The sequence below is a fragment of the Sinorhizobium sp. 8-89 genome (assembly GCF_030124325.1).
Lineage (GTDB): Bacteria > Pseudomonadota > Alphaproteobacteria > Rhizobiales > Rhizobiaceae > Sinorhizobium.
This window is the reverse complement of sequence record NZ_JASKLR010000034.1, coordinates 1-44,295: the sequence shown is the minus strand read 5'-3', so window position 1 is coordinate 44,295 and position 44,295 is coordinate 1. Positions and strand designations below refer to the sequence as shown.

35 protein-coding genes and 4 pseudogenes are annotated in these 44,295 nt (G+C 61.0%); 27 read left to right on the top strand and 12 right to left on the bottom strand.

Annotated elements, in window-relative coordinates; all coding sequences use genetic code 11:
- Positions 1-135 precede the first annotated feature (135 nt).
- Entirely contained in the window at positions 136-1,209 is a 1,074-nt protein-coding gene (locus QN219_RS30765; RefSeq protein ID WP_284004226.1) for an alcohol dehydrogenase family protein, read from the top strand.
- 114 nt (positions 1,210-1,323) lie between these two features.
- Here the strand turns inward: QN219_RS30765 and QN219_RS30760 are convergent.
- A pseudogene (locus QN219_RS30760) lies at positions 1,324-1,582 on the bottom strand (IMP dehydrogenase); the annotation flags it as partial.
- 64 nt (positions 1,583-1,646) lie between these two features.
- On the opposite strand from QN219_RS30760, the gene QN219_RS30755 reads away from it, so the two are divergent.
- From QN219_RS30755 to QN219_RS30740, 4 genes and pseudogenes are all read left to right on the top strand, one after another.
- Positions 1,647-2,417, top strand: coding sequence for an ABC transporter ATP-binding protein (locus QN219_RS30755; protein ID WP_284004225.1), 771 nt, complete (start codon positions 1,647-1,649; stop codon positions 2,415-2,417).
- A pseudogene (locus QN219_RS30750) lies at positions 2,414-3,398 on the top strand (ABC transporter ATP-binding protein). Before QN219_RS30755 ends, QN219_RS30750 begins: the two are co-directional and overlap by 4 nt.
- A 280-nt stretch (positions 3,399-3,678) precedes the next feature.
- On the top strand, positions 3,679-4,155 hold the full coding sequence (locus QN219_RS30745) for a 2'-5' RNA ligase family protein (protein ID WP_284004224.1): 477 nt from the start codon (positions 3,679-3,681) through the stop codon (positions 4,153-4,155).
- Between the two features lie 190 nt (positions 4,156-4,345).
- Positions 4,346-4,549 (top strand): cold-shock protein, encoded by a 204-nt coding sequence (locus tag QN219_RS30740; protein WP_284004223.1) that lies wholly within the window; start codon positions 4,346-4,348, stop codon positions 4,547-4,549.
- Positions 4,550-4,743: 194 nt separating this feature from the next.
- Here the strand turns inward: QN219_RS30740 and QN219_RS30735 are convergent, their stop codons facing one another.
- The 3 genes from QN219_RS30735 to QN219_RS30725 are packed head-to-tail and all read right to left on the bottom strand — an operon-like array spanning position 4,744 to position 7,528.
- Complete coding sequence (locus QN219_RS30735) at positions 4,744-5,883, bottom strand: mandelate racemase/muconate lactonizing enzyme family protein (RefSeq protein WP_284004222.1); 1,140 nt, start codon at positions 5,881-5,883, stop codon at positions 4,744-4,746.
- A gap of 13 nt (positions 5,884-5,896) precedes the next feature.
- The gene (locus QN219_RS30730; RefSeq protein WP_284004221.1) at positions 5,897-6,817 is read right to left on the bottom strand and encodes a dihydrodipicolinate synthase family protein; all 921 of its coding nucleotides are present in this window, start codon (positions 6,815-6,817) and stop codon (positions 5,897-5,899) included.
- Complete coding sequence (locus QN219_RS30725; protein ID WP_284004220.1) at positions 6,818-7,528, bottom strand: GntR family transcriptional regulator; 711 nt, start codon at positions 7,526-7,528, stop codon at positions 6,818-6,820.
- A 123-nt stretch (positions 7,529-7,651) separates the two neighbouring features.
- Between QN219_RS30725 and QN219_RS30720 the strand changes: the two genes are divergently transcribed.
- The 5 genes from QN219_RS30720 to QN219_RS30700 are packed head-to-tail and all read left to right on the top strand — an operon-like array spanning position 7,652 to position 12,865.
- Positions 7,652-9,247 carry an ABC transporter substrate-binding protein gene (locus QN219_RS30720; protein WP_284004219.1) on the top strand — a complete coding sequence of 532 codons (1,596 nt, stop codon included), beginning with the start codon at positions 7,652-7,654 and terminating at the stop codon, positions 9,245-9,247.
- A 25-nt stretch (positions 9,248-9,272) separates the two neighbouring features.
- A complete protein-coding gene (locus QN219_RS30715) occupies positions 9,273-10,334 on the top strand; it encodes an ABC transporter permease (protein ID WP_405052293.1) in 1,062 nt (353 codons plus the stop codon).
- Between the two features lie 5 nt (positions 10,335-10,339).
- Complete coding sequence (locus tag QN219_RS30710) at positions 10,340-11,254, top strand: ABC transporter permease (RefSeq protein WP_284004218.1); 915 nt, start codon at positions 10,340-10,342, stop codon at positions 11,252-11,254.
- A complete protein-coding gene (locus QN219_RS30705; RefSeq protein WP_284004217.1) occupies positions 11,247-12,098 on the top strand; it encodes an ABC transporter ATP-binding protein in 852 nt (283 codons plus the stop codon). The genes QN219_RS30710 and QN219_RS30705 overlap by 8 nt, the downstream gene beginning before the upstream one ends.
- Positions 12,099-12,103: 5 nt before the next feature.
- Positions 12,104-12,865 carry an ABC transporter ATP-binding protein gene (locus QN219_RS30700; RefSeq protein WP_284004229.1) on the top strand — a complete coding sequence of 254 codons (762 nt, stop codon included), beginning with the start codon at positions 12,104-12,106 and terminating at the stop codon, positions 12,863-12,865.
- 328 nt (positions 12,866-13,193) lie between these two features.
- Here the strand turns inward: QN219_RS30700 and QN219_RS30695 are convergent, their stop codons facing one another.
- The 4 genes from QN219_RS30695 to QN219_RS30680 all read right to left on the bottom strand — a co-directional run bounded on the left by QN219_RS30695 (position 13,194) and on the right by QN219_RS30680 (position 18,198).
- Positions 13,194-14,255, bottom strand: a complete 1,062-nt coding sequence (locus QN219_RS30695) for an alpha/beta fold hydrolase (RefSeq protein WP_284004216.1) — start codon at positions 14,253-14,255, stop codon at positions 13,194-13,196.
- Between the two features lie 192 nt (positions 14,256-14,447).
- Positions 14,448-15,536 (bottom strand): AraC family transcriptional regulator, encoded by a 1,089-nt coding sequence (locus QN219_RS30690; protein ID WP_284004215.1) that lies wholly within the window; start codon positions 15,534-15,536, stop codon positions 14,448-14,450.
- A gap of 321 nt (positions 15,537-15,857) precedes the next feature.
- Positions 15,858-16,967 (bottom strand): sulfite oxidase, encoded by a 1,110-nt coding sequence (locus tag QN219_RS30685; RefSeq protein WP_284004214.1) that lies wholly within the window; start codon positions 16,965-16,967, stop codon positions 15,858-15,860.
- A gap of 334 nt (positions 16,968-17,301) precedes the next feature.
- Positions 17,302-18,198, bottom strand: a complete 897-nt coding sequence (locus QN219_RS30680) for a LysR family transcriptional regulator (RefSeq protein ID WP_284004213.1) — start codon at positions 18,196-18,198, stop codon at positions 17,302-17,304.
- Positions 18,199-18,334: 136 nt separating this feature from the next.
- Here QN219_RS30680 and QN219_RS30675 point away from each other — a divergent pair, with 136 nt between their 5' ends.
- Both QN219_RS30675 and QN219_RS30670 read left to right on the top strand, forming a co-directional pair.
- Positions 18,335-19,327, top strand: a complete 993-nt coding sequence (locus QN219_RS30675; RefSeq protein WP_284004212.1) for an MBL fold metallo-hydrolase — start codon at positions 18,335-18,337, stop codon at positions 19,325-19,327.
- A 33-nt stretch (positions 19,328-19,360) separates the two neighbouring features.
- Positions 19,361-19,795: a pyridoxamine 5'-phosphate oxidase family protein gene (locus tag QN219_RS30670; RefSeq protein ID WP_284004211.1), complete on the top strand. Its 435-nt coding sequence runs from the start codon at positions 19,361-19,363 to the stop codon at positions 19,793-19,795.
- 371 nt (positions 19,796-20,166) lie between these two features.
- Here QN219_RS30670 and QN219_RS30665 read toward each other — a convergent pair whose 3' ends face one another.
- Positions 20,167-20,514, bottom strand: a complete 348-nt coding sequence (locus tag QN219_RS30665) for a hypothetical protein (RefSeq protein WP_284004210.1) — start codon at positions 20,512-20,514, stop codon at positions 20,167-20,169.
- Positions 20,515-20,726: 212 nt separating this feature from the next.
- Between QN219_RS30665 and QN219_RS30660 the strand changes: the two genes are divergently transcribed.
- Positions 20,727-21,398: a Crp/Fnr family transcriptional regulator gene (locus QN219_RS30660; RefSeq protein WP_284004209.1), complete on the top strand. Its 672-nt coding sequence runs from the start codon at positions 20,727-20,729 to the stop codon at positions 21,396-21,398.
- 127 nt (positions 21,399-21,525) lie between these two features.
- Here the strand turns inward: QN219_RS30660 and QN219_RS30655 are convergent, their stop codons facing one another.
- Complete coding sequence (locus QN219_RS30655) at positions 21,526-22,023, bottom strand: c-type cytochrome (protein ID WP_284004208.1); 498 nt, start codon at positions 22,021-22,023, stop codon at positions 21,526-21,528.
- An 849-nt stretch (positions 22,024-22,872) separates the two neighbouring features.
- On the opposite strand from QN219_RS30655, the pseudogene QN219_RS30650 reads away from it, so the two are divergent.
- The 10 genes and pseudogenes from QN219_RS30650 to QN219_RS30600 form a co-directional block, all read left to right on the top strand.
- A pseudogene (locus QN219_RS30650) lies at positions 22,873-23,548 on the top strand (DNA polymerase thumb domain-containing protein); the annotation flags it as partial.
- A gap of 411 nt (positions 23,549-23,959) precedes the next feature.
- Positions 23,960-25,075 carry a PHB depolymerase family esterase gene (locus QN219_RS30645; RefSeq protein WP_284004228.1) on the top strand — a complete coding sequence of 372 codons (1,116 nt, stop codon included), beginning with the start codon at positions 23,960-23,962 and terminating at the stop codon, positions 25,073-25,075.
- 1,083 nt (positions 25,076-26,158) lie between these two features.
- Positions 26,159-26,563, top strand: a complete 405-nt coding sequence (locus QN219_RS34365; RefSeq protein WP_289624314.1) for an exopolysaccharide biosynthesis protein — start codon at positions 26,159-26,161, stop codon at positions 26,561-26,563.
- A gap of 636 nt (positions 26,564-27,199) precedes the next feature.
- Positions 27,200-28,483, top strand: coding sequence for a RhtX/FptX family siderophore transporter (locus QN219_RS30630; protein ID WP_284004206.1), 1,284 nt, complete (start codon positions 27,200-27,202; stop codon positions 28,481-28,483).
- A 46-nt stretch (positions 28,484-28,529) separates the two neighbouring features.
- A complete protein-coding gene (locus tag QN219_RS30625; RefSeq protein ID WP_284004204.1) occupies positions 28,530-29,885 on the top strand; it encodes a diaminobutyrate--2-oxoglutarate transaminase in 1,356 nt (451 codons plus the stop codon).
- Positions 29,882-31,369, top strand: coding sequence for an aspartate aminotransferase family protein (locus QN219_RS30620; RefSeq protein ID WP_284004201.1), 1,488 nt, complete (start codon positions 29,882-29,884; stop codon positions 31,367-31,369). Before QN219_RS30625 ends, QN219_RS30620 begins: the two co-directional genes overlap by 4 nt.
- A complete protein-coding gene (locus QN219_RS30615) occupies positions 31,356-33,113 on the top strand; it encodes an IucA/IucC family siderophore biosynthesis protein (RefSeq protein ID WP_284004199.1) in 1,758 nt (585 codons plus the stop codon). Before QN219_RS30620 ends, QN219_RS30615 begins: the two co-directional genes overlap by 14 nt.
- Positions 33,106-33,696: a GNAT family N-acetyltransferase gene (locus QN219_RS30610; protein ID WP_284004197.1), complete on the top strand. Its 591-nt coding sequence runs from the start codon at positions 33,106-33,108 to the stop codon at positions 33,694-33,696. The genes QN219_RS30615 and QN219_RS30610 overlap by 8 nt, the downstream gene beginning before the upstream one ends.
- A gap of 2 nt (positions 33,697-33,698) precedes the next feature.
- A complete protein-coding gene (gene basC / locus QN219_RS30605) occupies positions 33,699-35,063 on the top strand; it encodes a putative histamine N-monooxygenase (RefSeq protein ID WP_284004196.1) in 1,365 nt (454 codons plus the stop codon).
- Complete coding sequence (locus QN219_RS30600) at positions 35,047-36,852, top strand: IucA/IucC family siderophore biosynthesis protein (protein ID WP_284004195.1); 1,806 nt, start codon at positions 35,047-35,049, stop codon at positions 36,850-36,852. The genes basC and QN219_RS30600 overlap by 17 nt, the downstream gene beginning before the upstream one ends.
- Before the next feature lie 63 nt (positions 36,853-36,915).
- Here the strand turns inward: QN219_RS30600 and QN219_RS30595 are convergent, their stop codons facing one another.
- Positions 36,916-37,863 carry a helix-turn-helix transcriptional regulator gene (locus QN219_RS30595; RefSeq protein WP_284004194.1) on the bottom strand — a complete coding sequence of 316 codons (948 nt, stop codon included), beginning with the start codon at positions 37,861-37,863 and terminating at the stop codon, positions 36,916-36,918.
- Positions 37,864-38,025: 162 nt separating this feature from the next.
- On the opposite strand from QN219_RS30595, the gene QN219_RS30590 reads away from it, so the two are divergent.
- The 4 genes from QN219_RS30590 to QN219_RS30575 all read left to right on the top strand — a co-directional run bounded on the left by QN219_RS30590 (position 38,026) and on the right by QN219_RS30575 (position 43,807).
- On the top strand, positions 38,026-40,272 hold the full coding sequence (locus QN219_RS30590; protein WP_284004192.1) for a TonB-dependent receptor: 2,247 nt from the start codon (positions 38,026-38,028) through the stop codon (positions 40,270-40,272).
- A gap of 65 nt (positions 40,273-40,337) precedes the next feature.
- A complete protein-coding gene (locus tag QN219_RS30585) occupies positions 40,338-41,363 on the top strand; it encodes a GNAT family N-acetyltransferase (protein ID WP_284004191.1) in 1,026 nt (341 codons plus the stop codon).
- The gene (locus QN219_RS30580) at positions 41,360-42,409 is read left to right on the top strand and encodes a siderophore-interacting protein (RefSeq protein WP_284004190.1); all 1,050 of its coding nucleotides are present in this window, start codon (positions 41,360-41,362) and stop codon (positions 42,407-42,409) included. Before QN219_RS30585 ends, QN219_RS30580 begins: the two co-directional genes overlap by 4 nt.
- Before the next feature lie 480 nt (positions 42,410-42,889).
- Positions 42,890-43,807: a DUF6929 family protein gene (locus QN219_RS30575; protein WP_284004188.1), complete on the top strand. Its 918-nt coding sequence runs from the start codon at positions 42,890-42,892 to the stop codon at positions 43,805-43,807.
- A 390-nt stretch (positions 43,808-44,197) separates the two neighbouring features.
- On the opposite strand, the pseudogene QN219_RS30570 reads toward QN219_RS30575, so the two are convergent.
- Positions 44,198-44,295 (bottom strand): annotated as a pseudogene (locus tag QN219_RS30570) (VapC toxin family PIN domain ribonuclease); the annotation flags it as partial.

Genomic DNA, 44,295 nt, shown 5'->3' with positions numbered 1-44,295 from the left:
CGGCCGCGCGATGCCGCAGGGCGACATCCTCGGCTTTGCGCCGCCACTCTGCCTGACGCGCGAGGAGGCCGATATCGTCGTCAAGGCGGCAGTCGGCGCCATCCAGTCCGTGCTCGGCCGTTGAGGGGAATACGGATGATGCATTCGGTTCCGAAGACCATGGCAGCCGTACAACTCACCGGGCATGGCGATTTGGACAAGCTCGTCTACAGCCGGGACGTCCCCGTCCCGGCACCGGCCCCGGGCGAGGTGCTGATCAAGGTCACCGCCTGCGGCATGAACAACACCGATGTCTGGGTGCGCGAAGGTGCCTACGGCACCGAGGACGATCCCTCCGCCGTCTCGACCTGGCGGCGCCACGGCAACACGCTGACGTTCCCGCGCATCCAGGGCACGGACACGGTCGGCCACGTCGTCGCCGTCGGCGACGGCGTCGATGAGGCGCGCATCGGCGAGCGCGTCATGGTCGACTTCTCGATCTACAATCGCGACGACGATAGCCTCGCCGACATCGATTACATGGGCCACGGCCGCGACGGCGGCTACGCCGAATATATGGCGCTTCCGGCCGAAAACGCCCATGTGGTCGCGACCGACCTGACCGACGTCGAGCTTGCGACCTTCTGCTGCGCCTATCTGACCGGCGAACGCATGCTCGAAAGAGCGAGGCTCGCGGCCGGCGAGCGGGTCCTAGTGACCGGCGCTTCCGGAGGCGTCGGCTCGGCGATCATCCAGCTCGCCCGCGCCCGCGGCGCCATTCCGATCGCCGTCGCCGGCCCCGGCAAGGAAGCCGCGATTCGCGAGATCGGCGCCGAAGCCGTGGTCACCCGCGGCGAGGGCGACCTTGCCGAGGCCGTGCACGCAGCAAGCGGCGGCCAGCCGATCGACGTCGTCGCCGACCTCGTCGGCGGCCCGCTCTTCAACGATCTTCTGAAGATCCTGCGCCCGGAAGGCCGCTATACCACCGCGGGCGCCATCGCCGGCCCGGTCGTTAAGCTCGATCTCAGGACGATGTATCTGAAGCAATTGGAACTGCACGGATCGAGCCAGGGCAGCCGCGCCGATTTCCGGCGTCTGGTGCGCTATATCGAAGAGAAGAAGATTCGCCCGCTCGTCGGGGGGACCTATCCTCTGTCGGAATTTCATCGAGCGCAGACAGATTTCATGGCGAAGAACTTCGTCGGCAAACTCGTCGTCGTTCCGAACTGACCGTGCGACGGGCGGTCGCTCATAGGACCGGATTGCCGGCTGACCGCCCCTCCCCGCCTGCCGGATCTGAGACATGCTGGGCCGCCGGCGTTCCCGCGGCCCATGCGGCCAGCTTCAAACCCGCAACAGCGTCTTGATCGGGCGACGCCCGTCCATGGCCCGATCGCCGTCGGCAACCTCGGTCAGCGCCACTTCAAGGTCGAATACCTTTCCGGGGTTGATCTCACGGTTCAGTACCAAATCCATCAGGTATGGCAGGTATCTTCTCACCGGAGCAGGTCCGCCCCAGCAGGCTTTCCTGGGCGAGGAACAGGTTCTGTCCGTCGAACTGCACGCCATGCGGGACGCCGAGAAAGCCAATGTGGCCCCTAGGCGGGCGCAATTGATGGCTTGCAGTGCGCACGTGCAGGTGATCGCATACGGCACGCGGCTCAATCATGTCTCACCTGCAGATGGTCAAATCAACTCGTCTGCGGCCGTGCTCCCGGCGCGATCTTTGCGGCGACCGCGTCGCCCTGATCTTTCAGGATGCGCTGGCTGCCCTCAACCCCGTCTACCCGATCGGCTGGCAGATCGCCGAGATGTTTCGCATCCATGGGCTCCAGCCCGATGGCGGCGTCGACAGGGCCGTGATCGATCTCCTGACCGCCGTCGGCATTCCCGATCCTGCGCGCCGTGCCAAGCAATATCCGCACGAATTTTCCGGCGGCATGCGCCAGCGGATCATGATCGCCATGGCGGTGGCGTTGGAGCCGGATGTCATCATCGCTGACGAGCCGACGACCGCACTCGACGTTACCATCCAGGCGCAGATCATTGACCTCCTCGACCGTGTGCGCAAGCGGAGCGACGCCGGCATGATCTTCATCACCCACGATCTCGGCGTCGTCGCCGAACTCGCGGACCGTGTCGGCGTCATGTATGCCGGCCGGATTGTCGAGACGGCGAATGTGTTCGAACTGTTCGAGGATGCCCGTCATCCCTACAGCGTCGGACTGCTGGCATCGCAGCCGCGCATGGACAGCGAAGATGCGGAATTGGTAGCCATCGCCGGCTCCGCGCCCAATCCAGTCGCCCTCCCCTCCGGCTGTGCGTTCCGTACGCGATGTTCGCGTGCGCGAGAGCTTTGCGCGCAGATAGTGCCGCCCCTTGAAATCATGGGTCCAGGTCGCCAAGCCGCCTGCCATTTTCCGGTACTGCCAGCATGAACGAACCCTTTCTCAAGGTCGAAAACCTGTCCCGTCACTTCGGCACAGTCGCGGCGCCGATCCGCGCGGTCGAGAACGTCAGCTTCGAAATCGCCCGAGGTGAAACCTTGGGTCTCGTGGGTGAAAGCGGCTGCTGGGAAGACATCGCTGGTCCGCACCCTGCTGAAGCTTGGCCCGGCTACCAGCGGCCGGGCACTGCTCGATGGCGCCGACCTCACCCAGGCAAGCGGCAAGGAGCTTCACGCACTGCGTCGCAAGATGCAAGTTGTCTTCCAGGATCCCTATCAGTCGCTCAATCCTCGAATGCGGGTGGATCGCTTGATCTCGGAGCCCTGGGCGCTGCACCCAGGCACGGTGCCAAAGGAGCGCTGGCGCGAAGAAACGGTCGCACTACTCGAAGCCGCTGGCCTGAGGGGCGAGCATGCCGAGCGCTATCCCTCGGAATTCTCCGGTGGCCAGCGACAGCGCCTCGGTATCGCCCGGGCGCTAACCTTGAACCCCTCGCTGCTCGTCTGCGACGAGCCCGTCTCCGCCCTCGATGTTTCGGTCCAGGCGCAGGTTGTCAATCTCTTGGCCAAACTGCGGCGCGAACGCAATCTAGCCATGCTGTTCGTTGCCCATGATCTTGCCGTGGTGCGACATGTCTCGGACCGCGCGATGGTTATGTATCTCGGCAAGATCATCGAAACCGGACCGAAGGAGCAGATCTTCTCGGCTCCAGCCCACCCCTACACTCAAGCGCTACTCTCAGCCGTGCCGACGCCCGACCCAAGGCTGCGCGGTCAACGCAAACGCATCGTTCTGCAGGGCGATCTGCCCAGCCCTGCTGATCCGCCGAGCGGCTGCCGCTTCCGGACTCGTTGCTGGAGGGCAACATCAATTTGCGCGGAACAGGAACCCGAGTTAACGGCGAGGACCGGTGCTCCCGGCCTACTGACCGCCTGTCACCACGCCAACCGGGTCTCCTCATCAGCTTTGTAAAGGCGCTTGGCATAAAGCGATGTCATCCACAGGTCTACTCGAAGCCAAGCTCAGCCCATGTCGAGCGGCGTTATGACCGTTACCGGTCATACAGCAACGACAACACCTTTCAGCCCTGTTACGGGCAACGGTAAGAATGCGTCTCTCCTACTACTGAGCCGGCGTAGCCGAAATTCTCGCGCTGCGCCCAGTGCTGTGTAACGTAAGGCGTCGGTCCTCTCGGGGATGGACGCGCTGATCATTTTGAACCACGTACATCTCTACTGGTTTCGTCGAGGTCGTGAAGGATAGATGGTTTGAAGACGATCCGGCCGCTGATACTGACTGCGAAAATTTTCGGATAACGATCTGGAACCACATCGATCGCTTGCGGCGGGCACACTTTCCACCGCCTCGAAATTTCCTCCGAGCTCATCTGACGATGTTTCACCGCCTGCCCGGCGAGTACATGGAGCAGATCCTCAAACATCTTACAGAAGTCGCTGCCGCAAATCGTGGCATTACGGCCCAGGTCCCCGGTCTGCGTCACCTCGGTGCCGGCGTTGCCTTCACAATCGCAAGCCCGCAGGTCGAACGCGTCCACATTGAATTGAGAGTGACTTTCGTTTCGTGGCCGGGCGGACAAGACCTGCGGAAGTGGCAGCCTCACATCACGATCCAAAACATGGTGTCGAGATCGGCAGCAGATGCGTTGCACAGCACCCTTCGAATGGGGCTTCGATCTCATCCCGTCGAGATCGTTGGGTTGGATCTGTAGCGATATCTTAACGGTCCCCGGCGCCATGCAGGATCCGCGATGTTTGGAAATCGCCTGTGATCATACTTTACCTGGTTCCTGAGCTTCGTGCGCAGGATGAACGGTATTCTGCGGCATTGCCGTTTGCTGTTGTCCGCTGCACTCGCTATGCTTCCGGCGGCAATTGGCCGTAATCACCAGGGGGGACTCCGTGGCATCAGGTACCGTAAAGTTTTTCAATCAGGACAAAGGCTTCGGCTTCATCACACCAGATAACGGCGGCGCTGATGTGTTCGTGCACGTCTCTGCCGTCGGACATGGCGGCTCGCTGCGTGAGGGTCAGAAAGTCACGTATGAACTTGGCCAGGATCGCAAGACAGGCAAATCGAAGGCCGAAAACGTCACCCCTGCCTGACGTCGGCCAGGGATAACTCACGTTTCATTCGGGCACAGCTGCGCCGATTGGGTCGGTGAAGCTGCGCACTTGACCAGCACACCGCGCCGGTCCGGACTGACGGCGCGGTTCAGTTGCGACAGCGGGCCTGGCCGATCAAGCCTTGAGATGGACGCCGCGCAGCGGTCTGAGCTCGAGTTCCGGTTCGGCAGATCTCAGGGATAAGCCGTCGCACCATCCGGCTTGCTGGTAACCTTGCGTTCCCAGTGGATATAATCGTCCTTTTCGAGAACCTTCTCATCGATCTCGATACCCCAGCCTGGACGGTTGGGGCGTATTTCCATGTGGCCGTCCACGGGGATATAGGGATCGAGCGCCCAGGGTGCATGCACATGCGGCTTGAATTCCAGGATCTTGAAATTCGGTTGCGCGACACAGAAATGCACGTTGACCGCAGTGGCAAGCGGCCCCATCGGGTTGTGGGGCGCAACCGTCACGTAATGCGCTTCGGCAATGGCTGCGATGCGGCGCATTTCGGTTACACCACCCACCACGCAGATATCCGGCTGAATAATGTCGGCGCCCCGCGCCGACAACAGCGACAAGAACTCGAAGCGATTGTAGAGGGATTCGCCCGTCGCCAATGGTACCGTGACCTTCGCCTTCAGTTCGGCCCAGGCCGGGATATGCTCCGGCCGTATCGGCTCCTCATAGAAGTAAGGGTCATGGGAGGCGATAGCCGATGCAAGCTGCACAGCTTGATAAGGCTCGAAGATCTTCGCATGGGCGTCGAAGGCGAACTCGAAGTTTGATGGGGTTAGTTCGCGGATACGGCCGAACCAGTCACCGGTCTCCTTGACGAGCTCACCCCAACGGCTGGCATGAAGGTCGCGACGATAGGGGCTGAGCTTGAAGGCGGTATAGCCATATTCCTCGTGAAGCCGAAGCGTCTGGTCTCGCGCATGTTCGGCGTCCGGCGCGGTATAGACCCCGCAATAGACGCGCACGCGATCGCGCACATTGCCGCCCAGCAGCATATAGACAGGCAACCCGGCCGCCTTTCCGGCGATATCCCAAAGTGCATGGTCAATGGCCGAAATGGCGGCAAGACCGAGTGCTCCCGGCGGAAACCGGCATTGCTGGTTAAGCTTCAGAACCAAGAACTCCACCCGCCGCGGGTCCTCGCCTTCGATCTGGTGGAAGAGATAGTCGAGCAGCGGCGGCAGTGCCCAATCAGGACCGTGGTTGTAGCATTCGCCCCAACCGCTGATGCCTTCGCTAGTCTCGATTTTGAGCAGCAGGCGCGGCCGGTCGTCCACGCGCTGCATGTAGGTCTTGATACCGGTAATATGCACGTTCAATTCTCCGTCAAGCGGCGCGGGTTTCGGACGTGACGCGATCGACGACGGTGCGTAGGATGGCGCGCTCGCCTTCGTTCAACGCCACGACGCCCGGAACACGCACCGGGCCAACTTCATTCCCAAGCATGGCCAGCGCTTCCTTGACCACGGTGACGTTCGCGCCGTTATTGTATTTCGTGCGCAGGGATTCGAACTCAGCGATGCCATCGATGAGCCGGCGCGCAGCGGCATAGTTGCCTTCGTCAAGCGCGCGAAGAATGGCATGCGAGCGCTCGGGAAAGACATTGACGAGGCCGGAGGTAAAGCCGCGGGCGCCAAGGGCGTAGAAGGCCGGAGCCCAGCCTTCGGCGAGGCCGCAGACCCAGATCGCAGGGGCATCCCGGGTGGAACGGATGACCTCGGCCAGCAGCATCAGGTTGGAGGACGCGAACTTGATGCCTGCGATATTAGGATGCAGCGCAAGCGCGCGGAAATCGGCAACCGACAAACCGTCGCTGCGCACATAGGCAATCACGGGCACCGTGCAGAAATCGGCCAGCTCGAGGAAATAGCGGGCCTGGTAGGACGGTCCGGCAAAGGGATCCATCGGATGATGTCCCATGATCGCGTCGGCGCCTTCGGCAATCGCATCGCTTGCGAGCGACTTGGCGTCGGCCAGAGAACGTCCCACGGCAGCGCTGACAAGCGACTCTCCGGCAGCAGCCTTGATCGTCGTCGCATGCACCAGACGGATTTCATCCAGCGTCAGCGTGAAGAACTCGCCGGTATTGCCTGCGGCCATGAGGTTGTGGACGCGTGCAGCAGCGAGCCCCTTGATTAGCGCGTCGAGCTTTTCGACATCCACAGTGCCATCGGCGCGATAGGGGGTGACGGGTACACCGGAAATGCCGCCAAGTGCCCTTCTGACGATCTCGAGTTTTCCACTCACTTATTTGCCCTCTTTGCTTCCGAAAACGATTGAAAGATATGTCTCGCCGGAGCGCACCACGTGGTCGCGCATCTGCTTCTCAGCGCCTTCGACATCCCCCGCGACGATCGCCGTCGCTATAGCGGTATGCTCCCGCAGTGCCTTTTCGCGTTCGGCAGGATCCGAATGAATGATGCGCCGGATGCTGGCGTCGTAAAATTGCTGGCGTTCGATCAGGCGGGCTAGATATTGACAGCGCGAAGCCTTGTGAATCTGGTCGTGAAAGGTCTCGTTGAGCGTGATCAGCTCGTCCGCGTTTCCGGACGATGTCGCCGCCTCCATCAGCTTCACGGTCGCCTTCAAGGCCTCTGCGGCCTCGGCCGATATGCGTTTTGCAGCCAGATGGCCGATCATCGACTCCAGTGCCGCGCGGGCAAGGATCATCTCCTCGGCCCAATTCATGTTGAAACGGATTATCACGCCGCGTCGCGGCAGCGCTTCGACGAGCCCTTCCGCCTCCAACTGGCGCAGGGCCTCCTTGACCGGGGTCGTACTGACCCCAAACTGCTCCGCCAGCTGGCGTTCGTTGACCTTTTCGTCAGCCGCAAACCGCCCGGCAATGATCGCTCCACGCAGAATCCGGTGAACGTGGTCACGCATCGTCAGCTGAAACTGGGGATCGATCCGCTCGATAGCCCCGACACCACCCGACTGACTTGGTTGATGAGCCATGGCTTTAAAATCCTATTGACGTTCAAATCGACTTGTGAGATCTGATATACCAGATTTCAGATCGTTGTCGATATGAAAATTGGCAGCTCGAGGTTGAGGAGCCTCAACAGGAGGAAACAAAAAATGCTTAGACGTCATTTCATTTTGCTGGCCAGCGCCGTTGCCATTGCAACCGGCATCCCGCTTGGCGCAAACGCCAAGACACCGACCGACCAGTTGGTGATTGCCACCAATATGTCTTCGATGCGCGGCCTTGACCCACATGAGCTGAACCAGCTCGAAGCAGCCGAAGTCGTTGCCAATCTCTATGAACGACTGATCGTGCTTTCGGCAGACGAGATCACCCAGCCAAAGCCGGGCCTTGCTGAAAGCTGGACAGTCTCGGAAGACGGCAAGACCTTCACCTTCAAGATCCGCTCGGATGTCACCTTCCATTCGGGCAACCCGCTGACGGCCAAAGACGTCGAGTGGTCGCTGCGGCGTCTGGTCAAGCTCGGCCTGGCGCCATCCACGGACTTGCGCCAATGGGGCTTTTCCGCTGAAACCGTCGATAGCCTCATCCGCGCCAGTGACGATCAAACAGTCGTGATTGAAACACCTGAGGTCTGGAATGCCGACCTCATCCTTCTCTCACTGGCAAGCTTCTCCACCTCAATCCTCGACAGCGTTTTCCTTGCAGACAAGGAAAAGAATGGCGACATGGGACGCGAATATCTGCAGACGGCAGATGCGGGCTCCGGCCCCTACTCGCTTAAGACCTGGCGCTCCAACGAACTGCTGATCGCTGAAGCGTATTCGGACTACTGGCAGGGTGAACCCGCGATGCGCCGCGTGATCCTTCGCCATTTCCCGGAATCCTCCGCACAGCGCCTGCAGATCGAGGCGGGCGACATGGACGTCGCGACCCGTTTGTCCTCGACGGACCTTGCAGCGCTCGAGGCCGGCGGCAAGGTTGAAATCCAGAAAACGCCGGGCTTTGGCTTTTACTACCTGGCCCTCGACCAGAAGGACGAGATCCTTTCCAATCCGAAGGTCCGCGAAGCATTCCGCTATCTCATCGACTATGACGGCCTCAGCAACACCGTCATGAAGTATTACGGCATCAAGCAGCAGAGCATTATTCCCGCCGGCCTGCCGGGCGCCATTAGCGACAATTCCTACAAGCTGGACATCGCCAAGGCCAAGCAGCTGCTGACCGAAGCCGGCTATCCCGATGGCTTCTCCAAGGTCTACTTTGCAACGCCGGTCACGCCGGAATTCGAAGTTGCGCAGTCAATTCAGGCCAATGCCGCCAAAGCCGGCATCAAGCTCGATCTGCAGGGCGGCGACCACATCGGCAAGTTCCGCGAGCGCGACTTCGAGATCTTCTCGGCCCGCTCGGGCGAACGTCTGCCGGACCCTCATGCGGTTCTCGCCTCCTATGCGACCAACAAAGACAACAGCGACGAGGCCAAGCTGACTGGACTGCTTGCCTGGCGGTCGGCATGGGATGTGCCGAAGGAGATTCAGGACATGGTGACGGCCGCCGCCCACGAAACCGACAAGGCAAAGCGTACCGAGCTGTACGCCCAGATCAACAAGGCATACCTCGCTGCCTCCCCCGCCCTCGTCACCTCGTTCCAGCGAACGGACGCCAAGGCGGTCCGCAAGGAGGTCAAGGGATATGTCGGTCATTCCACCTGGCTGACCCGCTGGGATACCGTGACCAAGGGCGAGTGATCGCCGCAAGCCAAGGACAAGCAACTTGACCTCCTCCCAAGCGACTGCCGCACGCAGCCCAGACAGCAGCAAACTGCTGTCTGGGTTGAGAAAGGTAGCCACTTCCCTCGCAGTTATTCTGACGACCCTGCTCGGCCTGCTGGTGATCACCTTCGTAATCGGGCGCCTCGTTCCTGCCGACCCCGTCATTGCGGCGATCGGCGACCAGGCCGACCAGGCGACCTACGAACGGGTCCACAAGGAGATGGGGCTGGACCGACCGCTTTATGTTCAGTTCGGCGCATATTTGAGTGACGTCGTGCATCTGGAATTCGGCCAGTCTCACATCACCAAGAACCCGGTCGCCAGCGACCTTGCCCGCGTCTTTCCGGCAACCATCGAACTTGCGACGCTTGCGACACTGATCGGTGCTGGTCTGGGTGTCCCGCTTGGGGTCATTTCTGCTGTACGCAAGGGAACGTGGGTCGACCATCTTGGCCGCATTGTCGGTCTGCTTGGTTATTCGACACCGATCTTTTGGCTCGGCACCATCGTCATTCTCGTCTTCTATGCAAAATTTGGACTGATCCCCGGAGGCGGGCGCATCGATATCTATAACGAGGGCCTTGTCGAGGGACCGAGCGGATCGATCCTTTTGGACTCCATTCTCGCCCGCGAATGGGAAGTGTTCTGGAGTGCCCTTCACCATGTGGTCGCGCCGGCGCTGATCCTCGGCTATGCGGCCATGGCCTATCTCAGCCGCATGAGCCGAAGCTTCATGCTGGAACAGCTCCGCCAGGAATATGTCCTGACTGCGCGCGCCAAGGGGCTAAGCCAGCGTTCAGTCGTCTGGCGCCACGCCTTCCGCAACATTCGCGTCCAGCTTCTTACCGTTGTTGCGCTCGCCTATTGCGGCCTGCTCGATGGCACGGTGCTCATCGAGACGGTATTCGCCTGGCCGGGCCTGGGTCAGTACCTGACATCCGCATTGTTCTTCGCCGACATGAACGCCGTTCTCGGCAGCGTGCTGCTGATCGGTATCATTTCCATCGCGATCAATCTCCTCTCGGACATTGTCTATCGCTTCATCGACCCGAGGACACGGTGAACGTCATGACCAAGCCTGGCTCCTTTGCCACCCTGCACAACTGGCTGATCAACGAGGATTTCACCTCAACGCGCCAAGCCAGACTGCACACCTTCTATGTCGCCTGGCTCAACCTCCTGGCCAATCCACTGGCGTTCTGCGGCTTTCTCGTAGTGCTCGGCCTGATCGCCGTGGCGGCCCTTGCTCCGATGATCGCCACCCACGATTCCTATGCCCAGGATCTGGCGTTCGCCCTTCAGCCAATCTCGGCCCAGCACTGGTTCGGAACGGATGAATTCGGTCGTGACGTCTTCTCGCGCCTGGTCTATGGCTCACGCACCACGCTTTACATCAGCATCCTGGTGACCGTCGTCGTCGCTCCGATCGGCTTCGTCATCGGCGCCACTGCCGGTTATCTCGGCGGCTGGGTCGATATCGTGCTGATGCGGATAACCGATATCTTCCTGTCCTTCCCCAGCCTTGTTCTGGCCCTTGCCTTCTCCGCCAGCCTCGGCCCGGGCATCGAAAACGCCGTCATTGCCATTGCGCTGACTGTCTGGCCGCCGATCGCCCGCCTTGCACGCGCCGAAACCCTGACCTTTCGCAATGCCGACTTCGTCGTTGCCGCCGAACTGCAGGGCGCCGGCATGGGCCGCATCTTGCTGCGCCACATCGTGCCGCTTTGCGCCCCGTCGATCATCGTTCGCCTGACGCTCAACATGTCGAGCATTATCTTGACGGCAGCGGGCCTCGGCTTTCTCGGCCTCGGCGCTCAGCCGCCGATGGCGGAATGGGGCGCCATGGCAGCCTCCGGCCGCCAGTACCTGCTGGACGCCTGGTGGCTGACGACAATCCCCGGCATTGCGATCTTGACCGTCAGTCTTGCCTTCAACCTGCTGGGCGATGGCCTGCGCGACATCCTGGATCCCCGAAATGGCTAGTTCCTCTAATCTCATCCTCTCTGTGAGGAACATGTCGGTGGAGTTTCCGACCCTGTCGGGATCGGTGATGGCCGTGCGCAACGTCTCGTTCGACGTCGGGCGCGAAAAGATCGGCATCATCGGCGAATCCGGTTCGGGCAAGAGCACGACCGGCCGCGCCATCATGGGGCTACAGCCTCCCAAGGCGAACGTGCTCGCCGATCGCATGATGTTCGAGGACGTCGATCTCCTCGAGGCCACAGAGAAGGAGATGCTCGGCATTCGCGGCAAGCGCATCTCGATGATCCTGCAGGACCCTAAATATTCGCTCAATCCGGTGATTACGATCGGCGACCAGATCGCCGAGACCGTCATCCTGCATGAACGCAAGTCCCGCAGGCAAGCGCGCGAACGCGCGCTTGCCATGCTGGAGCGCGTCCGCATCCGCGACCCGCAACGCGTCTATAATCTCTATCCGCACGAGGTTTCGGGCGGCATGGGCCAGCGTATCATGATCTCGATGATGCTGATCGCCTCTCCGTCGTTGATCATCGCCGACGAGCCGACTTCTGCGCTAGACGTGACGGTGCGCCAGCAGGTGTTGTCGATCCTCGACGAACTCGTCGTCGAGCGGAACATCGGCCTGATCTTCATCTCCCACGATCTCAATCTCGTCCGCAGCTTCTGCGACCGGGTCCTCATCATGTATGCCGGCCGCATCGTGGAGACGATCGCCGCGAAGGACCTGCACAACGCCACACATCCCTATACCCGCGGCCTGCTCGATGCGCTGCCGAGCCTCGACCACCCGCGCGACCGGCTAGAAGTGCTGCGTCGCGATCCGGCCTGGCTGGAGAACAACTGATGTCCATGATCAATGTCGAACGTCTGGCCGTATCCTACGGCAAGGGCCAGCAACAGGTCCGCATCGTCAACGACGTATCCTTTGCGGTCGAAAAGGGCGAAGCATTTGGTCTCGTGGGCGAAAGCGGCTGCGGAAAGTCCACCATCCTGGGCGCCCTTGCCGGCCGCAACCAGCAGTGGACCGGCCGCATCGAAATCGACGGCGAGCAAATCGGGCAGAAGCGCTCGCACGGACAGCTAGCCAAGCAGCAGATGGTCTTCCAGGATCCTTTCGGCTCGATCCATCCCCGCCACACGATAGGCCGGACTTTGCTCGAGCCACTGGAAATCCATGACAAGGACCGGCGCCAGAAGCGGGTGGAAAAGGCCCTGACCGATGTCGGCCTCCCGCTGAATTTCCGCTACCGCTATCCGCATCAGCTTTCGGGGGGCCAGCGCCAGCGCGTAGCGATCGCTCGCGCACTTATCCTCGAGCCGCGCATTCTTCTGCTCGACGAGCCGACCTCCGCGCTCGATGTGTCCATCCAGGCCGAGATCCTCAACCTGCTCAAGGATCTTCGCGAGCGCGAAGGCCTGACCTATATACTTGTCAGCCATGACCTCGCTGTCGTTGCCCATCTTTGCGACCGGGTCGCCGTTATGCAGGAAGGCGGTTTCGTTGAAGTTGCGACGAAGCAGCAATTGCTCGACGGGACCGTCACACATCCCTATACGCGGGTGCTGATGGACGGCAGCCGGGGTTATGTCACATCAAGCAGGAACGCATAGGCCAACGTAGATAAAGATTGATTGCCTCTGGCGCTGGGCTGGAAGATGGTGAGGCCGGTAGCCACTCGGGTTCCCGCCGATACATTATGCGATCTTTTTGGCCCAGAACGTAAACATCCTCGCAACAAGCCGTGCACAGGGCCTGAGGAAGAACGGCTCTCCCCGAACCAATGGGGTCGTTGATTCTCAATGCGTGAACGGCACGTTCGAACTCGAATGCGGACAAAGGCCTTGACGTACCACCGACAGAGCCAGGCAGGTCAATGGTTCCATCGGGTGGAGTGGCGAACCCGAAGTAAACAGGCCTCCACGGGTTGGCACCGGGAGCCTACGGGCTCGGCTTCAGCGCTCGGCCGAAAGCAGCAATGACCATGTCGATCAGTTGCGTGTGAATTTCGTTGCGTGAGCGTCCTCCACCATCCGAGCAGATCGGATCACCTACCTTTTTGGATTCAGCGATCTCGGCCGCGCTGGGCCTGCACTCGGCAAACATGCTGTAGTGGCTCGCATCTTCGATCGTGGAATAGATGGAGTTCGGGATCGCTTTTGCAATTTTGTCAGCCTGCGCGGTGAAGGGGATTTTTCCCGGTTGACCCAGATTCACGAGATCGACTGGAATTGCAATTCGGGAAAAGCTGTTAAAGTCGAAGACATCGACGGGTGCAGGATCGATCGCCATGACAAATCCAATGCGCGAATCTTCATTGTCGCGACCGGCCGATGCTAAATCCATGGCGTGAAGATCAACGCGGCTTTGCCTGACCCACTCGCAAAGTGAAGCGTTGAGCGCGTCCGTGTCGCAATAGCCCGCCAAACGGTCTGGGTCGATGCGAGCACCCGCTAACGCCAACGCCGTACTGCCGCCCATGGACAGGCCGAGCGCGCCTACCTCGTCGGGCTCGAGGTGCTCTTTGAAAAAGGAGTCTTTGCTCATCGCATTCAGGGTTTCGGTGAGGTCCGCCGGCCTCAACCATAGCTTCATCGTTTCTGCCGCGGATCGGCTTGCCCCTGTATTTCCGGGATGGGTAGGCGCCGCCACAACGTATCCCTGCTTTGCTAATGGCGTTGCGATCCAGCTCATGGCTTGTGGGCTTCCTGCCAGACCGGCCCCATGGGAAAGTAATATCAGAGGATATTTTCCGTGTGAGATCGGGGCATCCATCATGGCGGGCGTCCCCTCAAAGAAGATGCTCTCGCCGAGGGCGACGGACTTGCCCCCTGAACTCGCTGGGTACCAGACGGTGACGGCGAGATCAGCTTTCCGCTCTTTGGAGGGCGCTGCAATCTGACGCACACCGACACTGTCGCTGGCGACCGCTGCCCGTTGCAGTAGCAACGTCGAAGAAGCGATCGTGCAAAGCAGGCCCGCGATTTTCACCGAGAATTTCATTTTTTCCTCTTGTGCCCTTCATCCTGACTACGCGGTCAAATCGTTCATGCATCTGGCTGATGCTTGGACAGCCGCGACGTTCAGAAAGAATGGCCGGAATCCGATGCCGGTGCGCCCTCGAACGCGATCTCGGACGTCCGAGATCGTGTTCGAGGTCGTTTCCCACAATAACCTTTGCCCCGAGGGGAAGGTCTACCGGGAGGCGGGTGCCGCAGGCCGCGCCTCAGGTGCAGCCGGTGTTTGACGGCCCACGCGGCGATAGGCGCTCGGGGTCATGCCTGTGACGCGCAGGAACTCGCGGTTGAAGTTGGACTTCGTGCCAAAACCCGATTCCAGCATGACGACGGTCATCGGATCGCGTGTCTCGACCAGCCGCCCCTTCGCATCGCTTACCCGGTACTCGTTCACGATCTGAGAGACGTTGCGGCGGTGAATTCGGTTCATGGCGCCGGAAATCTGGCGCGCAGGAATGCCGGCGCGCCGGGCCAAGCGTTCCAATGTCAGGTCCGGATCCCGATAGAGATGCTGCTCCCTCATCAGGGCGTCAATTCGGCGTATTATGGCCGCGTCCTCTTCGGCGCTTGGTGAAGAAGGGGCAGGCGCCGGTTCGGGGATAGCGAATGGGGGACGCTCCTCTGTGGTCTTGAATTCCGTGCCGGGACGCGTGTCATCCGCCACCGTTGCAGCGTAGCCGGCGACCGCCAGCCACAGAACACTTGCAGCGGCCAACATCATCCGAGCCTGCTGCCCGTCGCCCAAAAGGAGGTCCAGCGATATCGTTGCGTCGATAAAGGCCGTCATAACAAGCAGCACCGCGACTGCGACGAGCGCCTTATGCGCGGTCCACTCATCGCTGATACGCACGGCGGCAAGTGTTCCCGACCCCTGCCGCGCAATCCGCAGGAGCGCAAAACCGTATCCAAGGCAGATTGCAAAAAGGACGATATCGATGGGCGCGCGCCAGAGAGCGACGAGACATGCAACGAGGCTCGCCGGAATCAGGTGCGGCCACAGATGGGTGGGTTTTGGTCCGTTATTGGGGCGAAGCTGATCGAAGGCCGCGAAAGAGACTGCGGGCAGGACGGCCGCGACGACCGGCTGGATAAAGCGGGCCGGATACCAACCGACGTTCCAGTTCAGTCCCGACAAAACGGCCTGAACGGCGAGAGTGGCGACGAGCAGCGGAAACAGGCCGAGTTGTCCCTCGCCCCGTCGGACCATCCGCACGAGGATAAGGCCGAGAATAAGGGAGACGACGAACGGTAGCGGTATCCAAGGCATAGACAACCACTACCACGTAAGGGTTTTGCAGTCGCACAAATGCTTCATCTTAGATTCGCTTTTGCAACGTCGCAGAATAGAAAAGTTTTCGGCCGCTGCGATGACCGGTGTTGGAGCCGCAAAGCGGCGATTCGTGCGTTCGCACCGAACTTCCGCTCCCCACCCAAACCTGCCGTCTGGCAATCTCAGTGTGAGCGACCGCTCTGCGCCCTCATAATGGTCATCGAGCCACCCGTCGCTGTTGCTGCAAAGCGGACATGACGCAGTGACAACGCGGGTCGCAGTTGCGCGAAAAGCCGCCATTCCGCCCCATGCGGGTGATTAGATCACGAATTCCTCCTCGTACGTCTGTGGCTCGGGAACGACCGTAACCTCCACCGGAACGATCCAATTGGCCGCGTAGCTCTCGCAGTCGGAACGCTGGACGTCGGGCTGCACGCACCCCGCCCCATCGATCGCGCGACATCGTAGTATATATCGCCCCACTTCTTCCGGGGTCCACATGTACTCCCACAAGCGCCATGCAAAGGGACGTTCTGTTTCGAGGAGCCTTCCCTCGCGCCAGCCCCTGCCATCTCCGGTGCAGATCTGCACCTGCCGGATAACAGCCTCTCCGCTCCAGGCGGCTCCGAAAATCCGGTACGGTTGGCCGGCGATGAGATGCGCCCCCTGTACGGGACGCGCGATCTGCGCTTTGACCTCCATCTCCGCAAGGGGGACCAGCCTGGGTTCCCCGAGGCTGCGCTCCCAACGGAAATAGTCGCGCGCCTGCCAATAGCCAAGGAACGGTTGCTCCACAACCGTGATATGCGTGATCCACTTGACCCAAGCCATGCCGAACCAGCCACCCACGACCGCGCGTAGCGGGTAGCCGTGATCGCGCGTCAACGGCTCCTCGTTCATCGAATAGGCAAGGATCGTGCTGTCTGCGATGGCCTTCTCAAGCGGTAAACTGCGCGCAAAAGCGATGGGGCCGGGAGAAGCCGTTTTCTTGTTCGTGTCGACGACGCCGCTGTCGGCGCCTGCGAGCAGAACCTCACGTGCGGTTCGCTTAACGCCCGCCATTTCCAAAATCTCGCGCAGAAGAACACCTGTCCACGCGGCATTGCCGACGGCTCCGTTCTGCCACTGCAACCCCTCCTTCGGCGGCACATAGTAGACGCGCCCGTTCCCTGCACACTCGACGACGGCGGTGAAAGTCGTGCTCCGCATCGCCTTGATGCTGTCGAGGTCAAGTTCGATCGGCCGCTCTACCGCCCCGCCAACGTGCAATCTCCAGTCTCGCGCATCGAGGTCCGGCGACGCGAAATGGTTTCGCACGAAGAACAGCTCGGTTGGGATCAGCCAATCGGAGAGCGACGCAAACGGAAACTCGATATTCTGTGGGGATTTCTGTCGAACTATTAGACTGGGTTGCTGTGGTGTCGGCATCGTCCTCGTCTCCCCTTTCAAGAGTACAACGTCGGCTCTCGGTCGCGCGAATTCCGGTTCGATCACACCGCCCCTCGCAGTGCGTCTGTCGCGTTCCGCCCTTCGGTTGCATTCTAGCACATACCGCACGTTTCTCGGATCGACCTCGAACGGCAGCAAAGGGGCCGAGGGCGGTCTTGACCGCTTTGCGCCCCGCATTTCAGTCCTAGAGAACGCTTTGGCTCTTTCTGGAAAGCCGCCATGTTAGGTGCTTAGGGAAGGCGAGCTACCTTGCAGCATTCGCACCGGTGCGCCTGACCGCCATCAACGGAGGCGCGCCTGGATAGCGGGGACGCTAGTAAGCCATCTGTGCGCGTAGGCTTGGGACGATCCAGTCGAGGAAGCACCGCACCTTCAGCGGCAGGGGATCGGCTGGTCCATGGACAACGTTCACAGGTAGCGGTTCCGGTGCAAGGTCCGTCAGCAATTCGTGCAGAGCACCGGAGCGCAACTGATCGGAGATCTGGTAAGACAGCACGCGGATAATGCCGATACCGGCTATTGCAGCCTGAATGGCAGCCTCCGTCGTATTGACCGCGAATTTGGGGCGCGGCTCGATGGTAAAGGCCGCGCCGTCCCGGCGGTAGCGCCATTCCGGCGCGGTCGCAAAGCCCTGAAAGCTTATGCCGTCATGCTGGCTGAGGTCTTCCGGCTGCTGCGGAACGCCTCGGCGGGCAAGATAGTCGGGGCTCGCGCATATCAACCGTCGGACGGCGCCGACGCGCGTTGCGATAAGCGCGCTGTCCGCCAAGTGTCCGATCCGCAGCGCCACATCGACGTGCTCATCTGCCAGACTTAGCTGCCGATCGGCGAGGGTCAGGCGCAGGTTGATATCGGGTTGCTCCTTCAGGAACTCCAGAGCTATTGGCAGCAGATGGCGCTCGCCGAAGGCAATCGGTGCGGTCACGTGCAGCCCGCCACGCAGCGCGCCATAGTCGCCGCTGGCCTGTCGCTCTGCCGCGTCCAGTTCCTCCAGAATACGACGTGACGCGGCGACGAAGCTGCGCCCCTCATCCGTCAAGGTGAGGCCGCGGCGGGTGCGCAGGACCAGGCGCACGCCAAGGTGCTTTTCAAGATCCGCGACCTTGCGGCTGACCGTGGCGAGCGGTGCATGCAATCGCCGCGCTCCAGCCGAGAGGCTGCCGGCGTCGACCACCGTTAGCAGCACCGACATCGCTTCAAACCGATCCATCGAATCCTTCCGGAAATTGAGAGGAAAGTTCCCGAAATGGCAGGATACCCTGTTGGTTGTGGATATCATAGCTTTCATGTCGCCCAGGGGACGCCGGCCGGCTCCCCGTATTTCCCATGATCCGGAGGAAGAAGTCATGCCTCAACTGTCACGTCGCGCCTTTGTCAGCGCCGTTCCTCTAGGCCTCTGTGGTGGGAGCCTCCTCGGGGGAGGCCTGATCGGTGGCGCTTCCGCGCCCGCCCTTGCCGCGACGCAGGATGCCGCTAAGACGCCGGTCAGCGTTACTCCGCTAGCGCAGATCCGCATTGGCCGCTTCACGGTGACGGCCCTGACGGACGGGTATGCCGACATGCCCTACAACTATTTTCCGGGACGCGCCGCGGCCGAGGTCGAACAGGCGGCAATCGCGCAGTTCACCGCCCGGCCGAGCGGCGTGCGGTTCCTCTTCAACCAGTATCTCGTCGAGGATGGCGAGCGCCGCATCCTGATCGATGCCGGTCCCGCGGGATCGATCGGGCAGACCGGCGCACTGCCGCAGGCGCTGGGCGCGCTCGGCCTGCAGCGCGACCAGATCGACGCGGTGATCGTGACGCATATGCATCAGGACCACATGGGCGGCCTGATCGTCGGGGGCAAGAACAACTACCCCAAGGCGGAACTCTACATCGATCGTCGCGACGTCACCTATTGGACCGACCCGGCCAAGCGCAGCGGCGCGCCCGATTATCTGCAGGTCAGCTTCCATATGGCGGGGGAGGTCGTGCGCCTCTACCCGAAACTCCAGGCGATTGACCGTGAGCGTGAGATTGTGCAGGGCGTCTCAATTGTCGACCTTACCGGCCATACACCCGGCCATATCGGCGTGCGGGTAGAAGATGACGGGCAGAGCCTCATCATGGTTTCGGACATGATCTTTCCGGTCGTGCATCCCGGGGCGACCGATGTGTTCTTCCTGTTCGAGCAGGATCCTGCAGCGGCCAAAGCGATGCGCGACCGCTTTTTTCCTCGCGCCGCTTCGGAAGGCGCGCTCATCGCCGCCACGCACATGCCCTTCCCAGGGCTCGGCCGTGTCGTCGCCGACCGTGGGCAGATGCGCTGGCAGATAGCGGACTGGGCCATGCAGAACTGAGGTCCGCTCCGGCGGTCGCGAGGGAAGAACGGGATGAACACCAGATATCTCAATATCGCCACGACGGTGTCCGTCGCGGCACAGGAGCACTATGGCAGCGCGGCGCAGTGGGCGCGGATAGGCGCGGGCGGCCACGCAGACGATACTGCGCAGAGCCCGCGCCTCGGCCCGTCAGAAACGGCCTTCATCCGGGCGCGCGACGGTTTCTATCTCGCCAGTGTCTCGGAGACTGGATGGCCCTATATCCAGTACCGTGGCGGGCCTGCGGGCTTTCTCACCACCGTCGATGCATCGATGCTGGGCTTCGCGGATTTTCGCGGAAACCGGCAATACATCACTACGGGCAATGTGCGGGCGAATGACCGCGTCTCATTGTTCCTGATGGACTATGCGCACCGGCAGCCTCTGAAGATCTTTGGTCACATGCGCATCATCGATGCCGCCGACGATCCGGTGCTGGCGAAGTAGCTGACCGTGCCCGACTACCCCGCTCGCGTGGAGCGCCTCGTCCTCATCGCGATGGAACCCAGCGCCGGAGCGTGATCGCACGGCTTCTATGAAGAACGAAGACAACGATACGTAAATACAATGAGATAGCAAACAGTTTACGGCAGTCAGCCTGAGAATTCTGACCGCTCGATTCTCAAATTAAATGGCAAATCAACGGCGAAACAGCCGCATTCTCACAGTTATCTGCCAAGCGACACCAGACGATCAGCCTGCAATCTCTCAGTGCGCAAGGCGTTGTCTCGCTCTGGCGCTTAACCAGATTGCCGGCTTCGATCCGTTCCGGCGTCGACGATCAATTTCGTGCTGTGCGCGTATCACGGCGAACGGATTCACCGGCCGGCATGAACGAGTTTGGGGGTGGTATCGATCCCGTTCATGAGGAGCCTGCCGCCGGCACGCGAGATTTCGAGAGCCTTGCTGGGCTCGCCCAAACCGCCAGGAACCGAAATGGCAAGGCTTTGGCCCTCCTCGAGCGTTGCCTCGAAGCGAATAGGCGGGCCCTCCGCCACATCGGCGATCGTGGTGACCACTCGAAAACCGCTATCGGCCTCCGTGTAATAAACGACGCCATGATAAGCGCCGACATCGATGCTCCCGCCTTGCAGGGCCTTGAGTTCACCTGCGAAGGCGTTGCCTGCCGTCAAGCAAAGCGCGGCGAGAATTGTGTATCTGTACATGGAATTTCTCCTTTTCAACCGAACGGGCCCGAACAAGACCGGTGCCCGAAGGATACGAGGCGCGGCCAGGTACCGTCTGTGAGAATTCGCACAGGCGCGGCAAGGCAATTCAATAAAACGAGCGGTGTGCCCACGCGTCCCGGAGGAGCGGCAGGATTTTCTTTTACGCCAAGGCCGGAGGAAGTAGATTCGGCCGAATGGAAACGACGGCCATGACGCGTTTGCCAACTTTTCTTTCGAGGCTGGGTGATGCAGCCGTCGGTGCCTTGTCCAAACATTGGACCGTTCGCACTTACGCCCCCAACGAACTGATCGTCGCGCATCGCGAGAGCGGACGCGACGTCTTCTTCATACTGGAGGGCCACGCCCGCGTTACGCTTTTTTCCGAGAACGGCCGCGAGATCTTCTACGGCGATCGCGGCCCCGGGGACATCGTGGGGGAAGTGGCTGCGATCGACGGCAAGGCGCGATCGGCCAGTGTCGTGGCTCTTGAGGTAACGCGTGCGGCAAGATTGCCGGCGCCGGCCTTCCGTAGGCTGATTGCCGATCACCCAGAGTTTTCGTGCGCCCTCCTCGAGCACCTCGCGGCGGGCATAAGGCATATGACCGAGCGGGTCTATGAGTTCAGCACCTTGGTGGTGCGCGGGCGCCTCATCCTCGAATTGCTCCGCCGTGCGGACAAGTCGGATGAAGCCGCCAGCGCGGTGTTCATAGACCCGGCGCCCACCCATTTCGAACTGGCGGCATCAATCAGCACGCACAGGGAGGCGGTCTCTCGCGAGATGAGCGCACTAGCCAAGAAGGGGCTCATCGAGCGACGCGGACACCGGCTCCTGCTCTGCGACCCTGCGGCCCTCGAAATGCTCGCGGGAAAAGAGGAGTAACCGGCATCTCCCGTCCGCAACACCCGAGACGTCGCCTGTATTCAGCGCCGGTCAGCCGGAGCGCGTGACGAAAGTCGACCCGAAAAGGTGGCCCACATGGAAATGCCTCGATAGGAGGCACCGAGGTCTAAGGCTCCATTCTTTTCGGTCGTCCGCGGCCGAGAGCGCCGTGGGCGCGGGCCTGCAGATAGGCGTAGATGTCGTCGATGTAAGGAGCGAAATTGGGATCGGCGGCAAAGCCTTTCATAACCGAACTCCCGCCACTGTTCCGGCCGTCGCGAACGATGCGCCTGAACGTTTCGATATCGAGCGGCCGATCGACGAGCGAGGAGGCGAAGGTCGAGCCGACTCCATCTGGGCCGTGGCAATGGCTGCAGCCGCCGTGATAACGCCGTATCCGTTGTAGGTCCGGGCATCGGCCTTGCCGTCGATCACCCGATAGAACTTGTCGGCGGCCGCGGTTTCTTGCGAGGATCTCTCGGAAACGATAACGAGTCCGCAGGCGACAACCGTGAACAGAACCAGTCGCAGTGGCTGAAATGGACGCATTCTTCCATTGCCTCGAATGGCGTCTGCTGCATGTTTCCTTAATCGTAACCGATTTAAGGAAACATGCTGCATTCAAAGTGCTACAGCGACCTTCGCGCGTCTGATCACAGTACGCAACAGCCGCTCGGCTCCTTGTACAAGGTCAGGCCGCTAGTTCGGTGTGGCGCGGCTTCGCGAAGACGTCGATCGCCTGGCCCGTTTCGAGGAACGATTTGAGACTGGACAGCACGATTGGTCACCCTTTGCTGATCCCCACTGCCATTCCGCTGCCGGCTTCGAGCTCGTCATGGCTGACGGTCAGTTGGGGCCATGCCGTCAAACGGAACGAGGCTGAAAGTCACCCAGCTGCTGGCGCGGGCAGGCCATTGACGGCAAGGTGCCGTCCGGCAGGAGCGCGAGAAACGGAGGACCTGCAATGCAAGGAAGCCTGGGACCGGAGGAGGCGCGGCGCCTGCGGCTCAAAGCAACGATTCTCCAGCCGTCTGCCGGCGGAACAAAGAACAAGCGATCGTCTAGTGCCGCGCGACAATCAACGTGAGATTCAATGGCGCAAAGAGGTCACGAAACGGCGGGCCCCACTCCCGTTTACCACAGGCTCCAGCCCTCTCTTCGGCGCGATGGTGTCGCTTTCCATTTAATTGCCAGACTCTGTTTGCAATAATTTCAAACAGTTAGTCACGCACATAAATTGAGAATTCCCACTTAATTTGAGACATACGGCGGCCATTTGGCGTTTAATTTGAGAAACCAACGCCGGAGCGTGATCGCACGGCTTCTATGAAGAACGAAGACAAAGATACGTAAATACAATGAGATAGCAACAGTGTACGGCAGTCAGCCTGAGAATTCTGACCGCTCGATTCTCAAATTAAATGCCAAATCAAAGCGAAACAGCCGCATTCTCACAGTTATCTGCCAAACCACAACCGGGCTCAAAGCGTCGGCCGGGATCTCCTACAACAAGTTCCTCGCCAAGATGGCAAGCGACCTGAACAAACCCAATGGCCAAGCAGTGATCACGCCAAAGAACGGGCGGCTTTCGTCGAAGCGCTTCCCGTCAAGAAATTCCATGGTGTTGGTCCGGCGACTGCCGAGCGCATGCGGAAATATGGGATCGAGACCGGGCTCGGCCTGAAATCGAAGTCGCTCGCATTCCTGCAGCAGCATTTCGGCAAAGCCGGTTCGTATTTCTATGCATCGCCCGTGGAATTGACGAACGCCAGGTGAAGCCCAATCGGATCCGCAAGTCCGTGGGGGCGGAGGACACCTTTGTCGAAGATATTGCCGATCTCGACCTGGCGACCGCGGAGCTCAAACCCCTTGCCGAAAAGGTCTGGCGCTACTGCGAGGCGCAAGGCATCAGCGGCAAGACGGTGACGGTGAAAATCAAACACTCGGATTTCACTCAGGCGACACGCAGCCGGACCGGGTCAGTCGCGTTTGCGGGCATTCCTGAAGTCCTTGCTGCGGCGTCGGACCTCTTGGCGACTGTTTATCCATTCAAGCGGCCAGTGCGGCTGCTTGGCGTCACGCTTTCAACGCTGAAGGCCTCCGAAATCGGTAATGCAGAACCACAGTCCCAACTTGATCTTGGGCTCTGACGGGCCATCACCCCGAAATAGAAAAGCCTGCCGCGGGAGGAGGTGCGGCAGGCTTTCCTAAAAGAACCGAACAGCGACTTGGGAGGAGGAGTGCCGCTGTTCCAACAGACGCCCTTTTGGGAGCCGTCTGAATTCGAAGCGGTGCGGGAGGAGGTGCATCGCTTCGATGAAACTGATCATACTCGGACCAGCGCCGTCCGCAAACGTCTATGTTGCAGTGCAGCTATGCACACGCCGCAACAATCTGCAGAACACGTGGGCATTCCTGCCCCTGATTTTCTTGGCGGCTCTGCCGCTCCAATGGAATTTGCAGCGCCTGGAAGGCCTCAGAAAAATGTGCACGTGCGAATAAACCTGAGAATTCTATTGTGCACCGCAGCAATCGTCCCCACATCAACGGTTCAGGCCCGATTGGCGGCCAAGGAGACGGCATTGCTCGACAAGCCCCCACAAAATCATCGCCTGGTCGAAATCGCCGGGTTTGGCTCCAATCCCGGATCATTGAAAGCGTGGCTGTATCTGCCTTCGATCATGGCCCCCGATACCCCGCTTGTGGTTGCGCTGCATGGCTGCACACAGACGGCAGAGGGCTACGCAGCGGGTACCGGCTGGTCTCAACTCGCAGAGCGACGCGGATATGCGGTGCTCTATCCCGAGCAGCAGCGATCGAACAATGCCAACCGCTGCTTCAACTGGTTCGAGCCCGGCGACATCAAGCGGGATGCGGGAGAGGCATTGTCTATCCGGCAGATGATCGGCCATCTCGTCCAGTCGCAGGGCATCGATCCCAAGCGCATCTTTGTCACGGGCCTGTCAGCAGGCGGTGCGATGGCGAATGTCATGTTGTCGACCTATCCCGACATATTTGCCGGCGGCGCAATCATCAGCGGGCTACCCTATGGCGTGGCAGGCACGGTCGCGGAGGCGTTCGAGCGCATGCAAGGCCGCAATCCACCGACTGTCCCCAGGCTTCAGTCCGTTCTCAAGAGCGCATCAAACCACCGCGGGCCCTGGCCTTCGATTTCGATCTGGCACGGCACGCATGACCAGACGGTCCGAGCACGGAATGCCGACCAGATCGTCAAGCAATGGTCCGGCGTGCACGCCCTCGCTACCGAGCCAACGCGGAGTGAGTTCATACACGGCCATACCAGGAAAGTTTGGCTCGACGCGAAAGGCAGGCAGGTCGTCGAGACCTACTTCGTCAAAGGCATGGGCCACGGCGTTCCTCTGGCGACGAGCAGCGATGTCCCGATCGGGAGAGCCGGTCCGCATATGCTTGAGACTGGGATTTCCTCGACTGTGCGCATCGCCCGTTCATGGGGTCTGGCCACGCAGGCAGACGTCGAGGAGGCTGAGGCGTCCGGCAGTCTTGTCCGTCGGGAAGAACCCGATGTCGCGTCATCCACGATAGAAAGGGCATTGCGCTACGCAAGGTCGCGGGCCGCCGCCGTCGGCACCGCTTCGGACGGCAAGATCGCCAAGGTCATAAACGATGCGCTTCGGGCAGCGGGTCTGATGCGGTAACAAGATCATAGCCGCGAGCGGGAATGATCACCTTGTTATGAACACAATCCGCCTCTATGTGCCTGCACATCGGCCTTGCTGGTGAGCGTCTGAGGATGTCCGCGAGGCCGCAAGTCGCTCAAGACTTTTGACCACGGATGTACTGGCACTGGAATTGAAGCGATGTGAGGAAGGTCGGGTTTGCCCGGCCTTTTTTGTTGCCTGCCGAGCAGGCACAACATCGCTTCCGAATTGCGGATCCGCGGCAGGAGGAAAATCGGTATTGCGGAGAACCCTGCTCGGCAGCGCAAAAGCGGTGACGTAGTTGAGATACCAAATCCGTAGCTGGCGCCGGCTCGGTCCTCTTGAGCACTGTCCGTCAAAATAGCACGACGATCCTGTATTCCTGTCGCCTGGATGTAAGTCAAACCATCGTCCCCCTTCGTCTTGTCACCTAAATCGGGCACGCCACGCCGTGGAGATATGTTCGGCGCCAACGCGACGAAGCTAGAGCGGTCAAGGATGGACGATGCTAGGTGATCGATGAGCCAATCGGCCGCCCGTGAGACTTGAATGCCGGGCAACGCAACCCACATTAGACGCTCCCCTGGTCCGGGCCCCTCTGGCGAAATTCTCGGCACTTTTCGCGATGTCGGACCATTTTCCGACATCCTGTCGAACCCAATACGAGGATTTTCGTCGTCTCAGACATCACAGCTTGGCTGTTTGCTCTTTTCGTCATTGACCCGCTTCAGGCGGAGATCAGCACGCGCCTGGAGCGCGCTAATGTTCCCGTTGAGGCAATCCAGCAGTCTCGCCAGTGTGTCGAGTCACATGGGCCGCGGCTTCTGCAACGCGCCGGGGAAGAACCCGGTTGGGCTGTCGCCACGGCGATGGGCGTCGCCATAGGCTGGACCTCGCCGGTTCAGCTTCTCGACGCAGGCGATCCGAATTGTTCTACCCTCATCCGAGTTTTTCAGATCAACAACGACCAGGACGGCGAAGCCTGATCATGGATCCAGAGGTTGGCGCAGCAGCTAAGCCGCGTGGCATCGCCTCGGCTGCGCTTACAAGACTTGCCGACCCAGCCGCGACCGCGGTGGCCTGACGATCGGCGATGCCCTTGCCTCAGCGGGAGAGGCTAGCTTCCGTGTCGTGATGCTGATCCTGTCACTTCCCGCCCTGATCCCCATCCCCGGTTTCAACGACATGCCGACCCGATCGTCAGGAGGATCGAGCGGCGTCATTCGACCAGGACGCATAAAGGTGCTCACGGGTCGCGCCCTGCCCTGCCTTCTAGGACTCCCTGTCTTTGCGCTTGCAGTCGCGATCGCCCTTCCCATCCGGTTTGGCAACATCGTTCCTGTCGTCGCGGTCTGCGTGATGGCAATCGGCCTGATCGAGCGGGACGGCCTGTTCGTCGTCGTGGGGATACTGTTGACGCTCTTGGCCATATTCTTGACCGCGGCACTTGTGCACGGCGCTGTTTTCCTCATGTGCGCGACGTGACGCGTGACGACTTTTCCATGGCCGAAATAATCAACGAGCCCGCCGTATCGGCGGCTGAGACATGCTAATCGTCGTTTATCCGTCCTAGGCGCAGACGACGGCCTTTTCCTTGAGCGCTTTCGTTAGCCAAATGACCATACGCCCTGCCGTTCAGGGCGTATAAGCCAGCCTTCTTAGAGGGACCGCTTTCCATCCACTGCACGCGATCTGAACCGGAAAGATCGACCCATTCCGGTCGTGCGGGCTGAAGCTCGCAACGGTGCAAGTGGATCCAGGGGAAATCCAGTTGAAGGACAGATTTTGCCTGCCAGCCCCAAATAGCCTCTCAGAAAACGTGACGCGCTCCGGCAACTGGCGACTGTCCTGGCTGCGCGTAGGGCACGCTTTCGGCGCACTGGTCCGTTCACGCACTACCCGGCAATCTCCGTGCATTCCACGGCTCTTGGCGCGACTCGAGTTGTTGCGTCTCTCGAGAGTGCGTTCGCAATTGTCTTAATCAGGTTCGCTCACATCCAAGCCTTTGGCCGTTTGCCTGACTAAACATGAGCAAAGTACTCCTGTTTATCAGCGACTGAACCGCGCGAGACAGCGGCTATCACGGATGCTCGGCACTGCGGAGCAAGGAACCTTTCGATCATGACAATTATGCAGGCTTCTTCACGGGTCCTCGAGGGGACAGCAGGGCAAGGCGCCGGAAGGCTCTATGCGGTATTGGGCGGGCTCTATCTCGCCCAGGGGATTCCGACTTATCTCCTGCTCGTGGCGCTGCCGCCTCTGATGCGCGAGAGCGGCGCGTCGCGCACCGCGATCGGCCTGTTCTCTCTGCTCATGGTGCCGCTGGTGCTGAAGTTCGCGATCGCGCCACTGATCGATCGGTGGGCGCTTTGGCCGCGTCTCGGCCATCGGCGCGGCTGGGTGGTGCCGACGCAGCTTCTCGTCAGTGCCGGCATCGCCTCGATGGCTCTGGTCGAGCCTAACCAGGCAGGCATACTCTTCGCGATCGGCATCTGCATAACGTTTCTCTCCTCGGTGCAGGACATTGCGACCGATGGCTATGCGGTGCGGCACTTGACCGGAAGGATGCGGCCGGTCGGCAATGCGGTGCAGGCGGGCTCGGTCGCTCTCGGCGTCATCGTCGGCGGCACACTGACGCTGGTGCTCTTCCACCGGATTGGTTGGCAGCCGACGATCCTGCTGGTCGCAGGCCTGTCCCTGCTGCCGCTCGTCGCGGCAATCTGGATGCAGGACAAGGTCGAACGCAGCCCGGATGCGATCTCGCCCGAGCGAGCAAGCCCCAAGCGAGCCAGCCTCCTCGGCTTCTTCCGGCGGTCGAACGCCTGGATGATCCTCGCCTTCGCCCTCACCTACCGGGCGAGCGAAGGTCTCGTGCGCGGCATGGAAGGCGCCTATCTCGTCGATAGCAAGGTGCCGACCGCCTGGATCGGCTATTTGTCCGGAGGTGCGGCCGCGACAGCGGGACTACTCGGCGCAGTGATTGCCGCGCTGATCATCCGCAAGGCAGGGTTGACGGCGACGCTAATCCTGCTTGGCGGGCTTCGCAGCCTCTGCTTCCTCGCCTTCGCCCTCAATGCATTCGGCATCTGGCCCGGAGTCGCGGTTGCCATGTCGGCCTCCGCCGCCCAGACCCTGATCCGCTACATGGAACTGGTCGCCATCTATTCCTTCTTCATGGCGTCCTCCTCGGACGATCAGCCGGGCACAGACTTCACGATCCTGAGCTGCGCCGAACTGGTCGTCTACCTGATCGGCACCTCGATCGCAGGCTACCTGGCCGACCAGTTCGGCTACGCAACGCTCTTTTCCTCAGCGACGGTCATTTCGGTGCTCGGGATCGGAGTCTCCGCCTGGATTCTGGAAAGGATCAAGGGGCGGCCGGCCCCCGCTATGTCGGGCGCCTGAGCCCGCCGCCAGACCTCATCGGAAAATCATGAACGGAGTTGATCTCATGGATGCTTCCGCACGCGCCACCAATGGCTTCTATCTCGACCGGCAGGCGAGACGAGAGTCGAATGCCCGCAGCTATCCGCGGCGCTTTCCCGTCGCGCTGAAATCGGCGTTCGGCTGCACCGTCACCGATGTCGACGGCAGAACCTATCTCGATTGCCTCGCGGGGGCCGGCACACTGGCGCTCGGCCATAACCACCCGGAAGTGATCGAGACGCTGCAGGAGGTGCTCCGTTCCGGGCTTCCACTCCACACGCTCGACCTGACGACCCCGGTGAAGGACCAGTTTGTCGCCGACATTTTCGACACTCTCCCGGCAGGGCTCCGCGAGGAGGCCAGGATCCAGTTCTGCTCGCCGAGCGGTACGGATGCCGTCGAGGCCGCCACCAAGCTTGCAAAGACCGCCACCGGCAGCACCGATATAATCTCGTTCCGCGGCGCCTATCACGGCATGTCGCAGGGCTCGCTTTCCCTCATGGGCTCGCTCGGCCCGAAGACCTCCGTCGGCCAACTCGTGCCGGGTGCGCATTTCTTTCCCTACCCCTATGCCTATCGTTGCCCGTTCGGCCGCGGCGGTGAGGAAACGGCAAATCTTGCCGCCGAATATTTCGAGCGGGCCCTGCGTGATCCCGAGGGCGGCATCAACCTCCCGGCTGCCGTCATTCTCGAAGCCGTGCAGGGCGAAGGCGGCGTCATTCCCGCTCCGGCCGAATGGTTGCGCACGGTCCGCCGCGTGACGCGCGACCTCGGCATCCCGCTCATCCTCGACGAGGTGCAGAGCGGCGTCGGCCGAACCGGCAGCTTCTACGCTTTTCAGAAAGCCGGCATCGTTCCCGATATGATCGTGCTTTCCAAGGCGATCGGCGGCGGCCTTCCGCTCGCCGTCGTCGTCTATCGCGAGGGTCTCGACCTCTGGAAGCCGGGAGCCCATGCGGGCACCTTCCGCGGCAACCAGCTGGCCATGGCGGCCGGCTCCAAGACGTTCGAGATCATCGAGCGGGATGGGCTTGTCGAACGCGCCGCGATGGCGGGGCGGAGACTGCGCGCCAATCTCGAGCGCATCGCGGCCGAGACGCCCTATATCGGCGAAGTGCGTGGTGAAGGGCTGATGCTCGGCGTCGAAATCGTCGATCCGGCTGGCCGGCCGGATGCGCTTGGCCATCCGCCGCATGGGCCGGAGATCGCCCGAATGATCCAGAACGAGGTATTCCGCGCCGGGGTCATTCTGGAAACCGGCGGCCGCTACGGCAGCGTGCTGCGCCTTCTGCCGCCGCTCGTTATCACGGACGAGGAGATCGATCAGGTCTCGGGTGTCCTTGCCTCCGCGTTCGAGCGCCTCGGACGCAAGGCCGCATGAACATGAATGTCGCCGCATTCAAGCTCGCGCCGGCCGCTGAGACGGACCACGCCGATCAGATACTCGGCACCGACATGTCATCGCGCCTGGCTTTCAAAGACGCGATGCTGCAAGCCATCGACATGGTCGCCCATGGGACGGCGGCCGCCAGTAGCTTTTACTCCGGAACGAGCGTGCAGGGACTGCGCGCGCTTATTGACGATCTTGATCCGCTTCCGAAGGTCGGAACAGGCATCGCCGCCGCCCTCGCCGAGATAGGACGGCCGGCGCTCGAGCATGCGCTGACGGTCGGTCATGCGGCGGCAATGGCGCATCTTCATTGCCCGGTTGCCGTGCCGGCATTGGCCGCCGAAGTGCTGATCTCGGCCACCAACCAATCGCTCGATTCGTGGGATCAGTCGCCGTTCGCGACGCTCGTCGAGGAGCGGGTGCTCGCATTGCTCACGGAACTTGCAGGGCTGCCCGCCTCGGCAAGCGGCAATTTCACGAGCGGCGGCAGCCAGTCGAACATGACCGCCTTGTATCTGGCCGCCGAGCGCTGCGGTGCCAACGCACGGCAGTCCGGCGTTATTCTCACGTCGGAACACTCGCATTTCAGCATCCGCAAGAGTGCCGCCGTCCTGGGCTTTGCGGATGATGCTGTCAGTTCCATCGCATCGGACGAAGCGGGCCGGATGTCCATGCCGGCTCTCGAAGCCGGCCTGCAGCGGGTCCTCGGCGAAGGCCGTGTGCCGATTGCAGTGGTGGCGACGGCGGGGACGACGGATCTCGGCGCCATCGATCCGCTTCCGGAAATCGCCGACCTCGCTGCCGCACGCGACATCTGGATGCATGTGGACGCCGCCTATGGCGGAGGGCTTCTGTTTTCCCGTCATCGCGGCCGTCTTGCCGGAATCGAGCGCGCCCATTCGATCGCGCTCGATTTTCACAAGATGCTATTCCAGCCGATCAGTTGCGGCGCGCTTCTCATTCGCGATCGGGCGCATTTCGCCCCGCTTGCCAGCAAGGCCGACTACCTCAATCCGGAGGATGCCGTCTTCGCCGATGCGCCCAATCTCGTCGAGCGTTCGATGCAGACCACGCGCAGGGCCGATGCACTGAAAGTCCTCATGACCATGCGCGCGATAGGCCGCGACGGCCTCGATGCGCTGATATGCCGGACACTCGAAAATACCCGCGCCGCGGCGGCGGCCGTTAAGGCGCGGGAATACCTGCGTCTCGCGCGGCAGCCCTCGCTGTCGACGGTTCTGTTCCGTTACGTCTCGCCGGGCGGACCGGAGCTTGCCGACGCAATCACGCTGAAGGCGCGCGCGGCGCTTTTCCACGCCGGCATCGCTGCCCTCGCGACGACCGTTCTCGACGGTCGCGTCCATTTCAAGCTCACGCTGCTCAATCCGCGTTCAACCCCCGACGTCGTCCACCGTGTTCTTGACGCGATCGGTGAAACGGCCCGCGAACTGGAGGCCCACCATGCACGCACATAATGCTGCAACGCTTACGCTGCGCTCTCTTCTCAATTGCGTGGCGCGCGAATATGCCGATTGCGTTCGTTGGTCAGAAGGGTCCGGAGAATTGCGCTTCACGGTGACGTTCCCGGAGGGTGGCGGAAGCCTCGAAGTGCCAGTTCTTTACCGCTCCACGACCGGCCATAACTTGTTCGGCGAGCCAGTGACGCTGACCGACGAAAACGGTTCGGCGACGATCGGCGCTGCAGAAGCGATAACGGCCGTAATAGAGCGCCTCGAACCTTCCGCCGCAGCAAGGGACGGCCGGGCCGACCTGCTCAACCGCACGCATTCGAGCCGGCTCTTCGTCGAAGCGGCGCTTGAGGCGCGCAATGCCGACCTTGCCGGTCTCGCCGAGGAAGAGGTCCCCTTCATCGCGGCGGAACAGGGGCTGATTGCCGGCCACGGCATTCACCCCTGCCCGAAGAGCCGGGAAGGAATGACGGAGGCAGACTCGCGTCGCTATTCGCCGGAATTCGCCGCCGGGTTTCCTCTGCGCTGGTTCGCCGTCGAGCGCCGCCTTTTCCATACCGGCCATTCCGAGGGCTCGCCTTCGGCCGAAGAGTGGTTGAAGGCGGCAATGGGGCACGACCTCGATGACATGAGAGCGCGTTTGCCCGCGGGGGACTTCGCTTTGCTGCCGGTGCATCCCTGGCAGGCGGATCAGATGCTGAAGGATCCCGCCGTGGCAGCTCTTGTGGCCGACGGTCGCGTGATCGATTGCGGAGAGGCCGGCAGGCACTGGTTCCCGACGTCTTCGGTGCGCACGCTGTACCGCCCGGCTGCGCCCTTCATGCTGAAGCTTTCGCTGGGCGTCGGCATCACCAATTCCGTTCGCGTCAACCTTGCCCGCGAACTGCTTCGCGGCGACGACATGTACCGCTTCCGCCGCCATCGGCTGTGGCAGGATTTCTCGCGCAGCTACCCGGGACTGACGCTCGTGCCCGATCCGGCCTATATGGGCGTCAGCGTCGACGGCACCGTGATCGACGGCCTCTCCGTATCGATGCGCGAGAATCCCTTCACCGGCGCGGATGCCGATCGCAACGTGTCGCTGCTCGCTTCCCTATGCGAGCATCTGCCGGGCCGCGGCAGCCGGCTCGGGGGCTTGATCCGCAATCGGGCGCGGCTGGAAGGACGTCCTCTCGATGTGGTTGCGCGGGACTGGTTCGAGCGGCTTCTGACCGTCTTCGTCCGGCCGGTCTTCGGGCTCTATCTGCGCCACGGCATCGCCATGGAGGCTCACCAGCAGAACATCGTGATCGAGATCGACGACGGTTATCCGATCGGCGTGTTCTATCGCGACAATCAGGGCTTTTTCCACCATGAGCGTGCGCACAAGGCGCTTGTCGAGGCGCTGCCCGGTCTCGGCGAGCCGAGCGAGTCCGTCTTCGGCGAGGAGGCGGTGGATGAGCGCCTGCTCTATTACGCCTTCATCAATTCGGTCCTCGGCATGATCGGAGCGCTTGGAAGGGAAGGACTTGTCGACGAGACGGCGTTGCTTTCGATGCTGCGCAGCGAATTGGTGCGGCTTGAGGCGCTGGAGGGCGCGAATTCCCGCCTCGTGCGCAAGATGCTGGCGCCGACCTTGCAGTGCAAGGCCAACCTCAAGACGCGGCTTGCACGGATGGACGAGCTCGTCGGGCCGCTCGAAACGCAATCGGTCTATCTCGAAATCGCAAACCCTCTGCTCGATACCAAAAAGGTCCTGGCCGATGCTTAATGTGAGCAAGCCGGACTCGGCCTTGGCCTATTCGCGCTACGATCCGGACATAGGGCGAACGATCAGCTTCCGCCTTTTGGAGAAGGAGCGCGATCTGGAGCTCCTGTGGCGGTGGATGAACCAGGCGCATGTCGTGCCGCAGTGGAAGATGGCGAAGCCGATTGGAGACATCGCCGCCTACATCGACGCCAATCTCGCCGATCCGCATCAGGACCCCTATATCGGCCTCATCGACGGGACACCGATGAGCTATTGGGAGGCCTATTGGGCGAAGGACGATATCCTCGGCCGGTATTATCCGGCCGAGGAGAAGGACCGCGGCTGGCACATGCTGGTCGGCGAACCCACCTTCTTCGGCCGCGGCATCGCGCCCGCGGTCATCCGTGCCTTCACCCGTTTCCTCTTTCTCGACGATCCCGAGACCCGAAAGGTCGTCGGCGAACCGAGCGTCGCGGCCCGACGTCTGCTTCGCTATGCACCCGTCTGTGCCTTCGAGGAGCAGGGTGAAATCGAGCTTCCCGACAAGCGCGCCAAACTGATGTTTTGCCACCGGGAAGGCTTCATCCAACAATTCGGATTATAACCATGACGGATTTCGATCTGGCGGGAATCGGCATCGGGCCGTTCAATCTCGGCCTTGCCGCTCTTCTCTCCTCCCACGACAACCTCTCGAGCGTGTTTCTCGAGCGCAAGCCCGCGTTTCGCTGGCACGACGGGCTCATCCTTCCCGGAACGACGCTGCAGGTCCCCTTCATGGCCGACCTGGTCACCATGGCGGACCCGACGCATCGCTTGAGCTTTCTCAACTATCTCGCGGCGCACGATCGTCTGTACAAGTTCTATTTCTACGAAAACTTCATGATCCCGCGGCAGGAATACGACCACTATTGCCGTTGGGCTTCGCATGAGCTTGCCTCCTGCCGCTTCGGCGAGGACGTGGTCGATGTCACGCACGATGCGGCCTCCGACAGCTTCGTCGTCGAAAGCCGCACCGCCTCGGGCGGCAGGCAGCATTATCGAAGCCGCAACATCGCGATCGGCGTCGGCACGACTCCTTTCCTGCCGCAATGGGCGCGTATCAAGGCGACGGCCCCACTGTTCCATTCCAGCGAGTTCGGCAAGCGGCGGACCGAGCTTGCGAAACGACGCCGCGTGACGGTTATCGGTTCCGGGCAAAGCGCCGCCGAGTGCGTTCTTGCGCTCTACAACGAGCTCACGCCCGACATCGTCGCAGCCGGCGCCTCGATCCTGTGGATTACCCGTTCGGCAGGCTTCTTCCCGATGGAATATTCCAAGCTCGGGCTCGAATATTTCACGCCTGACTATATGCGCCATTTCCATCAGATCGCGCCGGGCAGGCGCCGCGAGATCGTCGCGAACCAGGGACTGCTCTACAAGGGCATCAGCTTCTCGACGATCGGCGAGATCTTCGATCTCATGTACGAACGCTCGGTCGGTGGACGCGACCCCGGCCTCTCGCTCTTTTCCAATTGCGAGGTCGAGACGCTGGAGAGCGCAGGATCGTCAGGAGCATTGCGCATCCGCGTCGCGCACAACCATCTCGACGAGAACGCGACCGTCGAGACGGACGCGATCGTTGCCGCGACGGGCTACCGGCATGCCTGGCCGGAATGGCTCGACAACCTCAAGGGCGGCGTTCTTGAAACCTCAGATCGGGGCGACCTGATCGTCGGGGAGGATTTCCGCGCCCGCCGCAGCGTTGGCGGCAGGGGCAATGTCTTCGTCCAGAACGCCGAAACCTTCCATCACGGCGCCGGCGCGCCCGATCTCGGCCTCGGCGCCTTCCGCAACGCCGTCATCGTCAACCAGCTTCTCGGCCGCGAGCGCTATCGGGTGAGCGCGCCGGCGTCTTTCCAGAACTTCGGTCTTCCTTCCGACAAGACCGGCCCGTCCTCGATATCAGGAGATTTCTATGCCCATGCGTCATGATCCCCTTCTTCCCGGTGCCTTTTCCAAGGAACTCTGGCAGAAGGTCTCCAGACGTCTTCTCGCCAAGGTCATAGAGGAGTTCGCCTACGAGCGCGTTTTCGGCGTCGAAGAGGAAAAACCAGGACACTACCGCTTCGATATCGGCGGGGTTCAGTATCGCTTCAAAGCCAAGCGCTATGTCTTCGACAACCTCTCGGTCGATCCTGCGAGCATCCTCAGGAGAGAGGGCGGCAGCGACGTCCCCATCCATGACCCGCTTGCCTTCTGCGCGGAGGTGCTGCCGAAGCTCGGCGTCAAGCCGATGACGGTCGCGCATTTCATCAAGGAACTCGGCAATACGCTCGTCGCCGATGCGCATATCGCCGCCCGGGCGTCGAAGACCGGTGCAGAGCTTGCTGAACTCGACGATGTTCGCATGGAAGGCGAGACCACGGGCCATCCCTGGGTAACCGTCAGCAAAGGTCGCATCGGTCTCGGCTACTCCGACTATCTCGCCTTTACGCCGGAGAACCAGACGCCGACGGAGGTGCTCTGGCTCGGCGTAAACAAGGATCGCGCCTCATTCGTCGCGGAACCTACGCTCACGAACGAGGCTCTTGTTCGCGAGGCTGTCGGCGTGTCGCGCTACGACGCGTTTTGCACCGCGCTCGCCGCGCATGGGGGCTCCACAGAAACGCATTACATGATGCCGGTCCATCCCTGGCAGTGGGACCACATGATCGTTCCGCATTTCGCCCCCGACATCGCCTCCGGGCATATAGTGCTGCTCGGCAAGGGAGAGGATCTCTACCTGCCGCAGCAATCCGTGCGGACTCTGTCGAACATCTCCCATCCCGAGAAATCGACGTTGAAACTGTGCATGACCATCCTGAATACGGCCGTCTACCGGGGCATTCCCGGAAAGCGGGCGCTGACGGCTGCACCGCTGACGACATGGCTCGACCGACTGGTTGCCAACGACCGGTTCCTCTCTGAGGAGTGCGGTCTCGTCCTGCTCGGCGAGCGCGCGGGCATGCACTACGTCCATCCGCAATTCTCTCGGATCGAGGGCGCGCCCTATCAGTTCAACGAGATGCTCGGCTGCCTGTGGCGCGACAGCCTGGCCGCACATTTGAGTCCTGGCGAGACGGGCATGCCGCTTGCTGCGCTCCTGCATGCCGGCACGGACGGCAAGCCGGTCATCGAGGCACTGGCCGAGAAAGCAGGCCTTACCGTATCGGATTGGATGGCACGCTTCTTCGATGTCGTCATCCCGCCGGTTTTCCACCTGCTTGCGAAGCACGGCCTTGCTTTCTCGGCCCATGGCCAGAATGCGACGCTCATTCTGAAGAATGGCCGCCCGGAACGCCTGGCGCTACGCGACTTCATCGACGACGTCATCGTCTGCGATCAGGAATTTCCTGAAACCGCCACCATGCCGGAGAAGGTTCGTGCCGTCCTCCTGTGCCTGCCGGCGGACTTCCTGATCCACTTCATCCAGACGACACTCTTCATTTGCGTCTTCCGCTACATGTCGGTCCTGCTCGACCAGCGCTCCGGCCTCTCCGAGGCTGCCTTTTGGGCGTTGGTGCGCGACACGGTGCTCAGGTATCAAAGACGCTTCCCGGAGATGGAATCCCGTTTCGCGATGTTCGATCTCGTCGGCGAGGAATATCCGCGCCTTTGCCTGAACCGGGTTCGCCTTTTCACGCATGGCTACGCCGACGACGACGAACGCCCGGTCCCGGACTTCCAGGGTATGGTGGACAATCCGCTGGTCGCTTTCGAGAAGCGCAGCAACGCGGCGTAGGTGCGCTCAAACCGAAGAATGGGAAGGGCTGCCCCAATGGGCGGCCCTTCCCATTGGAAATTGTCAGGCCGCCATTGCGGCGAGCCGGCGCAGGTCGGAGGGGCGCACGCCATAGCGGCTTCTGAATGTGCGGTTGAAGTACGAGAGATCGTTGAAGCCGACATTGTAGGCGATCTGGCTGATCGAACTGGAACCGCCTTCCGCCAATATCAGGCCCTTTGCGAGCGCAAGCCGCCGCCCGAGCAGATAGCGGGAGAAAGTCGTTCCCTCCCGGCTGAAGAATTTCTGGATTGCCCGCGGTGTGATTCCCTCGGCCTCTGCGACGTCGGTGATCGAGAAGGAGCCGTTCGCGAGATTCTGTTCGATCAGCTTCTTGATTGAGGCCATGCGGTTCTGCGGCGCGTCTCGCGGCCCCCTATTGCCGACATGCTCGGCAAGCACCGGCAGAAGATCGTAGAAATGGGCGACCATCATGCCCGCATGCTCCTCGCTCTGATATTCCTGCCTCAGAAGATAACCGGCATAGTTCGTCAGCAGTTGGAGCGGCAAGCAATCTGCTGCGAGCGGTTGCATCATCACGGGCTTTAAAGCGGCGCGCACCGCGGCAACCGCATAGGCGGGAAGGTGCGCGCAATCGAAACGACCGCCTTCCGGCAGGGTAATTTCGGACGACGCGTCGGCGGGGAGAAAGATTACGTCTCCGCGAGGCGTCTTCACCTGCTTGCGGCGATTATGCACGACGAGCGGACCGTCCATTGCGCGCATGATCACGATGCCTGCATCGCTCACGCCATGTGCCGCCAAGCGAAGCGGCGTCTTCGGGAAGTAGACCGTCGCCAGCGAAAGAGACACATATCTCCAGAACAATCCGGTCAAACCAGCGAGATCGCCCTTGTCCGTGGCGATCGTCGCCTCTCCGAGCATATCCAGGAGAATGCTCCTGCAAACGAGCCTGCTTTCGTGATCCGGCAGAGAAAGCGTGCCGAATTTCAGCGGTCGGATAATCTCCATGTCGTGGCCAGCCTTTCCTGTTGACGTTCGCATCCGTCCAAATGAGGTTCGCCATTATCCAAGCGGCGAACACCCATAGCCCATAAAACATGACTTAAATAGTCTTGTATTTGCAGATTGCCCGCTCTCTGCAGCGGCAATTTTCCGCGCGCAGGGGGCGTTATGGGTAGGAATGAGAATGGCGGCGTTGGCTTTTGGGTCTTCGCCGTGGCAATGGCGGTTGGCACCAGTGCGGTTGCCCAGGAAGCCAGTTCGACGGATCAGGACGACGCTGCAACCAGCCTGGAAGCGATCGTGGTGACGGGGAGCCGGTCCCCTCAGCAGATATCGGAAATTGCCCGCACCATTTACGTCGTCGATTCGGATGAGATCCAGGCGGAGGCCCGCTCTGGCAAGACTCTGCAGCAGATCCTGGGCGACAATATCCCAAGCTTCGACCCCGCGAGCGAGGGCGCGCGCACGTCCTTCGGGCAGAACCTGCGCGGCCGGCCGCCGCTGATCCTCATCGACGGCGTCTCGATGAATTCGGCGCGTTCGCTGAGCCGTCAGTTCGATGCGATCGATCCCTTCAACATCGAGCGGGTGGAGGTCCTGTCCGGCGCGACCGCACTCTATGGCGGAAACGCGACCGGCGGCATCATCAACATCATTACGAAGAAAGGGAAGGACGCAGAGCCCGGACTTCATGCGGAAGTCACCGGCGGCATGGGCAGCGGCTTCGCCGGCAGTCAGGACTTCGACCGCAATGCGGCAGGCGCAGTTACCTACAACAGCGACAACTGGGATGCCCGCTTCTCGGTCGCCGGCAACAAGACTGGCGCCTTTTACGACGGCAGCGGCACGATGTTGATCCCCGACATCACGCAGACGTCCACGGCCTTCAACGAGCGCATCGACCTGATGGGATCGATCGGCTTCCAGATCGACGAGGGCCGCCGCCTCGAATTTTCCGGGCAATATTTCGACAGCAAGCAAGATTCGGACTACGGACTTTACTACGGACCTGGCCTTGGAGCGCTGCTCGGCAATCCGAGTCTGTTCGAAACCCGTGAGGGATACGAGTCCGACTTCGATCCGCAGACCCGCCGCTCGATGTTTAACGTCACGTATACCGATGATGACGTTTTCGGGCAGCAACTATTGCTGCAAGGCGCTTACAGAAACGAGAAAATCCGTTTCCATCCCTTCCCTACAGTTACGAACGATACCGGCCTTTATTTTTACGGCAGTTCGCAAGACACCGATTATTACAGCATCAGGGCCGCCCTGATCACGGAACCCACCGACCGGTTGAAGATCACCTATGGCATCGATGCCGATCGAGATTCGTTCAAGTCGCGTCAGAACATCTTCGACATTGGGGCGGCCGCGACCAGCGGCGGCCTCGATTTCAACACGATCGGCATCACCGGCCTCTACCCTTCCATCGATGTCACGACCGTTGCCGGGTTTGCCGAGGCCTCCTACGAGGCGACCGACAGGCTGACGCTGAACGGCGGCGTCCGCTACCAATTCGTCAAGACCGAAGTGTCCGATTTCGTCGGTGCGGCTCAGCAGGTCGCCATACTTCAGGGACGAGCGACCTCCGCCGATGCCATACCGGGCGGCGAAGTCGACTATGATGCCGCTTTGTTCAGCGCCGGCGCGACCTACCAGTTGACGAATACGCAGCAGGTTTACGCCAACTTCAGCCAAGGCTTCGAACTGCCGGATCCGGCGAAATACTACGGAATTGGCGTCTATTCGCTGTCGGGCGGACACTACACGCTTCTCAACAGTGTGAATGTCGGCGAATCGGCGCTTCAGGCCATCAAGACCAATTCGTTCGAGATCGGCTATCGTCTTGACGACGGCACCTACGATCTCGAGACTGCGGCTTACTACTCATTTTCCGATCGCTCCATCAATCTCAATCGCTCGACCCTTGCGGTCGAGGTCGTTGATCAGGAGAGACGCGTCTACGGCATCGAAGGAAAGGTGGGCGCAAAACTCGACCATGGTTTCGACGTCGGGGTTCTGGGTCATTGGGTCAGAACAGAGGTCAAGGGCGACGATGGCTGGGAGAAGGACTCGGTTGGAAGCGCCAGCGTCTCCAAGTTCGGCGGCTATGTCGGCTGGACCAATGACGCCCTCACCCTGAAATTTTCCGGCCAGCATGTCTTCGAACTCACCGACGCCGATGACTTCACGATCGATGACTACACGCTGTTCGATCTGACAGGTGGCTATACCTTCGCGAACACGGACACGACGCTGAATTTCGGCATCCACAACGTCTTCGACACCGACTACACGACCGTCTGGGGTTCGCGCGCCAAAGCGCTTTATGGCGGATTGGCCGACGAATCGATATTCGACTACAAGGGCCGCGGACGCACATTCGCCATCTCGCTGACGAAGGTCTTTTGATGGACCAATCTCCTCAAGGACGGCTAATAGGCGACCCCCGCAACGCTCCGGTTCGAGATAGCGGCGTGTTTCGATCCTTTCCGCTTCATCCCGGCGGACCCGTCGACGTATCCGGGATCGGTTCCTTCTTGTCGGTCTCGACCGCCACGAAGGACCGCGCGACCTTCGAGCTTGGCGACGGGGCTCTCAGCATCGCCGACCTGCGTGCGGATCCCGTCGAGAGCTCGAGGCTTGTTTGCGCTGTCTTCGAATATCTGTTCGCGACGAACCGAGACCTGGTCTCGGTCGCCCTTGAGGGAGACGGCTGGCAGGCCTTCTTGCCGGCATTGAAGCAGCGAGGGCTTCTGGTCGAAAGCACAGACGCTCAGCCGTCGGTGTTCGCGGAGATGTTCTGGCAGATGCCGGAGATCTGGATGGCCTCGCCGTCATTCGTCTATCCGCGCCGCGACGTTTTCGACGGAAGGAACGAGCATCCCCTGCGACCGCCAAAGCCGGCCGGATGCCTCTATGCCCGGTTCATACCGTGGCTTTCCGGCACGCTTTCGTTCCACGTCGCGTCACTGGACGACTTGCCCGACGTTCATCGCTGGATGAACGATCCGAGAGTCGACGAGTTTTGGAACGAAGCGGGAAGCGTAGCGGCCCACAGACGTTATCTCGAGCACATGCTCGAAGATCCGCACGTCATACCGCTGATCGGCCGCTTCAATGAACGGGCGTTCTCCTATTTCGAGATCTACTGGGCGAAAGAGGATTTGATCGGCCCCCTTTGCGGCGCCGGCGACTACGACCGAGGCTGCCACGTCATTGTCGGCGAGGGAGCCTTCCGTGGAAAGCCCTGGTTCACGGCCTGGCTACCCTCCCTTTTGCACCTGATGTTTCTCGACGACTCGCGGACCGAGAGGATCGTGCAGGAGCCGAGCGCGGCGCACCACCGCCAACTGCGCAATCTGCAACGCTCGGGATTTGCTCACATGCGAAGCGTTGACCTCCCGACCAAGCGAGCAGCGATCATGTCGATCTCCAGGCAGCACTTCTTCTCGAACCGGCTATGGCACCCGGGCGTCGTCCCGGACGAGGCAAGTTCATGAAAGAGCTCCCTTACAAGCTGCAGGCAATAATCGTCACGAAAAGGCCCGAGCACCTCTTCGAACGCCTGCACGCCCACCTGCTCGACCACGATGTTGCCGCCCGCTTGTCCGGCGGCAGCTTGTTCGTCGATCTGCCTGCGGTCTCGGGCATGTTGAGGCTGATGGATGGCAGCATCGAGGTGGATATTGCCGCCGCCGATCTTGAGAGCTTGTATTTCGCCAAGGTCTGGCTCCAGGACGCAGTTGCAGAGGAACGGGCCTCCGAGACAATTCGCATCGTGTGGAGCGAAGACTGTCTTCAGCGTCATCTGCCGCCCAGCTTCTCCGTCCTGACGGTGGACGACATCGTCGATATTACACCCAGGATGAGGCGGATCCGTTTTAGGACAGCCGACGCTCGGTCCTTCGACACGCTGGACGACATGCATCTGCGAATCCTCTTCAATTTCCAGGAGTTTGCCGATGAGCACGCATCGCAGGGAAGCCGACAGGGATCGTCACCCTCGGACGTCTCGCCGATCTGGAGGGCCTACACAGTCCGTTTTGTCGAGCCCGAAAATCATATAATTGCCGTCGATTTCGTGCTGCACAGCGCGGAAGGTCCCGGTTCCCGATGGGCCGCGCGGGCAAGGCGCGGTGACGTCGTCGGTGCGGCGGGACCGAGTGGTGGGGGATGCGGGGACGCGGCATGGTACCTACTGGCCGGAGACGAGACTGCTCTGCCAGCAATTTCGCGAATTCTGGAGTCCCTTGATGAGCGTGCTACCGCGACCGTGGTGATCGAGGTTACTGGCCCGACTGATAAGATCTCCTTCACAAGCCAAGCGGCCGTGGAAACCAGATGGCTTTATCGCGACGATCACGGCGGTGACCGTCGAGGACTGGCGCGCGCCATTTCCAGCATGAAATTTCCGGACGCTTCCCGGAAAAGATTTGTCTGGATAGCTAGCGAAAGCGAGACGGCAAACGCCGTTCGGGCAACCCTTCGCGACCGAGGACTTACGAAAGAGGAGCAAGTAGTCGCCGCCTATTGGCACAGGACATGAAGCCGCAGGTCGCGTCTCCGACAAAGGTAATCAAGAGGCACGTTTCTTGCGCTCTGGCGACCGCAAGATACGGGGTCAGCTTTTCCGCATGGCCGTCATTCGTGTGCTGGTCGCAGCGGCCTACTGCTCATCACCGACCTAAGACGATCAATGCACGGCGCATGTGACCGCCGCCCTGGGAGTCGTCTGCATCCGTCGCCTTGAACACATTCGAACTGCAGACCGCCCTATTCGGCGCGTTTGGGAACCCATGTCTGCGTATTTCTCTGATGACTTTTGTGGCATGTTAGGGAGGCGAGTTCGTCAAGCTACGGCTTCGATGCATGGCGGTATCGGCCGCGCCTGCGAAATAACATCCGAGCGTGAATCTCACGGATCCCGAGCAAGTTTGCAGCGATTTTATGACTTTCTGTGCGTGCGCGGGTATTTCGACTAACCTCGGGTACCCTGAGCACAGGATCGCCGCACGGGGAAAGACGCATGATTGTCCTGAAGAAGATACGAGAACTCGATATCGTCTCCGGCGCGAGCAACACGCGACCTATGCATCTAAGCGCCGCAAGCGGGCTCGTGTGCCTGGATACTATAATGTACGTGGTAGCCGATGATGAGCTCCACCTTGGTGTGTTTTCAGCCGGCGATTGCCGCCCTGGTAATCTGATCCGCATATCGGACGGCGTGCTGCCCGATTCCAAGGCGGAGCGTAAGAGAAAAAAGCCGGACTTCGAGGCTCTTACGCTCATTCCTCCGGACGGAGAGTTTCCTCACGGCGCCCTCCTGGTAATCGGTTCCGGATCCAGACCAAACCGTCGAAGTGGCATTCTGCTTCGTCTCGATCAGCACGGCGTCGTATGTGGGTCGCCGCGAAAGGTGGAGCTTTCGTTCATCCTAGACCCGCTCAGGGAAGAGTTTCCCAGCACCAATATCGAAGGCGCGGTCGTGGTTGGCCACGAACTGCGCCTGTTTCAGCGGGGCAACAAGCGTCACGTCGACAACGCGATCATCCGCTATCCGCTTGCGCCGGTTATTGATGCTATTGTTGCCGGGTGCGGCAATCCCATGGTGCCTTCCTCGATCGATCGGCTCGACCTCGGCTCCATCCAGGGAGTTCCATTCTGCTTCACCGACGCGGCGGCGCTACCCAACGGAAACATGGTTTTCAGTGCCGTGGCAGAGGACACAGCAGACGCATACCGGGACGGTTCCTGTATTGGTGCAGCAATTGGGATGATCGACGACAGTGGCTGCCTGCTTTCCATTGACCAGCTCGAGCGACCTTACAAGGTGGAGGGCATCCACGCCCGCTTGGATGATGATTGCATAGAGCTTCTGCTTGTGACGGATGCCGACAACCCCGACATCCCTGCAACACTATTCTCCGCAACCATCGATCGCTAAGACGGTTGCCGGACTCCGCTTCAGCCGCGACTTGGCTCCGTTTCTCGGCGACGATAGCAGCCGCTAAGATGTCGGAGAGGTGGGGTGGGCCCGCCCGATGTGCGCGTCTCGTCTGAACTATTGGCGTGGGCCGGACCGATGTTCCAAGTACTCGCAATGATCCTGGCGTTAAGCGGACTTCCGGTGCCGCGCGACATCAGCTTCTATCGGCTATGACAGGATTAGTGATGACTGACATCAGCGTCCGACGGCAATATTCGGCTCCGAGAGCGACTGGATACTTGCCCACGCCACTCTGTACTTCGTGCTGTCGTGGTTTGGACGCTACCATGGTGGTAAGACGCATCCTGCTCTTGACCTATACGGACCCGAGACCAGCGGAAGATGGCTTCATCGGTGGTCCCAAGGGTTTACTACGATAACTCCTGCGGCTTCGAAGGGGCTGGTGTCGCGCGTAGCTATGATAAATCCCTTGGAGGCGGCAATGG

Excerpts from the sequence above, each read along its gene's own strand:
- QN219_RS30765 (WP_284004226.1), top strand. The coding sequence starts at position 136 with ATGATGCATTCGGTTCCGAAGACCATGGCAGCCGTACAACTCACCGGG.
- QN219_RS30755 (WP_284004225.1), top strand. The coding sequence starts at position 1,647 with ATGTCTCACCTGCAGATGGTCAAATCAACTCGTCTGCGGCCGTGCTCC.
- QN219_RS30725 (WP_284004220.1), bottom strand. The coding sequence starts at position 7,528 with ATGGCTCATCAACCAAGTCAGTCGGGTGGTGTCGGGGCTATCGAGCGG.
- QN219_RS30720 (WP_284004219.1), top strand. The coding sequence starts at position 7,652 with ATGCTTAGACGTCATTTCATTTTGCTGGCCAGCGCCGTTGCCATTGCA.
- QN219_RS30710 (WP_284004218.1), top strand. The coding sequence starts at position 10,340 with ATGACCAAGCCTGGCTCCTTTGCCACCCTGCACAACTGGCTGATCAAC.
- QN219_RS30705 (WP_284004217.1), top strand. The coding sequence starts at position 11,247 with ATGGCTAGTTCCTCTAATCTCATCCTCTCTGTGAGGAACATGTCGGTG.
- QN219_RS30700 (WP_284004229.1), top strand. The coding sequence starts at position 12,104 with ATGATCAATGTCGAACGTCTGGCCGTATCCTACGGCAAGGGCCAGCAA.
- QN219_RS30695 (WP_284004216.1), bottom strand. The coding sequence starts at position 14,255 with ATGAAATTCTCGGTGAAAATCGCGGGCCTGCTTTGCACGATCGCTTCT.
- QN219_RS30690 (WP_284004215.1), bottom strand. The coding sequence starts at position 15,536 with ATGCCTTGGATACCGCTACCGTTCGTCGTCTCCCTTATTCTCGGCCTT.
- QN219_RS30685 (WP_284004214.1), bottom strand. The coding sequence starts at position 16,967 with ATGCCGACACCACAGCAACCCAGTCTAATAGTTCGACAGAAATCCCCA.
- QN219_RS30680 (WP_284004213.1), bottom strand. The coding sequence starts at position 18,198 with ATGGATCGGTTTGAAGCGATGTCGGTGCTGCTAACGGTGGTCGACGCC.
- QN219_RS30675 (WP_284004212.1), top strand. The coding sequence starts at position 18,335 with ATGCCTCAACTGTCACGTCGCGCCTTTGTCAGCGCCGTTCCTCTAGGC.
- QN219_RS30670 (WP_284004211.1), top strand. The coding sequence starts at position 19,361 with ATGAACACCAGATATCTCAATATCGCCACGACGGTGTCCGTCGCGGCA.
- QN219_RS30665 (WP_284004210.1), bottom strand. The coding sequence starts at position 20,514 with ATGTACAGATACACAATTCTCGCCGCGCTTTGCTTGACGGCAGGCAAC.
- QN219_RS30660 (WP_284004209.1), top strand. The coding sequence starts at position 20,727 with ATGACGCGTTTGCCAACTTTTCTTTCGAGGCTGGGTGATGCAGCCGTC.
- QN219_RS30630 (WP_284004206.1), top strand. The coding sequence starts at position 27,200 with ATGACAATTATGCAGGCTTCTTCACGGGTCCTCGAGGGGACAGCAGGG.
- QN219_RS30625 (WP_284004204.1), top strand. The coding sequence starts at position 28,530 with ATGGATGCTTCCGCACGCGCCACCAATGGCTTCTATCTCGACCGGCAG.
- QN219_RS30620 (WP_284004201.1), top strand. The coding sequence starts at position 29,882 with ATGAACATGAATGTCGCCGCATTCAAGCTCGCGCCGGCCGCTGAGACG.
- QN219_RS30615 (WP_284004199.1), top strand. The coding sequence starts at position 31,356 with ATGCACGCACATAATGCTGCAACGCTTACGCTGCGCTCTCTTCTCAAT.
- QN219_RS30610 (WP_284004197.1), top strand. The coding sequence starts at position 33,106 with ATGCTTAATGTGAGCAAGCCGGACTCGGCCTTGGCCTATTCGCGCTAC.
- basC (WP_284004196.1), top strand. The coding sequence starts at position 33,699 with ATGACGGATTTCGATCTGGCGGGAATCGGCATCGGGCCGTTCAATCTC.
- QN219_RS30600 (WP_284004195.1), top strand. The coding sequence starts at position 35,047 with ATGCCCATGCGTCATGATCCCCTTCTTCCCGGTGCCTTTTCCAAGGAA.
- QN219_RS30595 (WP_284004194.1), bottom strand. The coding sequence starts at position 37,863 with ATGGAGATTATCCGACCGCTGAAATTCGGCACGCTTTCTCTGCCGGAT.
- QN219_RS30590 (WP_284004192.1), top strand. The coding sequence starts at position 38,026 with ATGGGTAGGAATGAGAATGGCGGCGTTGGCTTTTGGGTCTTCGCCGTG.
- QN219_RS30580 (WP_284004190.1), top strand. The coding sequence starts at position 41,360 with ATGAAAGAGCTCCCTTACAAGCTGCAGGCAATAATCGTCACGAAAAGG.
- QN219_RS30575 (WP_284004188.1), top strand. The coding sequence starts at position 42,890 with ATGATTGTCCTGAAGAAGATACGAGAACTCGATATCGTCTCCGGCGCG.